The sequence below is a fragment of the Streptomyces sp. NBC_00631 genome (genome assembly GCF_045206895.1).
In the GTDB taxonomy this organism is placed as follows: Bacteria; Actinomycetota; Actinomycetes; order Streptomycetales; family Streptomycetaceae; genus Streptomyces.
The window spans coordinates 4,165,808-4,220,957 of sequence record NZ_CP107734.1 but is presented as its reverse complement, the minus strand read 5'-3'; the positions used below and the strand labels follow the sequence as shown (position 1 = coordinate 4,220,957).

Below are 55,150 nucleotides of genomic sequence, written 5' to 3'. Positions count from 1 at the left end.
GCCGGTGAGTCCGCGTCGACCTCCCACACCACGCAGCCCGACTCGGCCAGCGCCCGCAGCAGCGGGCCGTGCTCGGTGCGGACGGCCGGGTCGACGGTGAGGACGGCCCGGACCCCGTTCTGGATCAGGGCACGCTCGACCTCCTCGCCGGTGGTCAGCAAGGGCAGGCCCGCCGGGCCCCCGGGGTGTTCGGCGACGACGCCGACCGGGCGGACACCGCAGCCCGGGTGGCGCAGTACGGCGGCGGCGACCCGCTGCGCGGTGGCGGCCGGGCCGATGACCAGGGCGGCGCGCGGCCGGCGCAGCAGGGTGCGACGGCGCCGCCAGTGCACCAGGCCACGGCCGGCGGCGGCCGCCGCCGCGTGCAGGGCGAAGCCCAGCAGCAGGCCGCGGGCGGACAGCGCGCGGTCCGGGTCCCAGGCGGCGACGGCCGCGGCCAGGCCCAGCCAGACGACGGCGACCCGGCCGCAGACGGCGGGGAGTTCGTCCAGGATCCCGGTCATCCGCCGGACGGTCTGCGGGCGCAGCAGGATCGCGCCGGCCACCAGCAGACCGACCAGGACGGGCCGGCGGACGGTCTCGTCGAGCGCGGCCGCGCCGAGCAGCGCGGCGCACAGGTCGGCGGCGAGCAGCGGCACCGGGGAGGCGGGCCGCGCGGGCGGCCGCCGCAGCGGGAACCGGAAGCCGCCGGCGGTGCGCGGCGGCAGGACCGAGACAGGCGAGAGTCCGTGGTCCCGGGGCTGTGTGCCGGGGGAGGGGACGGTGCTTTCCGCGGTCACGAGTGGATGGACTCCCTGCACTCGAAGGACACCAGCGGCCGACCGCCGAGGAGTTCGCGGTACAGCTCCGCGACCGCCTCCGCCGTGCGCCGCACATCGTGCGTGGACAGGACGTGCCGGCGCCCCTGGCCACCGAGCGACGCGCGCAGCTCCGGGTCGAGGAGCAGTGCGGCGACGGTCCCGGCCAGCGCGCCCGGCCGCCCCGGCGGGACCAGGCAGTGCGCCGCGTGGCCGGGCGGCAGGCTCTCGCGGGCGCCGTCGACATCGGTGACCAGCACCGGCCGCCCGCAGGCCAGCGCCTCCAGCGGGGCCAGCGCCATGCCCTCCCAGCGCGACGGCAGCACCACCAGGTCGGCGGCCCGGTACCAGGGGCGGACATCCGCGACGGCGCCCGCGAACTCGACGGACGTGGGGGCGAGTCGGCGCAGCGCGGCCTCGTCGGGTCCGTCGCCGACCAGGGCCAGCCGGGCGTCCGGCACCCGGCGCAGCACCTCGGGCCAGGCCCGCAGCAGCACGTCCTGGCCCTTCTGCCGGCACAGCCGCCCGACGCAGACCACCAGGGGAGCCCCTGCGGGCCGCTCGCCCGGCGTGAAGTGTCCGGTGTCGATGCCGTTCGGTACGACGGTGTAGCGGGCGCGGATCCCGGCGCGCACGCCGGTCGCCCGCTCGGCCTCGCTGACGCACACCACCCGGTGCGCCCAGCGCGCGCCCCACCGCTCCCACCTCAGCGCCAGCGCGGCGGTGGCGCCGCCGACCGCCTCGAACGACCAGGCGTGCGGCTGGAACAGGGTCGGGACGCGCCCACGCACGGCGAGCCGTCCGGCAAGGCCCGCCTTCGCGCTGTGCGCGTGCACCAGTGCGGGCCGTACCTCGTCGAGCAGCCGGCCGAGGCGTCGTACCTCGTCCGGGAGGCCGGCGCCCGGGGAGCGGTCGGCGCGCCACCCGCGCACCTCGGCGCCCAGGTCCCGCGCGCGCTCGGCCAGTTCACCACCGGGGCAGGCCACCGTGACCCGTAGACCCGCCGTGAGCTGGGCCTTCGCCAGATCCAGGACGACCCGGGCCACTCCGCCCCCGACAGGTTGCGCCAGGTGGAGGACCCGTGGCCGAGGGTCGGTGGCTGATCGGTGCATACGCGGATTCCTCGCTCACGGGGGGCGCGCTCGGGACTGCGGGCGTGGACGCGGCGTACTACCGCGCGTCCACGGCGGCGAAGAGCGCGCCCGCCCACGCCGCGTCGCGCTGGGAAACGAGACGGAAGGTCAGCTGGTCACCGCCTTGGGCGAGACCGGTACCGAGATCGAACACATCCGAGTCGTAGCCGAGCGCGTTGGCGTACGCGGGCTCACGCCGGGCGCGTACCGGGCCGGGTTCGTTGATCGTGGAGTTGAGTACGTCGTCGGCCGGGTCGGCGGAGTCCTGGAGTGGGACGGGCGCGTGGCCGGCGGTGGTGTAGGTGAGCGAGTCGCCGGTGCCGCCCCGGTCGCCGTTGTAGGCCACGAGACCCACCTGACCCTCGGCGCCACGCGGGGCGTGTAGCCCGTTCAGCCGTACCTCGGCCGGCCGCTCCAGGGAGTCGAAGCCGTCGAAGAGGGAGAGCGTGCGCCGGGGCTGCGCCGGGTCCTCGTACGCCACGACCAGTGTCCAGCCGCCCCAGGCACCGGCCAGGGACCTGCCCATGGCCGCGTTCACCTGGCCGACCGTCCACAGCCCGGAGCCGCTCGACCGGACCAGGCCGGTGAGGTCCGCCGAGGCCTGGAAGGCGTCCTCGCCGCCGGCCACCCGGTGGCCCACCACGGTGTCGGCGAGCAACTCCTTGTAGGCGCCGCCGGGTTCGGCGATCAGCACCCGACCGTTGTCGCGCGCCGGCTTCTGCTCGCCGGCCAGCAGGTTGCCGCCCCAGTACAGCCGCGCGTACGTCACCCGGGAGCCCTCCGGCAACCGGAGCTCGGCGCGGGAGGAGTTGTACGTGTCGGGGTCGTCGTCGACGTCGATGTAGAACATGTCGAAGTCGCCGTTCACCGCGGAAAGTCGCCCCTCCCGTACGGCCTCGCACGGCGGTTCGGAGGGCGCGCCGGGCGTCGTGCGACAGCTGACGGACGCGTTGGCCGCGCGGGCGAAACCGCCGCGCAGCACCGCGTGGTAGCGCTCGGCGAAGGCGATGCGCGGAGCCTCGGGGGCGGGCGGGGCCGTCGCCCTGGCGGTGCCCGGCGCCCAGACCGAGGCGAGGACGAGCGCGCTCGCCGACGCACGGCACAGCGGCGGGCCCAGGAGATTGCGCATGACCGGCTTCGTTCTTTCAGGGAGAGGGGAGAGGGGGGAAGTACGGGAGGAGGTCGGGCGGAAGAGTGCGATGTGATGCCAATACGGGTAAGTCAGGAGATCCGCAACTCTAGTCGCTATCAGTATTAATCCGTCAAAACCGGGCAAGTGTGTCGGAGTCGTGAAGGCGGCTCCCCGGAGATCACTCCTTTGGCGGCACAACCCGGGGCGGCGCCACGCGTTGACACAGCGCTGGGCATCCGCCCGAATGTTTGTTTCGACCCCAAGGAGACCTCTCCATGTCGCGTATCGCGAAGGGCCTGGTCCTGTCCACCGCCGCCGTCGCGGCCGCCGCCGGCGGTGCCGGTGTGGCTGCCGCCGACAGCGGCGCGAACGGCGTCGCAGCCCACTCCCCGGGCGTGCTGTCGGGCAACGTGATCCAGGTTCCGATCCACGTCCCGGTCAACGTCTGCGGCAACACCATCGACGTGATCGGCCTGCTGAACCCCGCCTTCGGCAACACCTGCGTCAACGACTGACGCGGCGGTTGTTCCCTTCGGCCGGCCGTCCGCCCGCGCACTCCGCGGGCGGACGGCCGGTCCGTGTTTCCTTCCGGCCTTTCCCCGGACCGGGCCCCGGCCCGGTCGGTGTCTCCGGGATCTCATATGTCTTCCGGAAACGGGGTTTCCGGTGCGCCGGGACGTCGTTGGACATGACGTCGGAATTCCCCCGGGCGGCTTGCGTTGCCGAAAGTCGCCGAAGAAAGGAACATGATGAAGTCGCTGAAGGCCGTCGCCGTCGCCGCCGGTTCCGTGGCTCTCGTCGGCGTCGCCGCGCCCGCGTTCGCCTACAACACCGCCGACCTCACGCCCACCAGCCTCAACGGCGCGGTGAACACGCTCACCAAGGACGGCCTGGACCTGAACCAGGCGATGCCGCTGCGGCACCAGACGAACGCGCTCGACACCGAGAACAAGCGCTCCCCGCTCAACACGGTCAAGACCGCGGCCGGCGCCCTCAACCAGCACAACCCGCTGCTGGGCGGTCTGCCGCTGCAGAGCTGAGCCGCGAGGGGCCGGGCCCGGGAGCGTTCGAGGGACACCGAGGGGTGTCCCTCGTTCGTGTGGCCCGGCCGGCGGTCGTCCGCCGACCGGGTGAACGGGCGCCCGGCCGCCGCACGGCCCGTCGGTAGGGTCGCGCGGTGACCTCCACCCCAAGCGAAACCCGCCCCTTCCGCCTCGCCGACCTCGGCACGCTCGTGGTGCTGGCCTGGAGCGGCGAGGCCCCCGACGGCAGCGACATGCCCTACCTGCTGGCCTACTCCCTCGGTGACGCCGAGGGCGGTCCCGAGGCCACTGCGGCCGCGATCGAGGCGCTGCTGGCGAACAACGGGGTGCCGGTCGGCGGCGACGTCGTCGACGGCACCGCCCGGCCCAGTCTGCCCGTCACGCTGCTCGTCGAGGCCGGCCAGGCCGTCCTCAGCCTGGCCCCGCTCAACGCCCAGTGCCCCGCGCCCGCGGAGTGGCTCGCCGCGGTCGGCGAACGCGGCTACGCCTACCTGGTCTTCACCACCCGCCCGTGGCCCGAGGGCGAGCCCGGCCAGCCCGTCACCCCCGAGGCGCTGAAGGACTTCGCCGGGGCCGAGGAGACCCTGACGGCCGCCGCGCACGTCGTGCTGCCGGCCCGCAGCCTGCGCGGCTGATGGCCAGGACCGCGGGCGCCGGTCGGGGGTTCGCGCTGCTGACGGTGGTCGCGGGGGCGGCCGGGCTGCTGGCCTCCTGGGTCATCACCCTCGACAAGTTCAAGCTGCTGGAGAACCCGCGCTTCGTGCCCGGGTGCAGCCTCAACCCGGTGGTGTCCTGCGGCAGCGTGATGAAGAGCGCCCAGGCCTCGGCGTTCGGGTTCCCCAACCCGATGCTGGGCCTGGTGGCCTACGGCGTCGTGATCTGTGTCGGCGTCAGCCTGCTGGCCGGCGCCCGCTTTCCCGCCTGGTACTGGCTGACCTTCGACGCCGGCTGCGCCTTCGGTATCGGATTCGTGTCCTGGCTCCAGTTCGAGTCGCTGTACCGGATCGGCGCGCTGTGCCTGTGGTGCTGCCTGGCCTGGGTCGCCACCATCGTCCTGTTCTGGTACCTCACCTCCTTCGCCGTACGCCATCGGTTCCTGCCGGCGCCGCGCGGGCTGCGGGAGTTCCTCGGCGAGTTCACCTGGGTGCTGCCGGTGCTGCACACCGGGGTCGTCGGCATGCTGATCCTGACCCGATGGTGGGACTTCTGGACCAGCTGACCAGCTGACCAGCTGACCAGCTGACCAGCTGACCAGCTGACCAGCTGAATACCTGAATATCTGAAACAGCTGAACAAAGGAACAGCGGAATTCAGGAGAAGCGGATTACCGATCAGCTGATGAGTGGCCAGTGGATTGGTGAACAGCCGACTAATGCTGCACTCGGGCGAATTGTGAACTGATGCCGATTCCGGCTCGTTACCCGGTACGGACGTCGCTCCTCTCGCATCCCGAAAGGCCCGTACTGACATGAAGCCGACCACCCGAGGAACCCTTGCCGTCGTCGTCGCGGGCGTCGCCGTCGCCGTGGGCGCCGCCGCCACGCCCGCCGTCGCGGTCGGCGGGGTCCCCGTCCCCGTGCCCCTGGACGGCGTCGAGAAGTCCCTCGGCACGCAGATGCCCAAGCTCGGCATGGAGCTGCCGCTGCTGGTCCCCGGCGTCCCCGAGGGGCCGCGCTATGTCGAGGGCCGGCTCATCCCGGACGGGGCGCTGCCGCAGGTGCCGATGAACGGCCGGCTGCCCGGGGCCGGCTTCAGCGTGCCGCTCCCACGTGCCCTCGGCGCCGGCTTCGACCACGTCGGCGTCGACATCCCCGCCGCCGACCTGCGCACCCTCACCCCCGGCCTGGCGCTGGACGCGCCCCTCAGCGCACCCGACCCGCAGCAGTACGGCGTGCCGCACCTGAAGATGCCCGAGGTCGGGGTGCTCGCCCCGGTCCTGCAGACGGTCGTCGGCGGCGACCTGGGCGCCGGCCCCGGCAGGTAACCCCCCCTCGCGGTACGGCCCTTTCGGACCTTTCCCGCGCCGGACGGCAGCGCGGTGGTGACCGGACGGCCCCTCGGACGGTTACCGGTACCGACAGTGGTCGGTGGACCGTACGAGGAGTGAGCATGGTCGTCGGAGTCGGTGGCGTGGCGGTGGGCGCGGAGCCGGGAGCCGGGCAGCCGGACAGAGCCGCGGCGGGCAGACCGACGCGGCGCGAGCTGACACGGGGGCTGTTCGCCTCCGTGGTCGCCCTGGTGTTCGCCCCGGTCGTAGCGGCCTCCCGTCCGTCGCCCCGGGCGGACGGGCCGGCGGGCACCTCCTTCGACGAGACCTATCGGGGCCGCCGTATCCGGGGCGCCCTCGTACCGAAGGCCGAGCGGGCCGTCGACGACGGCGAGTGGCAGGTCACCGTGGACGGCCGGCCGCTGCATCTGATGCGGCGGGCCGACGGCAGCTGGCTCAGCATGGTCGACCACTACAGCTCGTACCCGACCCCGCTGGCGGCGACCCGGGCGGCCGTCGACGAGATGGGTCCGGGGCAGCGGCTGCGCGAACCCGCGCCGGGCCCGACGGGCGGGGGCCACATGCACATGGGGGGAGACCATGGCGTACGTGCGTAAGGACGTCAGCAGGCTGACGGCCGCCGAGCGGGGGCGGCTAGTGAAGGCGTTCCTGGAGGTCAAGCGGCGGGGCGAGTACGACGAGTTCGTGCGGACCCACATCGAGTACTACACCCCCGACGGCGAGGACGGACTGCGCGCCGCCCATATGGCGCCCTCCTTCCTGCCCTGGCACCGCCGCTTCCTGCTCGACCTGGAGCAGGCCCTGCGCCGGGTCGACGGGTCGGTGACGGTGCCGTACTGGGACTGGACGAGGGACCGTTCGGCGTCCGGCGGGCCGTGGACGAAGGACCTGCTCGGCGGGAACGGCCGGGCCCGCGACCAGCAGGTGATGAGCGGGCCGTTCGCCTATGCGGCCGGGCACTGGACCATCACGGAGGGCATCACCGACGGCGAGTTCCTCGCCCGGGACCTGGGCCGGGCCCGCGACCCGATCGACCTGCCCACCAGGGCCGACCTCGACCGGGCGCTGGCCGACCCCGCCTACGACGTCCCGCCGTGGGACTCGACGGTCACCCGGGGTTTCCGCAACCGGCTGGAGGGCTGGGGGACCGGCAGCGGAAAGGCGTCCTGGCACAACCACAACCGGGTGCACCGCTGGGTCGGCGGGACGATGCTCGGCGGCGCCTCCGTCAACGACCCCGTCTTCTGGTTCCACCACGCCTTCCTCGACCTCCAGTGGGAGCGGTGGCAGGCCCGGCACCGCGGGCAGCACTATCTGCCGGCGAGGCCGCCGGGCCCCGGCGACCCGCAGCGCGACCGGGTCGTCGCCCGGGGCGGGAAGCTGCCGCCGTGGGACGTCACCCCGGAATCGCTGGAGGACGTCAGCCGGATCTACCGGTACGCCTGAGGCGCCCCGGGACACGGGAAGAGCCCCGGGGCCCAGGGCCCCGGGGCTCTTCCGAAGGCGGTGGCTCAGGAGCCGTAGCCGCCGTTCTTGCCGTCACCGGCCTTGAGGTGGCCTTCGTTGACGCAGGTGTTGCCGAACGCCGGGTTCAGCAGACCGATCACGTCGATGGTGTTGCCACACACGTTCACCGGGATGTTGACCGGGACCTGGATGACGTTGCCGGACAGCACGCCGGGCGAGCCGACGGCCTCGGCGTTGGCACCCGCGTCGGCCAGGGCCAGGCCGGCCCCGCCGATCACCACAGCGCCGGTGCCGAGGGCGACGACGGCTGCCTTCGCGATGCGAGACATCACGTTCTCCTTCTTGTTGCCTTGTTGCTCGGGGGAGTGCGGCGGCAGGACCAGCCGCCGCACTCCCCGTTCAACGCCCCGACCTGCGGCTGGTCACGCCGATCACCGGACGATCACTCCAAGGGCCGGAGTCAGGGGGTGCTTTGGGGCAGCCGTCGCACCGGGGCACCCGCCAGGAAGGCCCGGATGTTCTCCACGGCCTGGCCGTAGTACGTCGTGTAGTTGGCGTAGGAGACATAGCCGAGGTGCGGGGTCGCCAGGAGCCGGGGCGCGGTCCGCAGGGGGTGGCCGGCCGGGAGCGGCTCCACGTCGAAGACGTCGACACCGGCCCCCGCGATCCGGCCCTCGTGCAGCGCGCCGAGCAGCGCGTCCTGGTCGACGATGGCCGCGCGGGAGGTGTTGACCAGGTAGGCGGTGGGCTTGAGCAGGGCGAGCTCGGCGGCGCCGAGCAGCCCTCGGGTACGGTCCCCGAGCGCCAGGTGGACCGAGACGAAGTCGCTGGTGGCGAGCAGCTCCTCCTTGCTCGGCGCGAGTTCGACGCCGGCCTGTCCGGCTCGTTCCTCGGTGAGGTTCTGGCTCCAGGCACTGACCCGCATCCCGAAGGCGAGCCCCACCTGCGCGACCTTGCTCCCGATCTTCCCGAGCCCGAGCAGCCCGAGCCGGCGCCCGTGCAGATCGGCACCGACGGTGGACTGCCAGGGCCCGCCGGCCCGCAACGCCGTACTCTCCTGGACCAGCCCCCGGGCCAGCCCCAGCAACAGCGCCCAGGTCAGCTCGACGGGCGGGGCCGAGGAACTCTCCGTACCGCACACGGTGATCCCGTGCGCCTCGGCGGCCGCGTAGTCGATGACACTGTTCCGCATCCCGGAGGCGACCAGAAGACGCAGCCGCGGCAGCCGGCGGAGAAGAGACCCGGGAAAGGCGACACGCTCGCGCAGGGTGACGACGATGTCGAACGAGTCGAGAGCCGCGACGAGTTCGTCCTCATCGACGAGATGCTCGCGCAACGAGACGACCTCGACCTCCCCGGCGAGCGAGCCCCAGTCCCCGAACTCGCGGCCCACCCCTTGAAAATCGTCGAGTACAGCACACCGAAGACGCATGGCTTCAAGGTACCGGCCCGCACCAGGCGCCCCGTCAGGGGCGCGGGGCCCCTGTACATGTGCGGCTCCGCCGCGTGGGCGCGACCAGCCCCCACTGACCCGCACCCGCCCGACGACCCACCCCGGCCCCCCTTTGGGCGCACACCGACCCGCCGCCCAACAAAAACGCCGCCCCTCAAAAGGGCGGCGGCAGATGGGTCCGGTGGGTGGGGCCACCGGACCCGGTACCGGGCGCAGCAGGTGCCGGGCGGGGATTCAGTTCGTCGCAAGGGTCGATCGATACCACTGCTCGGCACGGCCGAACCACGTGGCGAACCCACCGTCCGGACGCTGACCGAGTTCCGACCAGAGGGCGTCGGCCTCGAAGAAGTGATCCGTCGTGAGGATGTCGAGCGTGGCCGGCGCCACCCCCTTGGCAGCGAGGATCGCCTTGGCCCCCTCGACGGTGAGGTTGGCGCTCGGCCAGTCGATCCCCGCGCAGTCGGCGACCGCCCGCAGCGCGCTGCCGACGGTGACCGGCGTCGGATCCGCGGCGTGGTACACCCGCGAGGTCAGGGCCCCGTCCGGCGCCAGCGCCGTGGCGACCAGCAGCCGGGCCAGGTCCGGCGCGCTGATGACCGACGTCCGCGACAGCCAGCCGGCCACCACTCCCGGCAGGGCCCGCAGCAGCCGTGCCAGGTGGGGGCCGACCCACATGTCCCCTGTTCCGAAGACCAGATGGGGCCTGAGGACCACACCGCCGGCCGCGAGGACCGCGTCCTCCGCCGCCGCGCGGGTCCGGGAGGTGACGGAGCCGGGATTGCGGGTGAGCTCCTCGGGCCGGTGGCCGCGGAAGGTCCCGCGGCCGTACACCGAGGCCGTGCTGAGCTGGACGATCCGGCGCACTCCGGCCCGCCGCGCCTCGGCGACCAGCGCCGCCGTGCCGCGTGCGTTGACCGCCTCGTTGGCCGCGGCGTTGCCGCCGATCTGCGCCGCGCAGTGCAGGACCACGTCGACTCCGTCGCAGACCCCGCGCAGCGAGCCCGGGTCGCGGAGATCGGCGTGCACGGTCCGTGTCCCGGAGCAGGACCGGGGCAGGGCCCGGCGGTGGCTCATGAGCCTGAGGTCGGCCTCCCGGCGCTGCGCCTCGCGCGTCACATGGGCCCCGACGAACCCGGAAGCGCCGGTGATGAGAAGGATGGGCACGGGGACTCTCCCGGGGTGCGGTCGGGGTCAGCGGACACGGGGCCGCAGGACCAGTTCGGCGGTGAAGACCGTCTCCTGACGCTGGCTGCCGCGCACCCGTACCAGCAGGTCGCCGGTGCTGCCGTACGGCTCGGGGTCGGCGGTGATCCAGCACGGCGCGTCCAGTTCGGCGTACCGCGTGAACTCGGCGCGCATGCCGAGCAGCAGGGCGCAGGGTGCCCCGGTGCGGGCGTGCGCGGCCTGCCGGGCGGCCTCCAGCAGGAACATGCCGGGTATGTGGTCCACCGGGTGGTCGAAGTAGGTCGGGTGCGCGGTGTCGACCCGCAGTTCCCATCTGTCGTACGTGCCGGGCGCGGGCGCGCACAGGACGACGTGCCGGGCGCTGGCGTGGCCCACGGCGGCCGGGTCGAGGGCGGCCGGCGGGGCGTGGTCGGTCGTGGTGGGGCGCTCGCCGCGCATCCTCCGGTACACATCCGGGCTCATGCAGCGGAACGCGGCCGAGGCGGTGGCGCGGGCCCCGTTCTCGCGCACCACGGTGACGTCGTAGCGCATCTCCCGCAGCCGGCCGGCGCGGCGGACGACGTCCCGGCAGACCGTGTGCATCTCGACGTCGGTGGGGACCGCGTCGGCGACGAGCAGGTCGGGCTCGGCGGTCACGGACATGTCAGACATGAGGAACTGGTGGCCGAACGGCACGTCGAACTCGGCGTGCGCGAGCAGTGATCCGATCTGGCGGATGGACTCGATCAGCAGCATCGGGTCCTGGTAGCCCCCGTCGGGGGCGAACAGCGCGTGGCTGCGCGGCCACTGGGCCCGGACGACGAAGCCGTCGAAGCCGTCGCCGTGCGGGGACTCGTCGCGCTCCCAGCCGGTGAGCAGGACTTCGGAGACCGCCGCGCGATGGACGTACTCACGCGGCACAGTGGTGGTCAGTCCGGGAAGCAGAGGCTTCGTGGCGATGGCCCGGTCGGTGAGGTTCGGCATGTGCAGCGCTCCTGTGTCGGTGTGACGGGAAGCAGGGGGCAACAGGCCGTACGTCGGCTGTCACCCCCCGTGGCCGACGTTCTGAGCACAAGATACAGACAGGTCGGTCCGGTTCTGCAAGAGGCGAAGCAATTTCTTGGGCGAGTCGCGATCTCGAGGGATCCGGGCGCTGACGGCGGATGACCGGTATGCCGCAATTGCAAGCGTAAAACGTACAAGCTTGTATGGTTCGTTGGGGGTGGGTGGGCCTTGGTCAAGTCTTTTCCTGGGGTGACTGAGCGGAGCCCGGCCTCCCACTTGTCCGGTAATCCGACGAAATTGCAGCTCACAGTCGTGGTGTTGAGGGTCGACCGTGGCGCCGCGCCTCAGCGGCGGGCCAGTTGACAATCAGACAAGTCTGTTTGGTACGGTCTGGTGGTGAACCCGCAGTCCGAGATGACGTGGATGTGCCTCAGGGGGAGCAGATGAACCGCCAGTACGCGGACCTCGTGGCGCCGTCGCCGCGGCGCCACCGCTCGCACGGCCCGCTCGTCCCGGCCGGACACCCGGCCCGCCCGGCCCCCGCGTACGGCGCGCCGTACGCGGGAGCGCTGAGCGTCCTGGTCGTCGAGAACGACCCCCGGGCCGCCGACACCCTCCGGCAGGGACTGGTCCGGCACGGCTACGCCACCCACGGCGCCACCACCGGCGCCCAGGCGCTGCGCGGCCACCGCGAGGCCGACCTGGTCCTGCTCGGCCTCGACCTGCCCGACCTCGACGGTCTTGAGGTGTGCCGTGGCATCCGCGCGGTCAGCGACCTGCCGATCATCGCCGTCGCCGCGCGCGGCTCGGAACTCGACTGCGTGCTCTGCCTGCAGGCGGGCTCGGACGACTACCTGGTGAAGCCGTACGGATTCCGGGAGTTGCTGGCCCGGATGGAGGCGGTGCTGCGCCGGGTGCGGGTGCAGCCGGCGGACCAGCCGGCCGCCGGCCGGGTCGTCACCCACGGGCCGCTGCGCATCGATCCGGGCGCCCGCACGGCGACCCTCGACGGACGGCCGCTCGACCTGACGCGCAAGGAGTTCGACCTCCTGCACCTGCTGGCCTCGCAGCCCAGCACGGTGATCCCGCGCCGCCAGATCATGGCCCAGGTGTGGGAGGACGCGTGGTCGCCGCGCGGCCGCACCGTCGACACCCACGTGGGCACCCTGCGCGGCAAACTGGGCTCCAGTGCCTGGATCGTCACCGTCCGCGGGGTCGGTTTCCGGATCGGCGGTCCCTAGCCTCTCCCCCGTTCTCCTCCCCGTTCTCCGAGGTCATGCCGGTTCCGACGCCCATACCGGGAAACGCTTTCTGACAACTCCCGCCGCGGTACTGACTGTAGGCCGTCCATGGGGCTTACGATACAGACCAGTCTGTTGAATTCAGTGGGAGAGCGTAAGGATCTGGCATGGCTCAGCAGGAACGCGGCAAGCGATCACGGCGGTCGATCCTGGAGGCGGCGGCCCAGGTCTTCGACGAGCGCGGCTACGACGCCGCCAGCACCAACGAGATCCTGGCCCGGACCGGGCTCACCCGGGGATCCCTCTACCATCACTTCCCCTCCAAGGAAGCCATCGCGCTGGCCCTGGTGCAGGCCCACGCCGAGGCCCTGGAAGTGCCCGAACGGCCGGTCAGGCTTCAGTCGGTGATCGACCTGACCCTGGAGTTCGCCCGGCGCCTCCAGTACGACGCGGTGCTGCGCGCGAGCGTGCGGCTGACGACGGAGCAGACGTCGTTCGACTGCCCGCCGCAGACCACCTACGAACAGTCCATGGACACCATCCTGGCGCTGCTCCAGGAGGCCGAGAAACGGGACGAGATCCTGCCGGGGGTGGACGTGCACGAGGTCGCCTCGCTCATCGTCGGCTCCTTCACCGGCCTGCAGATCATGTCCCAGGCCTACACCGGCCGCGCCGACCTGCCCCAACGCACCAGCGTCTTCTGGAAGTTCCTGCTGCCCGGCCTCGCCACGCCGGGCCTGGTCGGGCGGCTGCGCACCACGCCGCCGGCGGAGTGACCCGCCCTCCCTCAGATCCTGCGCTCGCCGCCCCGGCCCGGCCGGTCCCGGTCGAACAGCGGGCGCAGCAGCCGCCACAGGCGCTGGGTGATCTCGCCGTCCCACCAGCTCGGGTCGGTGTGTCCCAGGGTCTCGATGCCCGCGGCCATCACCACGGCCAGGTCCGCGAGATCCTCGGCCGGCTCCTCGGACTCCTGCTGGGACTCCGTGACCCGTTCATGGACGGCGGCCAGCAGGTCGTCACGCAGCCGGGGCGGCCCGGCCGAACCGTCGGCGGCCAGCTGCATGCCCGCCCGGACGACCTTCTCGGTGCGCATGGCCTCGCCGAGTGCGAACAGAAAGCGTCTGGGCGCGTCCGCCACCGGGCCCGCGAAGGCCTCCTCGGTCAGCGCCTCCACCCGCGCTCTCGCCTCCTCGTAGACGGCGGCGGTCAGCGCGGTGGTGGAGGAGAAGTGGTGGTAGAGCGCCCCGCGGCTCACCCCGGCCCGGCGGCAGATGTTGACCAGGCCCGCGTCGGACAGCCGACCGTCGGCGATGAGCTCGGCGGTGGCATGGACGAGAGCCTGACGCGTTTGCTCGGATCGCGCCTGCATCAGGTCGCACCCGCCTTCCCTGCCGACAGTGTGCCCGGTACATGCACTGTCTGCGGGCACCGGTGCCAATGGTGGTAAGAATCATACAACCATGCCTGTTTCGAGGGAGGACCCCGGTGGGCGCTTGCCTCCTCATGATCTACACAGGACCCCAACTTCCCTGGAAGCAGGGGTGCTTGTCTGGAAACATGCGCGACGGACGAAGGTCCGGGTTGATCCTCAATCAGACAGGTCTGTTTGTAACAATGATCAAATCCGACCAGTTGACGCAGGCTTGACACTCCTCTGACAGAGCTGCGGAGGATTGTGGGAACCCTGAACCGCCGTCCGTTGAAGCGCCCGCCGGCCCCCGTGAGACTGGACGCAGTTCCACACGGACCGAGGATTCGGGGGATCCGAATGGAAGAGCCGGAGCGACTCACGGACGACCACGCCAGCCGCGACTGCCGCAGGCGCTGCGGCCGGATCTGCGTCCGCTGCCTGGACCGGATCGACGGCGGACTGCGCACCCTGCTCGACCTGTACCGGGAGAGCGACCAGGCGCTGGCGCCCGGGGCGCCGGTGCTGCGCGAGCGGGTGAGCGGCAGCCGCGCCACCGTCGGCATCGTGCTCGACGAGCGGGCGCTGGCCCTGCGGGCCCGGGCGGGGGAGGTCATGGCGCTGTGGGCGCGGCTCGTCGTGGACGAGCGCGCCGGCGCCCGGCCGGCGGGCCGCGGAGTGACCGCGCTGGTCGGGTTCCTGCGCGGGCAGCTGCCCTGGTTCGCCGGGCACCCGGCGGGCACGGACCTCGACGAGGAACTCGCCGAACTCCTCACCGACTTCCGCCACCTGCTCGGTCCGGGCCCGGTACGCCGGTTCGCCCTCGGCCCGTGCACCCGGCCGGAGTGCGCGGGGACGCTCCACGGCATCCTGCCGGCGGGCGGCGGTGACCGGGTGCCGGACCAGGTCACCTGCGACACCGGCCACGCACTGCCGCCACGCCAGTGGCTGCTGGTCGCGGGCCGGATCCGGGAGGCGGTGACGACGTGACGGAGCCGAACCGTCCGCTCGGACCGGCCGCCGGCGCCGCGAGCGGGACGGCGAAGCCGCGCACGGTGCCGACGGAACTGGCGGCCCTCGCGATGGGTGTGACCCAGGCGACCATCCGCAAATGGGCGAGCCGCGGCAAACTCACCCGGCACGGCGGCCCCCGGCGGGCCGAATACGACCTCGACGAACTCTTCGCGCTGGCCCGCAGGAACGAGACCGAATAAGGGGCGCGAAGTACGACCCCATAACCGGAGCGAATTCGAGTGGCCCTCCGCCGTCGCCCGGTATTTCCCGACCACCCCCGAGAAACCGGATCCGTGCGGGGATCCGGTGCGAAGCAGCCCCCGCGGCCCATCCCCCCCTGCCGCGGGGGCTTCTTCGGTTTACCCCCCTAACTATCAACTAGCTTCATCCAAAGGGAAGTTGACGCACCCGAACAGAGGTGTCACACTCTTTTCGGCGCCCCCATGCCCGGACGGCGGTGGCGCTTCTCACGGGTCCGTGCTTTCACGCCCGTGGCATCCTTCTCGAAATCCGAATCCGTGTCCCCACCGGGGGCGCGGATTTCTTGTTTTTCCCTCCGCCCCGACTTGAGGAAGTGTGGTCGATGCCTGTTTCCACCTGGACACCCGTCGGTCAATGGACGGGTACGGTCACGCACGACGGCGAGGTGGACGAGTACACCGTCGCCTTCGCCCCGGACGGCTCGCTCTCGGTCACCACCCGCAAGAGCACCGGCACCGGCGCCTGGACCGTCACCGGCGACGACTCGCTGGAGTTCTCCCTGCGCGAGGACTTCAACCTCGACGTCACCCAGATCAGCCCCAACGGCCACCGGGCCGCGTACATACAGATCGACATCACCGCGCGCCATGACGGCGACGCGCTCACCGGCGAGGGCAAGGCCGTCGTGCACGGCCCCGACGACGTCGTGATCTACGCGACGGACGCCCGGACCGAAGCGCGCCGGGTGTCATGACGGCCGAGGTGGCCCGGCTCACCGACGCGCTGAGCCTGCGGGACCTGGCCGGGCGCTATCTGGCCGGCCTCGACGAGGGCGGCTTCGACGAGACCTGGGCGAGGTCCCTGTTCACCGAGGACATCGAGATGACGTTCCCGGTCGGCAGCCACCAGGGCGTCGCCGGGGTGGCCGGCTTCACCACCGAGATCATGGCGCGCTGGGGCCGCACCCACCACCACGGCTCGGAGACCCAGGTCGAGGTCGACGGCGACCGCGCCGAGCTGAGCTGGAGCCTGATCGCCTCCCATGTGCACCACGGCTCGCCGCTGCCGCCGGATCCCACCCAGTACTTCCAGCTCGGCGGCCGGTTCACCGGCACGGCCCGGCGCACCCCCGACGGCTGGCGCTTCGACCGGCTGCGACTGCGGATCGTGTGGACCACCGGCGCCGTGCCCAGGGGAGTGACCCAGGTCGACCGACAGACCCTCGACACCCGAGGAAACACGCCCACTTCAGCCAAGGAGAACCCACCCATGCCGACCACGCTCACCGCGGACCAGCAGAAGGAACTGATCGAGAAGGTCTTCCACGAGGGCCTGGACCTGGGCGACCTGTCGGCCGCCGACCGCTACCTCACCGCCGACTTCCGCAACCACGGCAGCCACGACGACTCCATGCGCGGCCCGGAGGCGTTCAAGCACACCATCCGGATCCAGCAGTCCGCCTTCAGCGACATCAAGTACGAGATCCTCGACTTCATATCGATGGGCGACAAGGCCGCCATCCGCTGGGTCATGCACGGCCGGCACACCGGCCCGTTCATCGGCATCCAGCCGACCGGGCTGCAGGTGCAGCACCAGGCGATCATCTGGTTCCGCTTCGAGGGCGACCGGATCGCCGAGCGCTGGGGCATCGTCGACAACTTCGCCCTGGAGCGCTTCCTCAAGTCCGGCGGCAGGCCGGCCGGCCCGCTCACCCCGGCCGGCGGACCGGCCGGCGGTCCGGGTGCGGGCAAGCCCGCGGCCTGATCCGCCGCCCGGCCGCGTCCGGCCCCCGCTGACGGCGGCGGGGGCCGGACGCCGTGTTCCGGCCGTGCCCCGACGCAATCGAAGGACCTGACCGAGCAAGGGACTTGAGACATGCCGATCGACAGGAAAGTCGCCCGCTTCAACCGGCGGTTCGCCAACCATCTCGTCGGGCCGCTCTTCAGCCGGCTGCCCGGTTTCGGGAAGGTCCACCACCGCGGCCGCAGGTCGGGGCGCGAGTTCGCCACGCCCGTCAAGCTGTTCCGGCGCGGTGCGGACATCATCATCACGCTGCCGTACGGACCCGGCTCCGACTGGGTCAAGAACGTGCTGGCGGCGGGCGGTTGCGAGATCACCACGCGGGGCCGCCGGATCCAGGTCACCGGGCCGGTGGTCTTCACCGACGACGGCACGACGAAGATGCCCGCCCTGACCCGGCGGATCCTCTCCCGGGTCGAGGCCACCGAGTTCCTCGCGCTGACACCGGTCCAGGAGCCGGCGCGGATGCGGGCGGCCCGGCCGTGACCGCCGCCGGCCTGGTCACCCGGCCCGTGCGGGTGGCGCTGCTGGTCGGCTCCGCCCGCGACGGGCGGCTCGCCCCGGACGTCGCGGGCTGGTTCGCGCGGGTGGCCGCCCGCCGCGGCGACCTGGTCCTGGACGTCGTCGACGTGGCCGAGCACCCGCTCCCGCCGAGCCTCGACGCGGCCGACCCGCGGGCGGCCGCGCTGCGGCCCCGGCTGGGCGGGGCGGAGGCGTACGTGGTCGTCGTACCGGAGTACAACCGCAGTGTTCCCGGCCCGCTGAAGACCCTCATCGACAGCTTCCAGACCGAGTGGCAGGCCAAGCCGGTCGGCTTCGTCGGCTACGGCCTCGGCATGGCCGGCGGGGTGCGGGCGATCGAGCATCTGCGGCAGATCTTCGCCGAGTTCCACTGCGTGGGGATGAAGGACGTCGTGACGTTCCCGCGGGTGCTGGAGCACTACGACGCCGACGGCACGTTTCCGGCGGAGCCGGAGGGGGCCGAGACCGCGGCCAAGCTGATGCTCGACCAGCTCACCTGGTGGGCGACCGCACTCCGCGAGGCCAAGGCCGCCCGTCCCTACGGGACTTGAGAGTTCCGGCGCCGACGACGCGCCCGTTCAGGGGCGCGGGGCCGTATGTGATTTGCGGCTCCGCGGCGTGGGCGCGACGAGCCACGATGGCGCCGCAGCCGCCCGACAGCCGTGCCCGGCACGGCGATGCGCAGGAAGTGCCGCGATCCGTGGTGGACCGTCCGCGGGGCCGATGTGGCTGGTCGCGCGGTTCCCCGCGCCCCTACGGGCGCGTCACCTGAACCCCTCTGTATTAGGAGAACGCGATGGCAGCTGCCGCCCCCGATCCGCTCACGCCCCTTCTCGTCGCCGTGCCCGGTGTGATTCTCGCCTGCCGGGCCGGGGCGCAGCTTCTCAAGCGGTTCGGGCAACCCCCGGTCGTCGGCGAGATACTCGTCGGCATCCTGTTCGGCCCGTCCCTGCTGGGCTGGCTCTGGCCCGGCGCCCAGGCGTGGCTGTTCCCGCAGTCGGCGTTGCCGTACCTCGGCGTGCTCGGGAACCTCGGCCTGCTCGTGTTCATGTTCCTCGTCGGACTCGAACTCGACCTCAAGTCCCTGCGCGGGAACAGCAGAACGGCCGTCGCCGTCTCCCAGGCCGGCATCGCGCTGCCGCTGGTGCTGGGCACGCTGCTGGCCTTCGGCATGTACGGCGACTTCGCGCCGCCCGGCACCGGGAAGCTGCCGTTCGTGCTGTTCATCGCGGTGTCGATGAGCATCACCGCGTTCCCGGTGCTGGCCCGCATCCTGACCGACCGGGGCCTGTACCGGACCCGGGTCGGCGCGCTCGCCATGGCCAGCGCGGCCGTGGACGACGTCAGCGCCTGGTGCCTGCTGGCGGCCGTGGTCGCGGTGACGAAGAGCAACTCGCCCATGGAGGCCCTGATCACGGCCGGGTACGCGCTCGTCTTCACCGCCGTGATGTTCCTCGTCGTACGGCCGCTGCTGGCCAGATGGGCCGCACGCGCGGAACGCCGGTACGCCGACGGTGTCGTGCTGGTCGTGCTGTTCAGCGGGCTGAGCCTGGCCGCGTACGCCACCGACCGGATCGGTGTGCACGCGCTGTTCGGCGCGTTCCTGTTCGGTGTGGTCAGCCCGCGCGGCAGCCGGCGGATCGAGGCCACCGCGGTCCGGATGCGGGCCTTCGCCGTGCCGGTGCTGCTGCCGCTGTTCTTCGTCAGCACCGGGCTGAAGACCGATGTGGGGCTGCTGGGCGGCAGCGGCACGCAGTGGCTGTGGGCGGGGGCCGTGCTCGCGGTGGCCGTAGTCGGCAAGTGGGGCGGCGGCACGCTCGCGGCCCGGCTCTCCGGCCGCGACTGGCGGGACGCCATGTCGCTGGGCGCGCTGATGAACTGCCGGGGCCTGACCGAGCTGATCGTGCTCAACATCGGGCTCGGGCTCGGTGTCATCGGGCCCCAGCTGTTCACGGTCCTGGTGCTTATGGCGCTGCTCACCACGGCCATGACCACCCCCGCGCTGACCCGGATCCGCAGGGGGATCGACGAGGACCTCGGGCGGGAACCGGTTGGAATCGGCCAGGAAGAACCGGCCCTGGAGATCGCGAGAACCCGCTGACCTGCGCCTTCGGGCGCGGCAACCGCGTCAGCCACCGACCGGCGAATAGTTCTGGCCCTGATGGTTGGCTAATTGCTAGTTGGAAGCTTGATAGATAAGTGGGTTGACGATACTCTCGCAGTACGACGACGCAGTGAGGCAGTGAGGGAGAGACCGATGAGCCAGGACTTCAAGAACCTCGACATGACGATGATGTTCGCGATCCACGACGCGCTCCGCCGCGAGCTGGAGCGGATCGCCCGGATCACCGCGCGGGTCGACGAGGACCCCCGGCACGTACTGAGCACCGCGGTCGGCTGGGAGCTGTTCAAGAAGTTCCTGACCATCCACCACGTCTCCGAGGACGTGAAGATCTGGCCGGTCATGGAGGCGGCCCTGGCCGGCCAGAGCTCCGAACTGGCCCTGCTCGCCGACATGGAGGCCGAGCACGGCGTCATCGACCCGCTGCTCGCCGACATCGACGCCGCCCTCGCCGACCGCGACTCCGGCCTGGAGCGCCTGACCGGCCTGACCGACACCCTCTGCACGAAGCTCGGCGCCCACCTTGACCACGAGGAGCGGGACGCCCTGCGGCTGATGGACATCACGCTCACCCAGCAGCAGTGGCAGGACTTCTCCGCCGAACAGCGCACCCGCGTCGGCGACGACTCGGCCCGCTACCTGCCCTGGATGCTCGACGACATCGACGCCGTGAAGGTCGCGAACATCCTCGGCAAGATGCCCGAACCGCTGCGCAACGCCTACGAGAACGACTGGCGCAAGACCTACGACGACCTCGCCATCTGGACCCCCAGGGCTGCCACCACCAGCCGCTGACCGGATCCCGAGGGCTCCGCTCGACACCCCTCAACCCTGAGAGAGACACGGAGACATCCCATGTCGCTGCAAGACCGCACTCAGGCCGTCCCCAAGGCCGCGGCGCCGCCGCAGCAGGACGGCAAGCTCGGACTGGCCTTACTCGTGATCGCCGCGGCCCAGCTCATGCTCGTCCTCGACAACACGATCGTCGCCGTCGCCCTGCCCAGCATGCAGAGCGCCCTCGGGCTCAGCGAGTCCGGCCTCGGCTGGATCGTCACCGCCTACGCCCTGGCCTTCGGCGGTCTGCTGCTGGCCGGCGGCCGCGCCGGTGACCTCTTCGGCCGCCGCCGGGTCTTCCGCACCGGACTGATCCTGTTCACCGCCGCCTCGCTGCTCGGCGGCCTCGCCCAGAGCGGCGAACTGCTCATCGCCGCCCGCGTGATCCAGGGCGCGGGCGCCGCCATCGCCGCCCCCACCGCCCTGTCCCTGCTGGCGACCACCTTCCCGGCCGGCCCCGCCCGCAACAAGGCACTCGGTGTCTACGGGGCGATGGGCGGCCTCGGTTCGGTCGTGGGCCTGCTGCTCGGCGGCGCGCTCACCGAGTACCTGAGCTGGCGCTGGGTGATGTTCGTGAACATCCCGATCGCCCTGGCCGTCCTCTTCGGCACCGGCGTCCTCGTCGAGGGCGAGCGCGAGCGCGGCAAGGTCGACGTGCCCGGCGCGCTCACCGCCACCCTGGGCTTCGGCTCGCTCGTCTACGCCATCAACCGCGCCGGCGACAAGGGGTTCGGTGACAGCGTCACCCTGATCGGCCTGGGCGCCGCGCTCGTCCTGATCCTCGCCTTCGTCATCGTCCAGCGCGCCGCCGCGGCACCGATGATCCCGCGCGGGGTGCTCGCCGACCGGAGCCGCGTCGGCGCCAACCTGATCATGTTCCTGGTCGGCGCGGGCATGCTCGCCACCTTCTACTTCCTGACCCTCTACATGCAGGTCGTCAAGGGCTACGCCCCGATGGTCACCGGCGTCGCCTACCTGCCCTTCGCGCTCGGCATGGGCATCGCGGCCGGCGGCGTCGGACCGCAGCTGCTCGCCAAGCTGCCCGAGCGCAACGTGATCGCCCTCGGGCTACTCATCGCCACCGTCGGCATGGTCTGGTTCAGCTTCATCGAGCCCGGCCAGACCCCGTGGGCGGCGCTGCTGCCGGCCCAGCTGGTCGCCGGTCTCGGCCTCGGCATGGTCTTCGTGGCCGTGACCATCGTCAGCGTCCGCGGGGTCGCCCCGCAGGCCACCGGCGCGGCCTCCGGCCTGGTCAACACCGCCCAGCAGATCGGCGGCGCCATCGGCCTCGCCGCCCTCGCCGCGGCGGCCACCGCCATCTCCGACCACGAGCTGCCGGGCAGCGTCCCGCACGCCCTCACCACCGGCTACTCGTACGGGTTCCTGCTCGGCGGCGGCCTCTACCTGCTGGCCCTGATCGTGGCCCTGGCCACCCTCCCGGGCACCCGCCCCCAGCAGCAGGACGCCGAGCTCCCGCCCGTCGCCCTGTGACCGACCCCGGCGGCCCCGCCCTGACCGATCGGGCGGGGCCGCCGGTTTCCGGGGCCGGATCGGCCGGGAGGCCGTCGATATACTCGGGCAGGAGGTGCTGTCTTGCGGTACGAGAGCGACGACGATCGCGGCCCGGTGACCGGGACCGAGCAGACCGCGGAGGTCCCCGGAGTCCTCCCGGACTCGCTCACGGGCTTCATCGGCTACCTCCTGCGCCGCGTCTACGCCCAGTTCTCCGCCACCGACGACGGTGACGGCGGCGACTCCCGCGACTTCCTGGTCCTCGACGCGCTCACCGGCCGCGACTGGCAGTCCCAGCTCGACCTCGCGGAGCGGCTCGGCATCAACCGCACCATCATGGTCGGCGTCATCGACCGCCTGGAGGCCCGCGACGAGGTCCGGCGCACCCGCAACCCCGACAACCGCCGCCAGTACGTGCTCTCCCTGACCGACAAGGGACGCGAGGCCGTCGAGGCCAGCCGGCGGGCGGTCGCCGAGCGGGACGCCCGGCTCACCGCCGTACTCACGGACGAGGAGACCGCCCGGCTCGACGAGCTGCTGGCCCGGCTGCTGCCCGAGTCGGCGCAGCCCCTCGTGCAGGGCACCGAGTACCTGGTCGCGCAGGCCCACCACCGGCTGCGCAGGCACGGCGACGACAAGCTGGCCGGCACCGGCCTCAGGGTGCGGCACTACGGCCCGTTGTACGCCCTCGACGTCCTCGGGCCCATCGCCCAGCAGCGGCTCGCCGAACTGCTCGCCATCACCGGGCCCGCCGCCTCCCAACTCGTCGACGAACTGGTCAAGCTGGCCCTGGTCCGGCGGGGGCGCGACCCGCACGACCGGCGCCGGTACGCCCTGGAGGTGACCGACCTCGGCCGTGAGCAGCTCGCTGTCGTGGCCGGCGCCGTCGCGGGGCTCGCCGCCGACGTCTCCGCCATGCTCGGCCCCGGCGGCGAGGAGGAACTGCGCGGGCTGCTGCTGAAACTCCTGGCCCCGACGCATTCCGGTCCGGCATTCACGGAGCACGGCAAGTCCTCGGTATCCGCCAGGGGTTGACCCTCTGGCCAAAGGATGTCACGCTTAATTCAGCGGATTCACCGCGCCTTTTTCCAGGCTCTTCGCACCGTCCTTCCGGATTCCTTTCGGAAAGGCCGCGAGGGGCCTTTTTTCATGCTGATTTCCCGTTGCGCACCGCCCCTCGACGAAGGAGACAGTCATGGTCGCCAAGAAGACCGACGGCGCGCCGGAACCGGCGCGCACACCCGAGGACATGACCTTCGACGTCATCATCCTCGGCTCGGGCCTCGCCGGCTCCGTCACCGGTGCCGTCCTGGCCAAGCACGGCGCCAAGGTGCTGCTGGTCGACGCGGCCGCGCACCCGCGCTTCGCCATCGGCGAGTCCATGACCCCGCAGCTCGTGGAATGGATCCACATCCTCGCCGAACGCCATGACATACCCGAGCTGAAAAGCCTGGCAAGCGTCGAGGCCTCCACCCGTGACATCGGCCCGACCTTCGGCACGAAGGCCCACTTCGGATTCATGAAGCACGAGGTCGGAAAAGAGCCCGACCCGCGCGAGGCCACCCAGCTCGCGCTGCCGAAGATATTCCACCAGAACAGCCACATGTTCCGGCAGGACAGCGACTCCTTCATGTTCCACGTCGCCATCAAGTACGGCTGCACCCCCCGGCAGAACTGGCGGGCGAACGAGGTCGAGTTCGACGACGACGGCGTCAGCGTCCTCGGCCGCAGCGCCGCCCCCGGCGCCGAACCCGAGCTGTACCGGGCGAAGTACCTGGTGGACGCCTCCGGCTTCCGCTCCCCGCTCGCCGACAAGTTCGACCTGCGCGACAAGCCCACCGCCCGCTTCAAGCACCACTCCCGCTCGATGTTCACGCACTACGTGGGCATCAAGCGGTTCGACGACGTCAGCGGCCACCCCCAGGAGCTGCGCCCGCCGGCCGACTGGCACACCGGCACCATGCACCACCTCATCGAGCGCGGCTGGTTCTGGATCATCCCCTTCGACAACCACCCCAAGTCCCGCAACCCGCTGTGCAGCGTCGGCCTGACGATGGACGAGCGCACCTACCCCAAGCCGAAGGACCTCACCCCGGAGCAGGAGTTCCAGTCCTTCCTCGACAAGTACCCGGCGGTGAAGCGGCAGTTCGACGGCGCCACCCGGGTCCGCGAGTGGATCTCCACCGACCGGCTGCAGTACTCCTCCAGGCAGACCATCGGCGACCGCTGGTGCCTGATGTCGCACGCGGCCGGCTTCCTCGACCCGCTGTTCTCCCGCGGCCTGTCCAACACCATGGAGGTCGTCGACGCGCTCACCTCCCGGCTGATCCCCGCCCTCAAGGACGGCGACTTCTCGGCCGAGCGCTTCGAGTACGTCGAACGCGTCGAGCAGGGCCTGCTCCAGTACAACGACGACCTGGTCAACAGCTCCTTCATCGCGTTCTCCCACTTCCGGCTCTGGAACGCGGTCTTCCGGGTCTGGGGCTCCTTCATCACCCCCGGCACCATGCGGCTGACCCGGGCCCGCCTCAAGCACTTCAAGGACCACGACGACCGCCACTTCGACGAACTGGAGAAGGTGCCGCACCCGGGGCTGTGGTGGCCGCAGAGCGACTCCTTCAAGCGGATCCTGGAGACCACCGCCGAGACCTGCGAGAAGTACGAGGCCGGCGCGCTCACCGGCGACGAGGCCGCCGACATCGTCTTCGGGCTGCTCAAGGAGTCCCCGGTCGTCAACCCGGTCTTCGGCTGGAAGGACGAGGAGCAGCGGTTCATCTACCCGTCCACGCTGACCATGGCCCGCTTCCTGTACTGGGCCTCCGTCGAGGCGCCCGCCGAGATGAACAGCGTCGGCCGCGAGTTCCTGCTCGGCATCCTCAAGGCCGGCGCGAAGGTCCGCAAGCTCCTCTGACCTCTCCCGGAAAGGCCACTTCCAGAAAGGGATGCGCATGTCCGCAGCAGCGCGGTCGCTGACCCGCGCCGAAGAGAAGACCCGGATCGTCGAACCGCTGGACCTGCGCCGCGTGTGCGGCCTGTTCACGACCGGCGTCACGGTCATCACCACCGGCCCCGACGGCGACGCGGACGGCACCACCGTCAACTCGTTCACCTCGGTCTCGCTGGAACCCCCGCTGGTGCTGTTCTGCCTGCACCAGCAGTCCCGGCTGCACACGCTCCTGGAGCGCAGCGGCGGGTTCACCGTGAACTTCCTGTCCGGCCGCCAGCAGCCGCTGGCCCGGCACTTCGCCGGGCGCCGGGCCACCGCCGGTGCCGGCGCCTTCGAGGGCGTCCCGCACCACTTCACCGAAGACGGGCTGCCCGTGCTCAGCGAGGCCCTCGCCCATCTGACCTGCACCACCGTCGACGTGCACACCGCCGGCGACCACGACATCGTCATCGGCGAGGTGGTGGAACTCGGCGTCCCGGAGCACGGCCTGGAGCCGCTGATCTTCTTCGACGGCTCCCTGGGCCCGCTGGAGACCGGCACGGACCGCTTCCAGCACACCCGGCAGGCGTCCTGACATGCGCAGAGTGCTCATCGCCAACCGTGGCGAAATCGCTGTCCGCGTGGCCAGAGCCTGCCGGGACGCCGGGATCGCGAGCGTCGCCGTCTACGCCGACCCGGACCGCGACGCCCTGCACGTCCGGGTCGCCGACGCGGCCTTCGCCCTGGGCGGTGACACCCCCGCCACCAGCTACCTGGACATCGAGAAGGTCCTGCGGGCCGCCCGGGAGACGGGGGCGGACGCCGTCCACCCCGGCTACGGGTTCCTCTCCGAGAACGCGGAGTTCGCGCAGGCGGTCCTGGACGCGGGCCTGACCTGGATCGGCCCGCCGCCGTCCGCCATCCGCGACCTGGGCGACAAGGTGGCGGCCCGGCACATCGCCCAGCGCGCCGGCGCCCCCCTGGTGGCCGGCACCCCGGACCCGGTCTCGGGCGCCGGCGAGGTGGTGGCGTTCGCCGAGGAGCACGGCCTGCCGATCGCCATCAAGGCGGCCTTCGGCGGCGGCGGGCGCGGGCTGAAGGTCGCCCGGACCCTGGAGGAGGTGCCGGAGCTCTATGAGTCGGCGGTGCGGGAGGCGGTGGCCGCCTTCGGACGCGGCGAGTGCTTCGTGGAACGCTACCTGGACCGGCCGCGGCATGTGGAGACGCAGTGCCTCGCGGACCGGTACGGCAACGTGGTGGTCGTATCGACCCGTGACTGCTCGCTGCAGCGTCGGCACCAGAAGCTGGTGGAGGAGGCTCCGGCACCGTTCCTGACCCCGGAGCAGACCGCCGAGCTGTACCGGGCGTCCAAGGCCATCCTGCGCGAGGCCGGCTATGTCGGCGCCGGGACCTGTGAGTTCCTCGTCGGGCGGGACGGCACGATCTCCTTCCTTGAGGTCAACACCCGGCTCCAGGTGGAGCATCCGGTGACCGAGGAGGTCGCCGGCATCGACCTGGTCCGCGAGATGTTCCGGATCGCCGACGGCGCGGAACTCGGTTACGGCGACCCCGAGTTGCGGGGCCATTCGTTCGAGTTCCGGATCAACGGTGAGGACCCCGGGCGGGGGTTCCTGCCCGCGCCGGGCACGGTGACGGTCTTCGAGCCGCCGTCGGGACCGGGGGTACGGCTGGACGCCGGCGTGGAGTCGGGCAGCGTCATCGGGCCCGCCTGGGACTCGCTCCTCGCCAAGCTGATCGTCACCGGCCGGACCCGCGCGGAGGCGCTGGAGCGGGCCGCGCGGGCGCTCGACGAGTTCCGCGTCGAGGGGATGGCCACGGCTCTCCCGTTCCACCGGGCGGTCGTCCGGGACCCGGCGTTCACCGGCGATCCCTTCTCGATCCACACCCGGTGGATCGAGACCGAGTTCGTCAACGGGATCGAGGCCTTCACGGCGGCCCCGGCCGCCGGTCCGGAGACGGAGGAGGCCGGCCGCGAGACGGTGGTGGTCGAGGTCGGCGGACACCGGCTGGAGGTCTCGCTGCCGGCGGTGCTGGGAAGAGTCCCGGACCGGACCCTCGTGGGGGCGGCCGCCGCGCCCCGGACCCGCCGCCGCAACGCCGGCGGTTCCGCACCCGCCGCCTCCGGGGACACGCTCACCTCTCCCATGCAGGGCACCGTCGTCAAGGTCGCCGTCACCGAGGGGCAGCCCGTCCAGAAGGGCGACCTGGTCGTCGTACTCGAAGCCATGAAGATGGAGCAGCCGCTCACCGCGCACCGGTCCGGCACCGTGACCGCCGTCGCCGCCGAGGTGGGGCAGGCCCTCGCCGCGGGCGCCGCGATCTGCGAGATCAAGGACTGATCGCGTTGGCAGCACTCAGCTACACCGACGCCATGAACGGCGCCCTGGAGCGACTGCGTTCCGTGGGGTACGAGCACGGGCGCAGCTTCGTCAACCACGCCCCGATGGCCGCCGAGGCCCTGGCCCACATGGGATACGCCGACGAGGTGCCCGGCTGGGTGGAGGGGCATCTGCGCAGCCACACCTTCCACGACGTCCCCGAGCGGCGGTTCACCCTCGACCCGGCCGACGAGGCCGACTGGCGGCAGGCGCTCGGCGAGTTCGGCCGGGTCGCCGACTGGACCGCCCTGTTCGAGCGCGAGCTCGCCGAGGGCGAGTGGACCGACGTCCTGGCCCGCTGGTGGCCCCGGCTGCTGCCCGGCATGTCCGGGGTGCTCACGCACGGGGTGATCCGCACCGCGCACGCGGTGCGGGCGGTGGTGACCGCAGGACCCGACAACCACCGGCAACTGGCCGAGCTGGCGCAGGGGCTGGGGTACTGGGCGGCCAGGTACTCGGAGGGCGGGGTCGTCGTCGAGGAGAGCGGCGGCGAGGGCGGCGGCGACGTCGTGCAGGCGCTGGACGAACTCGTCGCCGAGTTCTCCGGGATCTACGCCACGCTCTCGCTGCGGCATCCGGTCCCGCTGATCCACTCGGTCACCGGGCCCGCCGCCGTACGGCTGGTGGTGGAGCATCTGCCGGCGGACCAGCGGTGGCCGTCGTACCGGGTCGCGCGGGCCGTCAGCCGCACCATGCTCGACTGGTTCCACGCCGTGCCCCGGCCCGCGGTCCCGCTGCCGGCCGCCCCCGACCCGGCCGCCCTGTTCGCCGAGGCCGTGCAGATCGGCGACGAGCACGCCATCAAGCTCGCCGAAGTGGCCGTACGGCACCAGGCGCTGGCGCCCGACCCACGGCACGCGGCGGCCGCGCACGTGGCCAACCGGGCGATCGGGCGCCTGTACCGCTGACAGTTCGTCTTCGCCGACGGTCTCCCCGACGGGACCGTACGGAACCGTTTCCGAGGAGTGTCATGGACGCACAAGTCATCGTCGTGGGCGCCGGGCCGGCCGGCATGATGCTCGCGGGCGAGCTACGGCTCGCGGGCGCCGACGTCATCGTCCTGGAGAAGCTGCCCGCGCGCACCGGAGAGTCGCGCGGCCTCGGCTTCACCGCCCGCACCATGGAGGTCTTCGACCAGCGCGGACTGCTGCCCCGCTTCGGGGACATCGAGGTCAGCAACGTGGGCCACTTCGGCGGCCTGCCGGTCGACTTCGGTGTCCTCGACGGCGCGCACCAGGCTGCCAAAACGATCCCGCAGTCGGTCACCGAGACCGTCCTGGAGGAGTGGGCCGGCCGGCTCGGCGCGGACATCCGGCGCCGGCACGAGGTGCTGTCCGTCAAGGAGAAGGAGGACAGCGTCGAGGTCGAGGTGCGCGGGCCCGAGGGGGTGCACCGGCTGCGCGCCGAGTACCTCGTGGGGTGCGACGGCGGCCGCTCGACCATCCGCAAGGCCGCCGGGTTCGACTTCCCGGGGACACCGTCGACGCTGGAGATGTACCTCGCCGACGTGCGCGGCATCGAGCTGGAGCCCCGGATGATCGGGGAGACCCTGCCCGGCGGGATGGTCATGGTCGGGCCGCTGCCCGGCGGCATCACCCGGCTGATCATCTGTGAGCGCGGCACCCCGCCGCAGCGCCGCGACAAGCCGCCGACCTGGGCGGAGGCCGCGGCCGCCTGGCAGCGGCTGACCGGCGACGACATCTCGCACGCCGAGGCGGTGTGGGTCTCGTCCTTCGGCGACGGCACCCGCCTGGTCACCGAGTACCGGCGGGGCCGGATCCTGCTCGCCGGCGACTCCGCGCACATCCATCTGCCGGCCGGCGGGCAGGGCATGAACACCAGCGTCCAGGACGCCGCGAACCTCGGCTGGAAGCTGGGTGCGGTGGTGCGGGGGCGGGCGCCGGAGACGCTGCTCGACACCTACCACGACGAACGGCACCCGGTCGGGGAGCGGCTGATGATGAACACCCGGGCGCAGGGGCTGCTGTTCCTGTCCGGCCCCGAGGTGCAGCCGCTGCGCGACGTGCTGACCGAGCTGATCCGGTATCCGGAGGTCAGCAGACATCTGGCGGCGATGGTGTCCGGACTGGAGATCCACTACGACGTCGACGGGGGCGGCCATCCGCTGCTGGGCCGACGGTTGCCGAACGTGCCGCTCGCCGGGCACAAGCGGGTGGCCTCCAGCACGGAGGCGCTGCGCGCCGGGCGGGGCGTGCTGCTCGACCTCGCCGACAACGCGAGGCTGCGGGAGCGGGCCTGGGCGTGGCGGGACCGGGTGGATGTCGTCACGGCGGTGCCGGCCGACGGTGTGCTGGAGGGTACGTCCGCGGTGCTGGTGAGGCCGGACGGATATGTGGCGTGGGCGGCGCCGGGCAGTCACGCGGATCTGCCGATGGCACTTGAGCGGTGGTTCGGGCCCGCTCGCTGAGGGCGCCGCCGAGAGTGCCGGGTCGTGTCGTCGTGCGGCCGCCTCGCCGGCGTGGCTGGTCGCGCCCACGCGGCGGCAGCCGCAAATCAATTGCAGCCCCGCGCCCCTGAAGGGGCGCTTTCGCTGGACCCTCTTGAGGAGTGAACCCATGCACAGCACTCTGATCGTCGCCCGGATGGAACCGGGTAGCAGTGCCGAAGTCGCCCGGCTGTTCGGGGAGTTCGACCGGACCGAGATGCCGCATCTGATGGGCACCCGGCGCCGTGAGCTCTTCGCCTACCGCGGGCTGTACTTCCACCTTCAGCACTTCGACACGGACAACGGCGGTGAGCTGATCGAGGAGGCCAAGAGCGACCCGCGGTTCATGCGGATCAGCGAGGACCTCAAGCCGTTCATCCAGGCGTACGACCCCGCCACCTGGCGGTCTCCCGCCGACGCGGTCGCCACGCGCTTCTACGACTGGGAGGGCCGGGCGTGAACGCCAGGCGAGTGGTCATCACCGGGGTCGGTGTCATCGCCCCCGGCGGTGTCGGCACCAAGAACTTCTGGAACCTGCTCAGCGAGGGCCGCACCGCGACCCGCGGCATCACCTTCTTCGACCCGTCCTCCTTCCGGTCCCGGGTCGCCGCCGAGGTCGACTTCGACCCGGAGGAGCACGGGCTGAGCCCGCAGGAGATACGGCGGATGGACCGGGCGGCGCAGCTGGCCGTCGTCAGCGCACGGGAGGCCCTCGCCGACAGCGGGCTCGACCTGTCCGGCGCCGACCCCTACCGGGTCGGGGTCAGCATCGGCAGCGCGGTCGGCGCGACCATGGGCCTCGACCAGGAGTACCGGGTGGTCAGCGACGGCGGCCGGCTCGACCTCGTCGACCACACCTACGCCGTCCCGCACCTCTACAACTACCTGGTGCCCAGCTCGTTCGCGGCGGAGGTGGCCTGGGCGGTGGGCGCGGAGGGCGCGGCCACGGTCGTGTCCACCGGGTGCACGTCCGGGCTGGACTCCGTGGGCCACGCCGTCGAGCTGATCCGTGAGGGCTCGGCCTGCGCGATGATCGCCGGCGCCACCGACGCGCCGATCTCCCCGATCACCCTGGCCTGCTTCGACGCCATCAAGGCCACCACCCCGCGCAACGACGACCCCGAGCACGCCTCCCGCCCCTTCGACGGCACCCGCAACGGATTCGTGCTGGGGGAGGGGTCGGCCGTCTTCGTCCTTGAGGAGCTGGAGGCGGCGCGGGCGCGCGGGGCGCACATCTACGCCGAGATCGCCGGGTACGCCTCCCGCTGCAACGCCTTCCACATGACCGGGCTGCGGCCCGACGGCGCGGAGATGGCCGAGGCCATCACGGTCGCCCTCGACGAGGCGCACCTCAACCCCGAGGCCGTCGACTACATCAACGCGCACGGCTCCGGCACCAAGCAGAACGACCGGCACGAGACCGCCGCGTTCAAGAAGAGCCTCGGCGACCACGCCTACCGGACCCCGGTCTCCTCGATCAAGTCGATGGTCGGGCACTCGCTCGGCGCGATCGGCTCCATCGAGATCGCCGCGTCCGTCCTCGCCATGGAGCACAACGTCGTGCCCCCGACGGCCAACCTGCACACCCCCGACCCCGAGTGCGACCTGGACTACGTGCCGCTCACCGCCCGTGAGCACCGCACCGACGCGGTGCTCACCGTGGGCAGCGGGTTCGGCGGCTTCCAGAGCGCGATGGTGCTCGCCCGACCGGAGAGGAGCGCGGCCGCATGACTACGCGGACCGTGGTGACCGGGCTCGGCGTCGCCGCGCCCAACGGCCTTGGCACGACCGACTACTGGGCCGCCGCCCGGGCCGGGAAGAGCGGGATCGGCCGCATCACGCGGTTCGACCCGTCCGGCTATCCGGCGAAGCTGGCCGGTGAGGTGCCCGGGTTCAGCGCCGGGGAGCATCTGCCCAGCCGGCTGCTCGCGCAGACCGACCACATGACCCGCCTCGCGCTCGTCGCGACGGACTGGGCGCTGGCCGACGCGGACGTCAACCCTGCCGACCTGCCGGCCTACGACATGGGTGTCGTCACCGCCAGCTCCTCCGGCGGCTTCGAGTTCGGGCAGGGCGAGCTGCAGAAGCTGTGGAGCCAGGGCAGCCAGTTCGTCTCGGCATACCAGTCGTTCGCCTGGTTCTACGCCGTCAACAGCGGCCAGATCTCCATCCGCAACGGGATGAAGGGGCCGAGCGGGGTCGTCGTCTCCGACCAGGCGGGCGGCCTTGAGGCCCTGGCGCACGCGCGCCGGCAGATCCGCAAGGGGACACAGCTCATCGTCTCCGGGGCGATCGACGCGTCCATCTGCCCGTGGGGGTGGGTGGCACAGCTCGCCAGCGACCGGCTGTCCACGTCGGAGGAACCGGACCGGTCCTACCTGCCGTTCGACTCCGCGGCGGCCGGGCACGTGGCCGGCGAGGGCGGGGCGATCCTGATCCTGGAGGCCGAGGAGACGGCGGTACGGCGGGGCGCCCGGGTGTACGGGGAGATCGCCGGGTACGGCGCGACGTTCGACCCGGCGCCGGGGACCGGCCGACCGCCGGGGCTGCGCAAGGCGATCGAGCTGGCCCTCGCGGACGCCGGCGCCGACGCGGCCGACGTGGACGTCGTGTTCGCCGACGCGGCGGCCGTGCCGGAGCTGGACCGGGTGGAGGCGGACGCGCTGAGCGACGTGTTCGGGCCGCACGGCGTGCCGGTGACCGCGCCGAAGACGATGACGGGGCGGCTGTACTCGGGTGCGGCGCCGCTGGACGTGGCGACGGCGCTGCTGGCCGTGCGGGACGGGGTGGTGCCGGCGACGGTGAACGTCTCGCCGGAGGCGGGATACGACCTCGACCTGGTGGTGGGCGAGCCGCGCCTGACCGAGGTACGGACGGCGTTGGTGCTGGCGCGGGGGTATGCCGGGTTCAACTCCGCGATGGTTGTTCGGGCGTAGGGGGCGGCCTTGTGTCGCGGTCCGGCCGCGGGCCGGTGGGGGCTGATCGCGCAGTTCCCCGCGCCCCTGACGGGGTGCTGCACAGCCGCGTCCTACATAGCTGCGGGCAGTCGTGCCGCTGGGGCGGCACGGGTGGGCGCGGCGGCACCCTGCCAGCGCCGGTAAGCGCTCCCACCCCCGGCCCCAGCCCACCCGACCTCACCCCCCCAAAGACCCGCCCGTCCTCCCGGCCCCCTTCATCTCTCCCACGCCCGGGGCCGGGCAGGGCGGGCGTTCCCATTCGTAGTCGTGAAAGGAAGATCACCGTGGCCACTCAGTCCTTCACCCTGGACGACCTCAAGCGGATCCTGCTGGAGGCCGCCGGTGCCGATGAGAGCGTCGATCTGGACGGAGACATCCTCGACACCGACTTCGAGGAGCTCAGCTACGAGTCCCTCGCCATCCTGGAGACCTGCGGGCGCATCGAGCGGGAGTACGACATCACGCTGGACGACACCGTGGTGACCGAGGCCAGGACGCCCCGTGAGCTGCTCGCCCTGGTCAACACCCAGCTCGGTGACGTCGCCGCCGCGGCCTGACCTCTCTCCCGTTCCCCCACCCCGGCCGCCGGCGACCGCCCTGACCGGGCGCCGGCGGCCTCCCCATGCCCCTGAAAGGGAGCTGCAGACATGTCCGAACAGCAGCAGAGGGTCGCCCTGGTCTCCGGGGCCACCAGCGGAATCGGTCTCGCCACGGCGCGGCTGCTGGCCCAGCAGGGCCACCGCGTCTTCATCGGCTCCCGCGACGCCGGGAACGTCGAGCGGACCGTCAAGGAACTGCGCGAGGAGGGGCTCGACGTCGACGGTACGACCCTCGACGTGCGGTCCGCGCTGTCCATCGAGAACTTCGTGCGGGCCGCCGTGGAGCGGTACGGCACCGTCGACGTGCTCGTCAACAACGCCGGCCGGTCCGGCGGCGGGGTCACCGCCGACATCGACGACGAGCTCTGGTACGACGTCGTCGAGACCAACCTCAACAGCGTCTTCCGCCTCACCCGCGCCGCGCTCACCACCGGCGGCATGCGGGACAAGAGCCGGGGTCGGATCATCAGCATCGCGTCCACGGCCGGGAAGCAGGGCGTCGTGCTCGGGGCGCCGTACTCCGCCTCCAAGCACGGGGTGGTCGGGTTCACGAAGGCTCTCGGCAACGAACTGGCCCCGACCGGCATCACCGTCAACGCCGTCTGCCCGGGGTACGTGGAGACGCCCATGGCGCAGCGGGTGCGCGCCGGTTACGCCGCCGCCTACGACACCAGCGAGGACGCCATCCTCGACAAGTTCACCGCGAAGATCCCGCTCGGCCGCTATTCGACCCCGGACGAGGTCGCCGGCCTGGTCGGCTACCTCGCCTCCGACACCGCCGCCTCCATCACCGCACAGGCACTCAACGTCTGCGGCGGCCTCGGCAACTTCTGAAAACCCCGGCACCCTCTAGGAGTTCACCCATGTCCGAGCCGAAGGAAGTCGAGCACGAGATCACGATCTCGGCGCCGGCCGCCGAGGTCTACCGGCTGATCGCCGACGTGGCCAACTGGCCGCGGATCTTCCCGCCGACCATCTACGTCGACCACCTGGAGCGCTCCGGGAACGAGGAGCTGATCGGCATCTGGGCCACCGCCAACGGCCAGGCCAAGAACTGGACCTCGCGCCGCGTGCTGGACCCCGAGGGCCTGCGGATCACCTTCCGGCAGACCGTCTCCACCCCGCCCGTCGCGAGCATGGGCGGCACCTGGATCATCGAGCCGGCCGGCGAGGGGACCTCGCGCGTGCGGCTGCTGCACGACTACACCGCGGTCGACGACGACCCGGCCGGGCTCGCCTGGATCGACGAGGCCGTCGACCGCAACTCCCGCTCCGAGCTGGCCGCCCTCAAGGTCAACGTCGAACTCGCCACCAGCTCGGCGCAGTTGACGTTCTCCTTCGAGGACACCGTCCGGGTCGACGGTGCCGCCAAGGACCTCTACGACTTCGTCAACGAGGCCGACCGCTGGTCCGAGCGGCTCCCGCACGTGGCGACCGTCCGGCTCTCCGAGGACACCCCGGGCCTGCAGACCCTGGAGATGGACACCCGCGCCAGGGACGGCTCCACGCACACCACCAAGTCGTACCGGGTCTGCCTGGACGGCCGGAAGATCGCCTACAAGCAGACCACCCTGCCGGCCCTGATGAACCTGCACACCGGCTACTGGACCTTCCGCGAGACCGACGAGGGCACCTTCGCCTCCTCGCAGCACACCGTCGTGCTGCGCCCCGAGAACATCGAGAAGATCCTGGGCCCGCAGGCCGGCGTCGCCGAGGCCCGCGAGTACGTGCAGGGCGCGCTGAGCACCAACAGCCGCGCCACCCTGAACCACGCCAAGGCGTACGCCGAGGCGAGGCGCTGACCCGTGGCCGGTGCCGACGCGGTCGACACGCACGTCCTGGTGGTCGGCGCCGGACCCGTCGGGCTGATGCTCGCCGGGGAACTGCGCCTCGGCGGCGCCGACGTGACCGTCCTGGAACGGCTGGCCGCCCCGACGACGGAGTCCCGGGCGTCCACCCTGCACGCCCGGACGATGGAACTGCTGCGGCAACGCGGCCTGCTGGACGGGCCCGGCGGCTTCGCCGACCCCGGGCCGCCGCCGAACGAGCCCCGCGGCCACTTCGGCGGCCTCCCGCTCGACCTCACCCTGCCCAGCAGCCACCCCGGCCAGTGGAAGGTCCCGCAGACCCGCACCGAGGAACTCCTCGGCGCCTGGGCCGAGCGGCTCGGCGCGCCGGTGCTACGGGGCCACGAGGTCCTGGAACTGGCGCAGGAGCAGGACCACGTCCGGGTCTTCGCAGAACACCACGGCACCCGCCGTGAGTTCACGGCCCGCTACGTCGTCGGCTGCGACGGCGAGCGGTCGGCCGTCCGGCGCCTCGCGGGCATCGGCTTCCCCGGCAACGACGCCGAACGGGAGCTGATCCGCGCCGACGTCGACGGCATCGACATCCCGAACCGGCGCTTCGAACGGCGGCCGAACGGGCTCGCCATCGCCGCCCGGCGCGGGGACGGCGTCACCCGGGTGATGGTCCACCGCTTCGGCACCCCGCCGCGCGCGGGCGAGGCCGGCTTCGCCGACATCGTCAGCGCCTGGCGGGACGTCACCGGCGAGGACATCGCCCATGGCACCCCCCTGTGGGTGAACGCCTTCGGCGACGCCTCCCGGCAGGCCGAGCGCTACCGCGCGGGCCGGGTGCTGCTCGCCGGTGACGCGGCCCACCAGCAGATGCCGATCGGCGGCCAGGCCCTCAACCTCGGTCTCCAGGATGCCGTGAACCTCGGCTGGAAGCTCGCGGCCACCGCCCTCGGCCGGGCCCCGGCCGGGCTGCTGGACACCTACCACGAGGAACGGCACGCCGTCGGCCGCCGCGTCCTGTCCGACATCCGCGCCCAGGCCCGGCTGCTGCTCGGCGGACCCGAGGTGGAGTCGCTGCGCTCGGTCGTCGGCGAACTCACGTCGTACGAGACCGTCCGGGCGCACCTCGCCGGGATGATCAGCGGCCTCGACGTGCGGTACGGGGCCGCCGAGGGCGACGAGGCCGCGCTCGCCGGCGCGCGGCTGCCCGAGACGCGGCTCGACTCGGGGGTGACCACGGCCGAACTGCTCGGCTCGGCCCGCGGGTTGCTGCTCGTGACCGACCCCGCGCTCGCCGGGGCGGCGCAGGACAGGTCGGCGTCCGTCGACACCGTCGTCACCCGCCCCACCGGGCCCCTCGCGGGCCACGCCGCCGTGCTCGTACGGCCGGACGGCTACATCGCCTGGGCCGGCGACGCGGCGGACGGCCTGCGCTCGGCCCTCGGCCGCTGGTTCGCACCCGACCCGCGCCCCTCCCACACACCACAACCAACCGTCAGGAGAAGGAAGATGGGCAACCTGACCGGAAAGACCGCGCTCGTCACCGGCGCCAGCCGGGGCATGGGCCGGGCCACCGCCGAACGGCTGGCCGCCGACGGCGCGCTGGTCGCCGTGCACTACGGCACCGGTGCGGAGGCCGCCGCCGAGGTGGTCGCCGGGATCGAGAAGGACGGCGGGCGGGCGTTCGCCGTCGGGGCCGAACTGGGCACGCCCGGCGACGTCCACGAGCTGTTCCTCGCGCTGGAGGCGGGACTCAAGGAGCGCACCGGCGAGACCGAGCTGAACATCCTGGTCAACAACGCGGGGGTGATGGGCGGGGTCAAGGCCGAGGACACCACCCCGGAGCAGTTCGACCGGATCTTCGCCGTCAACGCCCGGGCGCCGTTCTTCGTCATCCAGCGGGCGCTCGCCAACATGCCCGACGGCGGCCGGATCGTGAACATCTCCTCCGGCCTGACCCGGTTCGCCAACCCCGACGAGATCGCCTACGCCATGAGCAAGGGAGCCGTGGAGCAACTGGCGCTCCACTTCGCCAAGTTGCTGGGACCGCGCGGGATCACCGTCAACAGCGTCGCGCCGGGCATCACCCGCAACGGCAACCCGCTGTTCGACATCCCCGAGGCCGTCGAGGCCATGTCCGCGCTGTCCGCCTTCAACCGCGTCGGCGAACCGCAGGACGTCGCCGACGTGATCGCCTTCCTCGTCTCCGACGACGCCCGCTGGGTCACCGGCTCCTTCGTCGACGCGAGTGGCGGCACGCTCCTCGGGTGACGCGGTGACCAGGACCCTTCCGGCACCGGTCGCGGCCGGCCCGGACGAGCGGTTCGGTCCCCGGCTGTGGGGGCTGCTGCTCGTCCTCGCCGGCAACATGCTCATCGACGCGCTGGAGGTCTCCGTGGCGGTGGTGGCGCTGCCCGCCATCGGCACGGACCTGGGGCAGCCGCCGACGGTCACCCAGTGGGCGATGACCGGCTTCGCGGCCGGCTTCGGCGGCCTGCTCCTCTTCGGCGCCCGCGTGGTCACCCTCCTCGGGCGCCGCCGCGTCTACCTGGCAGCGCTCCTCGCCTTCGCGGCCGCCTCCGTCCTCAGCGCCCTCGCCCACGACCCCTGGCTCCTCCTGGCCACCCGCCTGACCAAGGGCTTCTGCGCGGCCCTCACCGCTCCCACCGGTCTCGCCATCATCACCTCCACCTTCCCGGAGGGCCGCCCCCGCTCCCGAGCCGTCTCCGTCTACACCCTCTTCGGCGCCGGCGGCTTCACGGCGGGTCTGCTCCTCTCGGGCTGGCTGACAGAAACCTCCTGGCGCTGGGCCTTCGCCTTTCCGGCCCCGGTCGTGCTGCTGCTGTTCGCGTGCGGGCTGCGGCTGATACCGGGGGAGGAGACCGGCCCGAGCGCTCCAAGAGGGGGCGCGGCGAGCGCCCCGCAGGGGTTGAGCGTTCTGAATGGGGATGCGGCGAGCGCCCCGAAGGGGCGCGGGGCTGTATCGGATATGCGGCTACCGCCGCGTGGGCGCGACCAGCCCCCACGGCGCCGCGGCCGAACGACGACCCGGCACTTCGGCATCCCCAGCGCTCTCACCCTTCTGGGAGCCCTCCTGGCCCTCGTCCAAGGCGTCACCCAATTCCCGACCCACGGCTGGAGCGACCCGAGAGCCGTCGGGCCGCTCTGCACTGCTGCCCTGCTCCTGCTGGCCTTCCGGCAGATCGAGCGCCGGTCCCCGGCTCCCCTCCTTGACATCGGCCCGCTGCGCAGCAACCCCGCCCTGATCCGCTCCGCCGCCGGCGCCGCCTGTCTCAACGGCTCGTACCTGGGCCTCCTGTTCGTCCTGACGTACCAGACCCAGACCCTCGCCGGCTGGTCCCCGCTCCACACGGCGCTCGCCCTGCTCCCGGCCGCCGCACCCCCGGCGCTCACCGCACTGGCCTCCGGCCGCCTGGTCGCCAGGTTCGGCGCTCCTCGCCTCATCGTGGCCGGCGCCGCCTGCGCCTTCGCGGGCACTCTGCTCCAACTGCGGCCACATGCATGGCCGTTGGACTACCCGGGCCGGATGCTCCCGACGCTTCTCCTCATCGGCGCCGCCTTCGTGCTCTCCTTCGCCGCACTCAACATGCAGGCGATGTCCCGCCTCACCCCCGCCGACCGGCTCACCGGCAGCGGCCTCTACCAGACGGCAGTACAGCTCGCCGCGCTCGTCGCGGTCGCGCTCGTCGCCGCCCTGCTCGCCGCCCACGCGCCGGCGCCCGGCGCCGGTCCGGCCGCCGCGGCCGCCGCCTGCCGGCCGGCCCTGACCCTGGTCGCCGCCCTCGGCTTCCTGGGCCTGCTCGTCGGCCTCACCGGCCTGATCCGCACCCCACCCCCACCCTCCTCACTCCACCACGGGGAATGACCATGGACCAGACAACCCAGACCTGGGTCTTCGACGACCTGGACGACGAACTCGACGACCTCGACTACGAGTTCGAGCGAGACCAGATCATCGAGGTGGTGCCGCCCAGCCTCGCGCACCTCGCCGCCGTCGGCCTCACCGAACGCACCCGGCTCATCGACGCCTACGTCCGCGGCGAACTCGCCCGGGTGCTGCGGGTGGCCCCGGAGAGCATCGACACCGTGGGCCGCCCGATGAACAGCCTGGGCATCGGGTCCATCACCGGCCTCGAACTCCAGCGCCGGATGGAGGCCGCGCTCCGCGTCGACGTCAACCTCAACCGGCTGCTGCGCGCCAACAGCGCCGCCGAACTGGTCGACTGCCTCGCCGGACAGCTCGGCCCGGAGGACAGCCCGCACAAGCACGCCGGCCGGGACGAGCACCACCTGGTCGCGCACGACGTGCCGAGCCCGAGGTGATCGGGGAGATGCCGGTCCTGGAGTTCGGGGCGGCCACCCTCGCCGCCGAGCCGAGACTGCCCGCCGCCGGGCAGCTGGACGTCTGGCTGGTCCGCCGGGCCGCCCTGGAGACCGCGGCCGAACTGCTCGACCTGTCCGAGCTGAGCGAGCCGGAGCGCCGGCGGACCGCGTCCTTCGTCCGGCCCGCGGACGGGGTGACGTACGCCTCCGCGCATGTCGCCCTGCGCCGGCTGCTCGGCGCCTATCTGGGGCTGGCCCCGCAGGACGTGCCGTTCGTGCGGGAGCCCTGCCCGGGCTGCGCCGAGCCGCACGGCCGGCCGGCGGTCGCCCACCCCGACCCACTGCTGCACTTCTCGCTCGCGCACAGCCACGGCATGGCCCTGGTCGCCGTCTCCCGTACGGTCGTCGGCGCCGACGTGGAGCGGCTGCCGCGCGCCGAGACCGTCGAGGTCTGCACCCCGGCGCTGCACCCGGGGGAGCAGGCGGAGCTGGCGGCGCTCGCGGACGCCGGGGAGCGGCGCGCGGCCTTCGGGCGGCTGTGGACCCGCAAGGAGGCCTACCTCAAGGCGCTCGGCACCGGGCTCTCCCGCGACCCCGGCCACGACTACCTGGGCGCCGACCCGCACCGCAGGCCGGCCGGCTGGACGCTCCTCGACCTGCCGTCCGGGCCCCGGCACAACGCGGCCGTCGCGGTGCGCGGCGGGGCGCCCGACCGGGTCACCGTGCGCTGGGTGCCGCCGGCCGCGCTGTACGCGGGCGAGACGGTCGACCTGGACGCCGGCGGGACGGTGGGCGTGCCCGTAGCCGTGTCCGTGGGTGTGACCACCCGAGTATCCGACTGGGGAGCGTGACCCGCCATGTCACTCGAACAGCAGACCGGCCGCCCGAGCCTGCACGACCGTGAGCACCGCGGTCAGTGGACCGCCGCCGAGCGCATCGAGGAGCTCGGCCTGATGAAGGAGGCCGCCCGGCACGGCGACCCCCTCGCCACCGAGCGCCAGCACGCCAAGGGCAAGCTCACCGCGTACGAACGTATCGAACTCCTGCTCGACGAGGGGTCCTTCAACGAGGTCGAGATGCTTCGCCGGCACCGCGCCACCGGCTTCGGCCTGGAGAAGAAGCGGCCGTACACCGACGGGGTGATCACCGGCTGGGGCACGGTCCACGGCCGTACCGTCTTCGTCTACGCGCATGACTTCCGCATCTTCGGCGGCGCCCTCGGCGAGGCCCATGCCCAGAAGATCCACAAGATCATGGACATGGCCATCGCGGCGGGCGCGCCCCTGGTGTCGCTCAACGACGGCGCCGGCGCCCGGATCCAGGAGGGCGTCTCGGCGCTCGCCGGCTACGGCGGCATCTTCCAGCGCAACACCCGCGCCTCCGGGGTGATCCCGCAGATCAGCGTGATGCTCGGACCGTGCGCGGGCGGTGCCGCCTACTCGCCCGCCCTGACCGACTTCGTCTTCATGGTGCGGGACATCTCCCAGATGTTCATCACCGGCCCGGACGTGGTGAAGGCGGTGACCGGCGAGGAGATCACCCAGAACGACCTCGGCGGCGCCGACGTCCACGCCGGCGCCTCCGGCGTGGCCCACTTCGCCTACGACGACGTGCGCAGCTGCCTGGAGGACGTACGGCACCTGCTCTCACTGCTGCCGTCCAACAACCGCGACCTGCCGCCCCGTTCGGCGACCACCGACCCGGCCGACCGCCGTACCGACCGCGTGGTGGAACTGGTCCCGGACGACCCCGGGCGGGTCTACGACATCCGGACCGTCATCGAGGAGATCGTCGACGACGGCGACTACTTCGAGATCCAGCCCGGCTGGGCCACCAACGTGGTGTGCGCGCTGTCCCGGCTGGACGGCGAGGTCGTCGGCCTGGTCGCCAGCCAGCCGGCCTCGTTCGCGGGGGTGCTGGACATAGACGCCAGTGAAAAGGCGGCGCGGTTCGTGCAGTTCTGCGACGCCTTCAACATCCCGCTGGTCACCCTGATCGACGTGCCGGGCTTCCTGCCGGGCGTGGACCAGGAGCACAACGGCATCATCCGGCGCGGCGCCAAGCTGCTCTACGCGTACTGCAACGCCACCGTGCCGCGGATCTCCCTGGTGCTGCGCAAGGCCTACGGCGGCGCGTACATCGTCATGGACTCCCGGTCCATCGGCACCGACCTCGCCCTCGCCTGGCCGTCCAACGAGATCGCCGTGATGGGCGCCGAGGGCGCCGCGAACGTCATCTTCCGCCGGGAGATCGCCGCCGCGGACGACCCCGAGTCCACCCGCGCGCAGAAGATCAAGGAGTACCAGGCGGAGCTGATGCACCCCTACTACGCGGCCGAGCGCGGCCTGATCGACGACGTCATCGACCCGCGCGAGACCCGCTCCACCCTGATCCGCGCCCTCGCGATGCTCCGCAGCAAGCAGGCCGACCTGCCGTGCCGCAAGCACGGCAACCCGCCGCAGTGAGCGCGCCGGAGAGCCCGGGCGGTGCGGACGGCGCGCTGGTCATCAGGGTCGTGAAGGGGCAGGCGAGCGCCGCCGAGCTCGCCGCCCTCACCACCGTCCTGCTCGCCCGCGCGGCCGCCCTGGCCGCGGTGGACCCCTGCCCCCTGGACCCCCGCCCGGTGGCCGGCTGGCGCCGCCCGGAACGCCTCGCCACCCACCGCGACCCCCGAGGCTGGCGCATCACCGGCGGCCGCGCGGCGTGACCGCGCCCGGGTGCGCGACCGCCGACACCAGGACCGGCTGACCGGAGTCCGTGCGGCATCACCGACGACCGTGCGGCCACACCGATGACCAAGTGGCAACACCGGTGGCCGTGCGGCGACCGTTCCCGTCGGCCGGCGTCACCGTTGGCTGTGCGGCGACCGTTCCCGTCGGCCGGCGTCACCGTTGGCTGTGCGGCGATCGGTTGGCCGTCGGCCGGCGTCGCCGTTGGCCGTGCGGCGACCGGTTGTCGTCGGCCGGCGTCACGGTTGGCTGTGCGGCGATCGGTCGCCGTCGGCCGGCGTCGCCGTTGGCTGTGCGGTGTGACCGTCGGCGATGAGCTGTCCGACCGGCGGCCGTGCGGTCCGGTCGGCCCCCTTGACCGAATCCCCGACCGAATCGGAGTCACGGACCCCATGACCTCCCCGTCCCTCGACCGTGCCGACACGATCTCCGCCCTGCGCTCCGAACTAGACTCCCTGCGCGCCGAGTTCGCGGCCCTCGCCGACCGTGCGGCGGTCGCCGAACTGATCGACCGCTACATCACCCTGCTCGACACCCAGGACGACCACGGCTTCGACCCCGCCTGGCCGGCCACGGTCTTCACCCCGGACTGCCGCCTGGAGTTCCCGGTCGGCACCGTCGAGGGCCGCGACCGGGCCGCCGCCTTCCACCACGACCGCAAGTCCCGCTTCGCCCGCACCCACCACCTGGCCGCCAACTACGGCATCCAGGTGTCGGGGGACACCGCCAGGATCCGCGTCCACCTCATCGCGTCCCATGTGCACCACGAGGACGGCCCGGACCCGGACGGCCGCTTCGACATCGGCGGCTACAGCGAGGGCGAGGCGGTCCGCACCCCGGACGGCTGGCGGCTGCACCGCTGGCGGTTCCGGCTGCTGTGGTCCGACGGCGCCGGCCCCCGCCCCGGCCCCGACCCCCGCGAACTGCGCAGCTCCCAGCCCCGACCACGCCAGACGAAAGGACGATGAGACCGTGTCAGGCACACGTACCACCGCGCTGAACCTGGGCGCCCTGCGCGAGACCGCCGGCGACGACCGCCGGCGCGCGTTCGAGGCGTTCATCTGCCGGAACCTCGCCCAGCACCTGGACATCCCCCCGGCCCACCGCATCGCCCGCAACCGCCCCCTCTACACCCAGGGCATCGACTCCCTCACCGCGCTGACCCTCCAGCGCACCCTGGAAACGGCCCTGAACATCCCGGTGCCGGCCCATCACCTGCTGCGCGAGCAGTCGGTGGGCGAACTGGCCGCGACCCTGAGCGAACTGGTCGACCGGACCTGAGCCCCGGACGGCGCCACCGGTGGCCGTGCTCGTCCCACCGGTGGCCCCCGGCGTCCGGGGCTTCTGACAACGTTGTCCGACCTCTTCCGCCGCGCATGCCAGAATGAGGGCGCCCACCGCCCGTCCGGTCTCCATCGAGGTTGTCCGTGTCCCAGCCCGTCGGCCGCGTGCCGCAGCGTCGCAACGCACGGTCCAACCGGGCGCGGATCCTGGCCACCGCCCGCCAGGAACTGGGCCGTAACCCCGACACCACCCTGGAGGAACTCGCCCGCGCCTCCGGTGTCGTACGGCGCACGCTCTTCGGGCACTTCCCGGGGCGGGCCGCGCTCCTGGAGGCGCTGGCCGAGGAGGCCGCCGAGACGCTCCGGGCCGCCGTGGCGCGCGGAGCGGGGCCTGCGGAGCCGGCCGAACGGGCCCTCGCGCGCTTCTCCCTGTCGATATGGCCGGTGGGCGACCGCTACCGGCTGCTGCTGGCCCTCGCCCACCGGGACCTGGGCGCCGAACGCGTCGCCGAGGTCCTCGCACCCGCCCGGGTCCGGGCCGCTGCCATCGTGGAGCGCGGGCAGCGGGACGGCGTCTTCCACCCGCACCTGCCGCCCGCCGTGCTCGGCGCCGCCCTGGAGGGCATGACCATCGCCCTGCTGGAGGAGGTCAACACCGGCGAGTTCGAGGACGACGGCACCCGCACGGCCGTCGCCACGCTCATCGCGGCCGGTGTTCCGGAGGAACGGGCACGTACCGTCGTCGGCGAGATCGCCGCCGAGGCCGTGCCGGAGGGTCCCGCCGAGGCCTGAACCACGTGCTCCCGCGCCGCAGGCGCCTCGTGGGCTCCGTCCGGAGTCCCTGGCATGCCGCGGGCGCGGTCCCGGCGTGACCGGGCGGGAGACGGCGGGCGCCTGACGGCGGCCACTGGACGCCGCTGGGCGGGGCGTGTGAGTTCTTCGAGCGGATTGCGGCGGTATTGGTATTCGAGAGGGATGCCGAACGGGTGATGGGCCTCTCGTCCGGAAAATGAGTCACCAGGCCGCGGAGGCCGCGGAACGAATGCGCACCGGGCGCCGCGGGGCGTGTGGGGTCCGTTCGGACCGCAGGAATGCCGATCGGGAATTCCGGGTCCGTGCGACCGGCGATCCGGGTGCTCTGCCGGAGCGAATCCGGGCCTCGAACCGGCTGCCGGGACTCCGTGCCGACCTGCGGCAACTTGCCCGCACTCGCCCGGGGTTGACGCCGGGAAGGCCGTCGGCCCTATGGCTGGCGGGTCGGGGACCGGCCATTTTTCTGGTCGGCCGTCCGCTCGTATTTCGAGCCATGGACGAGGGGCCGCTGCCTTCTTTTCCCCCGGCTCGAACAGGATTCCGCCGACTCGGCCGCCGTGCTGACCTGGGGCTGCGCCGCGAATGGGCGGGACTCTCGGGTGGCGCCCCCGGCAGGACTCGAACCTGCGGCCAAGCGCTTAGAAGGCACGTGCTCTATCCACTGAGCTACGGGGGCTGACCTGCATAAACGCAGCTTCCTTGCGCTGTCCCCCGGGGCCCGGGGGACACATGGGGGAATCGTAGATTCCCGGTGGCCGGGGGACGCGTGCGTTCTCCGGCCAGGCTGTACGTACGATCTCACACTATCTTCGCGCCTCCGTAGCCTCTCGCGGAAACAATCCCGCACCCCTCGGCGTTGATGATCTCTGAGCCGAGGAGGGGAAGGTGTCGGGCCTGAAGCTGTTCCGCACGGATATAACGAAGGGCGGGGTGACCGAGGTTACGCCGCGGCTTGCTGAGGTCGAGGCAGATGTGCAGGGTCTCGTCGAAGCGCACATGGAGACGCTGCTGGGGGTGCGGTTCCTGGCGAGCGAGTACGGCACGGGGCCGGTTCACGGGGGTCGGATCGATTCGCTCGGGCTGGACGAGAACGGTTCGCCGGTCATTGTCGAGTACAAGCGCGGTGTCGACGCCGGCGTCATCAACCAGGGCCTGTTCTACCTGGCGTGGCTGATGGACCATCGCGCTGAGTTCGAGCACCTGGTCCGCGACCGGCTCGGGGTGACGGCCGCGGACCAGGTCCTGTGGAGCGGACCGCGGCTGATCTGTATCGCCGGCGACTTCACGCGCTATGACGTGCATGCCGTGCGTGAGCACCGGCGGTCGATCGACCTGGTCCGCTACCGCCTCTTCGGCAGCGACCTGCTCGGGCTTGAGACCGTGGCGTCTGTGAGCGGCGGCATGCAGGTGGGCCGCTGGGCGCGTCACCCGGCGGTTGCCCGGGCGGCGGCCGACCTCCAGGGCGAGTCGATGGTGGAGTTGGCGGGCGCGGTCGACGAGGTCCTGCTCGGGCTCGGGGACGGTGTGAACCGTGTCGAGCGCAAGCAGTACCGGGCCTATCAGCGGCTGCGGAACTTTGCCTGCCTCTGCCCGCCGCAGCGCAGCAAGCTGCTGGTCTACCTGAAGGCTGATCCGAAGAACGTCGACCTCATTCCAGGCTTCACCCGTGACGTGTCCGGTCTCGGTCACCACGGTACGGGTGATCTGGAGGTGCAGCTGCGTACGCCAAAGGACGTGGAGCGGGCGCAGGATCTGTTCCGGGCCAGCTACGCGGCGGCGTGATCGCCTGCCGGCCTCTGGCTGCTCTGTGGTCGTGGGGCGGTGCCTTTCGACGTGCGGGCAGGGCGTGGCGGTGGACTACCAATGATGCGCGGGATCGCCGGTTTGGCTAACCGGCGATCCCGCGCTATGTTGCGCGCCGACTCCATGGCCGCGCGATGCGCTGAGTGGCATGGCTACACCAGCATCACTCGTAGGTCTGGTGAGCCTTTGCGCCGTGTGGTGACTCTGGCGGTGGCGCGGATACAACGTGCCCCCTCCCGGCTCAGATCGGCGGAGGGCTCAGCGTCGGAGGAGTCTCGTGGCGTGTTGGGATGGCCAATGTGGGGTGTCCCAGTCTTCGCCGACTGCCGCGATGGGGCGCTACTTCGTCGCGATGACGTACACGCTGCCCCACCGGCGCTTCGGGTTGGCCATGGCGGGGTCGAACGTCCAGGGTTCGACGGTGGCGAAGCCGGCCTCAGTGAAGAGTTGGACGAGCTTGTCGTGGTCGTAGGCCCACAGGTGCGGGGTGTACTTGGGGTTGTCGTCCTGGTCTCGGAATACGAGGTTGACGAGATCGAGCCGCGTGTTGATGTCATTGCGGCAGTCGCGTTTGCCGTACCAGCGGTCGATCATTTCGTCCGAGGCGGACAGCGGGCCGGGGTACTGGCGCAGGGCGAAGGCGGCGTCGGGGACGCCGGTGATGATCCGGCCGCCCGGCACGAGGACCCGGTACGCCTCTCGGGCGTAGTGCTTGGCCGAGAGTGGGTAGTCGATGTGCTCCAGGAAGTGCTCGGAGAAGATCTCGTTGGCGCTGTCGTCCTGGAGAGGGATGCCTTCTCGGACGTCCCAGAGGAGGTCGGCTGGCGGGACGGCGTCGATGTTGAAGAAGCCGTCAATGCGGTGGGCTCCGCCGCCGATCTGCACCTTGGCAGGCTTGTCGTCGATGCGGCCACTGGGCCAGGCGCGTCGGCTGGCGTGGTGGTAGCGGTGGAGTTCGATCTCCTTGGCGGCGGCCCGGAGCGTGCGGGCGAGGCCGTGGGTGGTGGCGGGGTCAGCGAGGACGGCGTTGATCTGCTCGCCGAGGAGGCCGATGGAGGGCATGCCGGAGGGACTCATCACGGATCTCCTGCGTGTGAGGTTGCGCGGTGTGGGGTGGGCCGCTGATGGCGGCAATACATCAGGCGACGCTGGGCGCGGGGGCGGTCCACTGGTTGTTGCGCATAAGGGTGTACTTGATGTCCACCAGCCGCGGGGCGATGGTCAACTCGAGCTCCTCGGCTGGCTGAAGGTGGCCGGCATCGTCCTGCTCGGCGCGCCATACGCGGTAGTCGAGGTTGGGGTAGGCCGGGTTGATGCCGATCTCGCCCTTGGGCATCGTGCCGTTGAACGGGGCGACGATGTCCATGTGGTTCCAGTAATTCCAGGCTTGTAGCGCCTTGTGCTGGTCGAAGTAGAAGTAGAAGTCGGGGTAGCGGCCGAAGGTGCGCAGTTCCCGGTGGATCAGGTGGCCGAGCAGGGGTCCGAGCTGGGAGGAGAGAGAGTCGAACTCCCAGCGCGTGTGGTGCCAGGCTTCGGGGACCTCGCCGGGTGCGAAGAGGCGGGCTGCGGCCAGGTAGCTGATCCGTTCGACCAGGTACGCGCTGGCGTGGGTGGTATCGATGGTCGGGTCGACTCGGTGGATGAGCGCGGACAGCTGCTTCGGGCGGGGGCGGAACCTCGCGAGGTCGAACTTGCCGGCCATGGTGGGGAAGGAGGCGAACAACATCTCCTTGTAAAGCCAGTTGTTCAGCTCGCCGAGCTCAGCCAGGCGTCGGGTGTGGTGCGAGGTCGAGTGGAGCATCAGGTACTCGGCGACGGCTTCGAAGTACAGGTAGCCGAGGATCGGCAGGCGGGGGATCGTCTCGTCGAGCAGCTTGAGGAACGGATCGGCGTCGACCTTGGTGCCCTGGTAGGCGACGGCGGCAGCGGTGGCGAGGAACGCGGCGGAGTTCTTGACCCGGCTGACGACGGTCTCGCGCAGTTGGTGCCGTTCGTTCTTGCTCAGCAGGTATTCGAGGTGGCTGTAGATCTGCAGGTGGATGAGGCCCAGCCGCAAGTAGTCCACGCCGGCGAGCCCGCGGTACGCCTGAGGCGGGGTGTCGATCTCGAAGATCAGCGGGGTGGGGACGCGGTCGGTGACGCCGAGCTTGGCCAGGAAAGCCGGTGCTTCCTTGGCCAGGACGTAGGCGCCCAGGTTATGCATGCGAAAGCCCTGGTCGGACGCGGTAAGCGGCGCGCAGTAGATGCTTCCGACGAGGCAGCCGCCCGACGGGTAGAGCACACCCTGTCGGCTGATCTCCTCCAGGGCGTGGGTGACGTGCAGCAGGTGCAGCTTGTCGTTGCCGCTCAGGGCCTCGAAGAGGGCGTTCTGCCGTAGCAGGTGGCCGTTCGGAGTGTCCTCGGTGAGCCGTCTGTCCCAGGCCGCGGCCCGGGTGGCAAGCGGGTCGGTGTGGTCGGCGGGGCTGGGGATGAGGTTGGAGTCGAAGAAGGCGTGGGCGTCGGCCCACAGGTGGTAGGCGTCGAGGAAGTCCATGGTCAGAGCAGGCCCTTCTCGGCGAACGCGTATCGCACGGCCGCGGTGCCGCTGGCCCCGGCGAGGTGGGCCCGCTCAGAGACGAGGACCAGGTCGAAGGCGAGGTCGCGTAACCGGTCGAAGGTGGCCTCGCGGACGTACCGGGCGTCCGGCCACCACTTCAGCTTCGGCAGACGGTAGCGGTCCAGGGCATCGGCGGCCTTGACCACGTCGGTGATGCGCTCGGCCCGGGCGTGGTCGGCCTTGTCGTCCGCGGTGAACGCTTCGTACGGGATGTCGTGCAGGCGGATGGCGGTGGCCGCCTGCACGATCCGCCGGGGTGTCGCGGTGAGGCCGAAGTGGCCCCAGACGGTGTCGGCGTTCGCAGCGAGCCAGATGGCCGCGCGGGCGCCATGTCCGCGGTCGTCCTGGTCGTGGCGCCGCTGGCAGTCGTGGATGGCGGCGGCGAGGATCGCGGTGGCGGCGTCGGCGTCGTCGAGGCCGTTCGCGTCGGCGAGGATGGCGGCGAGCGCCGCCGTCCTCATGGCGTGCCGGACTCCGTGGAGTGAGGTGTACAGGCGCGGGTCTGCCCACCATCGGGTGGGCAGACCGCCGTGCGCGAGCAGCTCCTTCGACTGCGGGCGCAAGGCTGGCTGTGGCGCCGGTGGGAGGTCGGGCCTGTGGTCGCTGATCCACGCGACGGTGGCGTGATCCATGTGCTGGTGGAGCGGGAGCTGCCCTTGGGCGGCCAGGTCGATCAGACTTGCGGGCAACGGGGTCGTGCTCATTCGTGCCCACCCCCTTGGTGGTCTCCGCGGTGATGTTGACTACCGGATCGGCGCGGCCTGCTGCTCGCGCTCTTTGCGCTCCTTCTCGGCGGCCTCGAAGGCTGCGGTGAAGTCCGTCAGCTCCTGCTCCGTCATCAAGGTCACGCCGAGCGCCGTGGCGACGTCTGTGATCTTGGCCTCCGCCTCGGCGCGGGCGGCGTCCGGGGCGCCGTCCTCCAACAGGACCTCGAACTCGGCGTGGTAACCCCACGCCTCACTCCACTTGACGGCGATCTCGACGCCGTCGAAGCGGAAGTTGTGACGGAAGTTGAACGCCTCGTGCATCGCCGTCTCGAACCCCAGGGCGTTGAACACCTTCACTGCGGCGGGAACGTCGGTGGGGGCGATGGCGAACTCGGTCTCAGCGAAGGCCGCGCCCTGCCCGATCTTGCTCCCCTTGAGGGTGATCTTGGCGGTGCCGGCAGCGGTGTTGTCGGTGACCTTCAGGAGCTGGTCGGGGAGCACGTAGAAGTAGATGTGCTTGTCGTCGGGGCCCAAGTCCTCCCCGTCCGCCTTCAGACGGGCGACGAGCTGGTCGTGGAACTCCTTGGTGAAGCGGGCTCGCATCTCGATCTCGACGGCCACGGGGCTGCTGCCTCCTCGTTTCAGGCATGGCGAAGCCAGCCGGACCCTGCCGTCTGGGGGCCTGTCCGGTCGGGCGATCGCTATGGGGTTGGTGGTCGAACGCGGGGTGATGCGGCAGATGCGGACCCGGCCGCATCACCCCTGTGGATCGGTGGGTGTCAGCCGAGGGCGCCGAAGCGCTCCTGGACGACACCTGAGTGCAGGTAGGTCGGCAGCTGGACGCCTCCCACCGACGTGCGGCCGGTGGCGACCTGCTCCTCAGTCTCGCTGGGGAAGCCCTCCAGCAGACGGAGGCACTGCTCGGCCCACTCACGCGACGCGGGCCAGTCGCCCAGGTCGCGGTGGCGCACTGCCAGGGCGTACGCGGTTTCGGTAGCCGACCACAGGTCGCTCGCCAGCTCACGCTGGAAGATCGACTCCAGCTCGTCGGTGGAGGCCAGGCGGGTCTGGTTGGTCATGGTGCCCTCTCGGTTCAGACGGGTCGTGCCCCAGTGGTGATCAACGCGACGGCGTCCCCGCAGTGACGCCGTGACCCGCCGCTAGTACGTGTAGATCTCGGCCAGCGTCTTGTAGTCCTGCAGCTCGCCTTTGTCGAACCACAGCTCCACCTCCTGCTTGGCCTCCTCCGCGTTGCCGGAGGCGTGCACGAGGTTCGCGACCGCCTTGCCAGAGGCGATGCTGGCCGCGGCGCTGTAGTGCGAGAAGTCGCCCCGCACCGTGCCGGCCGGGGCCTGGTTCGGGTACGTGCTGCCGACGATCTTGCGGACGGTGGCAATGGCGTCGAAGCCCTCTAGCACCAAGGCGATGACCGGGCCCTGCTGCATGAACCTCGACGTGACGTTGTAGACCTCCGAGCCCAGCCGTTCCTCAAGGTCGAAGTAGTGCCGGCGGGTGAACTCCTCGTCCATCCACTTCATCTTGGTGCCGACGATCTTCAGTGCGGCGTCCTCGAACCGCGTGATGATCCTTCCTGCCAGGCCACGCGCCAGCGCATCGGGCTTGAGCAGGACGAGCGTGCGCTCGACAGTGTGTGCCTGAACCTCGGGCATTGACTCCCTTTCGCCTTGCTAGCAAACGAACATGACGGACGATCAGCCGTCACCTTCTGAGGTTACCGGCGCTGGCAGGGCGGTTCGGGCCTGCGTGCGATGCCAAGGACGGGTGAACGCCGGCAATGGTGTCGACGCCTAGTTGACCGAGAGGTCCGATTCAGCCAACCTCGCTGCCCCTGCTATTTGATGGGGGTACGCACCTAGAATCTCCCTGTGGTCGGCTGGCGCTCTCGCGCCTCTCACGTGCCTTCCAGGGACTGAGCCCTCAGCGAGTGGTATCTGGCCCCTGGTGACTCCGATTCTCCCGGGGCTCCTCTCGCGCGACCATGAAGTGCCAGTGCAGTGGGAGTGCATTTTCGGCGTGCGGGTTTCTGCACCGGAGCGGCGACGAGAGGCCAGTCTTGTGGACGTGATAGAGCACTGGAGCGGCCGCTACGCCTGCCTGCTGCAGTCCGCCCTTCGGCTCGGAAACGAGCAGTTCGCGGCGCATCTGGGGATAGCCGTGAGGACTGTGGCCGCCTGGCACTCCGATGCGTCTGTCGTGCCGCGTAGGGAGATGCAGCGACTTCTCGACACGGCCTATGAGCGGGCTCCTGCGGCTGCGCGACAGCGCTTCGCACTCTCGCTGGCGAGGGAACGGGCCCCCGCGGACTCGACGCCGCCGGGCGCGCAGGCGCTGCGGGTGGCCATCGCCGTGGTGGTCCGCGACAGCGATGTCCTGCTTGTGTGCCGGCGGGACGACGACGTTGCCGGTATCACATGGCAGTTCCCGGCCGGGGTCATCAAGCCGGGAGGCAAGGCGGAGACCACCACCGTGCGGGAGACCTTGGACGAGACCGGTGTCCACTGCGCAGTCCGCCAGCACCTCGGCAATCGGATTCACCCCGTGACCGGCGTGCTGTGCGAGTACTTCCTCTGCGAGTACCTGACGGGCGAGGCCACCAACAGCGACGCTGTCGAGAACATCGACGTCATGTGGGTCCCGAGAAAGTCGGTGCCCCGGTTCATCCCCATCGATACGATCTTCCCACCCATTCTGGCTGTCCTGGAGGAGCAGACGTGACGCAGCAGAACGCGGAGGAACGACCGGGCATCGCCGCGGCCATCGTCGTCCACGAGGGGCGCGTGCTCATGGTCCGCCGCCGGGTCAGCGAGGGGCAGCTCTCCTGGCAGTTCCCGGCTGGTGAGGTCGAGCCCGGCGAGGCGCGTGAGGACGCCGCCGTGCGGGAGACCCGGGAGGAGACTGGCCTGGACGTGGCCGCCGTGAAGCTGCTCGGCGAGCGGGTCCATCCGAAGACGGGCCGGCTGATGTCGTACACGGCCTGCGAGGCGATGGGCGGCACCGCCCACGTAGCCGACACCGAGGAGTTGGACGAGCTCGCTTGGGTCGCTCATGACGAGATCCCGCAGTACGTGCCGTACGGGTTGTTCGAGCCGGTGCAGGAGTACCTCGACGCAGCCCTGACTACCTGAGCACGTAGAGTCCGGTGCTGTCGCATGCTGGCCTGTCCGTGGAATCAGGGGACGCCGATGACACAGCAGCTTTGGAGCAGCCAGAGGCATCAGACCGCGATCGGCCGAGTCGGCCTCTCGCTGCCGGCTCGTCGCGCCGTTGGCGACCTCCAGCTGGAACCCGACGCGGGAGTACTGGACTACGGGTGCGGACGTGGCGGCGATGTACGGGCACTGCAGCACCTCGGCCTCGATGCCGCGGGGTGGGACCCAGTCCACTTCCCGGACGGGCGGCGTGAGCCGGCCGAGGTGGTCCTTCTCACCTACGTCCTGAACGTCATTGAGAATCCCGCCGAACGACGCGAGACCCTCCTACGAGCCTGGGACCTCGCTAAATCGGTGCTGGTCGTGTCCGCGCGGTTGAAGTGGGAGCGCAACCAGATCAAAGGTGCGGAGTACGGCGACGGCATTCTCACGCAGCGCCGCACCTTCCAGCGCCTCTACGCCGCTGGCGAGCTGCGCGACTACGTCGAGGAGGCCACCGGCGTCCGCTGCGTGTCGGCGTCGCCCGGCATCGTTTACGCGTTCAAGGACGATGCGGCCCGCCTGAGTTACCTCGCCCGACAGGTCGCTCCTGACGGGGGGTGGCTGGCGTCCGAGGACACCGCCTCGGCTATCAGCTCGGTCGTCGCTCATTTCGAACAGCGCGGCAGGATGCCTCAGCTGGAGGAAATGCCGCAGCCGATCATCAGCCTCCTTGGCCACCTGCGCCCCGCTGAACTCAAGCGCCTTGCCGAGCAGGAAGCCGATCCCGCGAAGGTAGAACGAAGCGCCGAGCGCGGAGCCCTCGACACACTGCAGTTCCTCGCGCTGGAGCTGTTTCACGGCCGAGGCCCGGTCAGTAGCCTGCCCCTGCCGGTTCAACTGGACATCCGCGCCTTCTTCCCGTCGTACACCGAGGCGTGCCACCGCGCGGATCGGCTGCTGTTCAAACTGCGCGACGACGCCTACGTCCGCCGGGCGATGAACGGATCGATCGCCGGCAAGTTCACCGCGACCGCTCTGTACGTTCACCGCCGCGCACTCCATCGGATCCCGGCCGTGCTGCGCCTGTACGAGCAGTGCGCGAGCATTGCCGCCGGCCGTCCTGGCGAGTGGTCTGTCGTCAAGCTCCGCCATCAGGGCCGCGGGGTCAGCTGGCTCGACTATCCCGAGTTCGACGCGGATCCCCACCCGCGAATCGCGGCCTCGTACGCCGTCGACCTGAAGACCCTCAAGTCCTCCTTCACCTCGTACGCGGACTCCACCAACCGTCCCCTGCTGCACCGAAAGCACGAGTTCCTTGCCGAGGATGATCCCGACGCACCCAAGTACCGGAGGCTCACGGACGCCGAGGTCCGCGCCGGTCTTTACGAGAGCCCGCACCTGATCGGCACAGAAGAGGGATGGGAGCGCGAACTCGTTCGCTGCGAGCGGGAGTTGCGCGGCCACAGGCTCGTACGGCGCACCACCAGCACCTGAGCCTCGCTCCGGCTCTCGGCACCGCAGTGATTGTCAGTGCCGTGTGCCACGCTCCACCCATGACCACCACCCGGATGGAGGGCTCCTGCCTGCCCTCATACCGAACGCTGTCCACCCTCGCGCTGTCCGAGCCCGAGGACCATGTCCGTGAACTCACCGACTGGGTGGAGCATGCCTCCGCCGTCACAGGAGCCCCCGGGGCGCAGAACGGCTGGGACACGGCCTACAAGTGGCTGCGTCTCGCCCAGGGCCTGCGCACGGTGACGTTCGACATGTCCTACGACGACGGCGGCATGTGCTCAGCGGGTCTCGACTTCGACGCCGTCTGGACCGAGATGATGGAGGAGTGGCAGCAGCACCAGGTCCGTCTCGGCTACCTGCGCGCAGCACTCGAAGGATTCGTCCGGCTGCTGCACCCGGACACCATGGAGCCTGGGCTCGCCGTCGAGGCCGCTGAGCAGCGGCTGCAACAACACCCCGACACATGGCCTGTGCACTCGCATGCGGTCGCCGACCATCTGTGGACGCATGCCCCGGACGGCGTGCAGGGCGCTGGCACGCCGGTGGCGGCAGCGGTGACTCAGGCGATTGCCCTGCACGAGATGGCGGTCCGGGGCCATGCGCCCATCCCCGAGCCGGGCAGTGACGCGGACGGGAAGGTCTTTCCCACGGGGCACACCGAGGTCTGCACGGTCAAGGAAGCCTCCACGGTGCTGCTGTTGGGGATGCAGCTGCTGATGGCGGCAGCGGTGAAGGAAGACCGTGTCGCCGTCTTCGACGACAAGTACCTTCTCGACGGCATGTGGATTCCCGACTCCGCAGGCGGCAGCCGATGGGTGGACGAAGAAATGCCCTACGGCGAATACTTGGCCGTCCTCCACCTCCAGCCCGGCGAGCCGCCCGAGCTCTGATTCCGGCACCTGCAGTGCCCTGTGGCGGCCACGTCGGCATCCCAGGGGCAAAAGATGGGTGGGGCCCGAAGCCATAGCTTCGGGCCCCACCCATCGCGGCCTGCCCGGTAGGTATCAGGTCATGCACCAGCCGGAGTCACACGCTCCCTCATCCTCATCGACGTCACCTTCCCCCGGGCTCTCATCGGGGATGGCCTGTGTGAGCGGGACGCCGTACCTCGTGAGGTAAACGTCATCCCGGCCGAGCGCGGCCCGTCGGCGGTTGATTGTCTCCTCGAGCCGGACCGACCGAGCGAACAGCTCGGGCTCGTGCCTGCGCTGGTGACGCCAGGCGTC

At 71.4% G+C, this 55,150-nt stretch carries 59 protein-coding genes and 1 tRNA gene (2 of these 60 cut by a window edge); 44 read left to right on the top strand and 16 right to left on the bottom strand.

Annotation, left to right across the window (positions count from 1 at the left end; translation table 11 throughout):
* The 3 genes in view from OHB00_RS19375 to OHB00_RS19365 are tightly spaced (at most 58 nt apart) and all read right to left on the bottom strand, a layout consistent with a single transcriptional unit that may run on beyond the window.
* Nucleotides 1-779 carry the 5' portion of an exopolysaccharide biosynthesis polyprenyl glycosylphosphotransferase gene (locus OHB00_RS19375; RefSeq protein WP_406436147.1) on the bottom strand. The gene continues 643 nt to the left of window position 1, outside the view, so the window shows 779 of its 1,422 coding nt (coding positions 1-779); the start codon lies at nt 777-779; its stop codon lies off the left edge, out of view.
* Nucleotides 776-1,909 carry a glycosyltransferase gene (locus OHB00_RS19370; RefSeq protein ID WP_406436146.1) on the bottom strand — a complete coding sequence of 378 codons (1,134 nt, stop codon included), beginning with the start codon at nt 1,907-1,909 and terminating at the stop codon, nt 776-778. The genes OHB00_RS19375 and OHB00_RS19370 overlap by 4 nt, the downstream gene beginning before the upstream one ends.
* A gap of 58 nt (nt 1,910-1,967) precedes the next feature.
* Nucleotides 1,968-3,059: a DUF3344 domain-containing protein gene (locus tag OHB00_RS19365; protein ID WP_406436145.1), complete on the bottom strand. Its 1,092-nt coding sequence runs from the start codon at nt 3,057-3,059 to the stop codon at nt 1,968-1,970.
* A 278-nt stretch (nt 3,060-3,337) separates the two neighbouring features.
* On the opposite strand from OHB00_RS19365, the gene OHB00_RS19360 reads away from it, so the two are divergent.
* The 7 genes from OHB00_RS19360 (at nt 3,338) to OHB00_RS19330 (ending at nt 7,559) form a co-directional block, all read left to right on the top strand.
* Nucleotides 3,338-3,577 carry a chaplin gene (locus OHB00_RS19360; RefSeq protein ID WP_406436144.1) on the top strand — a complete coding sequence of 80 codons (240 nt, stop codon included), beginning with the start codon at nt 3,338-3,340 and terminating at the stop codon, nt 3,575-3,577.
* A 234-nt stretch (nt 3,578-3,811) separates the two neighbouring features.
* Nucleotides 3,812-4,102: a hypothetical protein gene (locus tag OHB00_RS19355; RefSeq protein WP_406445870.1), complete on the top strand. Its 291-nt coding sequence runs from the start codon at nt 3,812-3,814 to the stop codon at nt 4,100-4,102.
* A 137-nt stretch (nt 4,103-4,239) separates the two neighbouring features.
* Complete coding sequence (locus OHB00_RS19350; RefSeq protein WP_406436143.1) at nt 4,240-4,740, top strand: DUF5949 family protein; 501 nt, start codon at nt 4,240-4,242, stop codon at nt 4,738-4,740.
* Nucleotides 4,740-5,324 carry a vitamin K epoxide reductase family protein gene (locus tag OHB00_RS19345; RefSeq protein WP_406436142.1) on the top strand — a complete coding sequence of 195 codons (585 nt, stop codon included), beginning with the start codon at nt 4,740-4,742 and terminating at the stop codon, nt 5,322-5,324. The genes OHB00_RS19350 and OHB00_RS19345 overlap by 1 nt, the downstream gene beginning before the upstream one ends.
* A 249-nt stretch (nt 5,325-5,573) precedes the next feature.
* Nucleotides 5,574-6,089 (top strand): hypothetical protein, encoded by a 516-nt coding sequence (locus tag OHB00_RS19340; RefSeq protein WP_406436141.1) that lies wholly within the window; start codon nt 5,574-5,576, stop codon nt 6,087-6,089.
* Nucleotides 6,090-6,214: 125 nt separating this feature from the next.
* Complete coding sequence (locus tag OHB00_RS19335; protein WP_406436140.1) at nt 6,215-6,709, top strand: tyrosinase cofactor; 495 nt, start codon at nt 6,215-6,217, stop codon at nt 6,707-6,709.
* Complete coding sequence (locus OHB00_RS19330; protein ID WP_406436139.1) at nt 6,693-7,559, top strand: tyrosinase family protein; 867 nt, start codon at nt 6,693-6,695, stop codon at nt 7,557-7,559. The genes OHB00_RS19335 and OHB00_RS19330 overlap by 17 nt, the downstream gene beginning before the upstream one ends.
* Nucleotides 7,560-7,624: 65 nt before the next feature.
* Here the strand turns inward: OHB00_RS19330 and OHB00_RS19325 are convergent, their stop codons facing one another.
* The 4 genes from OHB00_RS19325 to OHB00_RS19310 form a co-directional block, all read right to left on the bottom strand.
* Nucleotides 7,625-7,909 carry a chaplin gene (locus OHB00_RS19325; protein WP_406436138.1) on the bottom strand — a complete coding sequence of 95 codons (285 nt, stop codon included), beginning with the start codon at nt 7,907-7,909 and terminating at the stop codon, nt 7,625-7,627.
* A 131-nt stretch (nt 7,910-8,040) separates the two neighbouring features.
* Entirely contained in the window at nt 8,041-9,012 is a 972-nt protein-coding gene (locus OHB00_RS19320) for a D-2-hydroxyacid dehydrogenase family protein (protein WP_406436137.1), read from the bottom strand.
* Nucleotides 9,013-9,267: 255 nt separating this feature from the next.
* Nucleotides 9,268-10,197, bottom strand: coding sequence for an NAD-dependent epimerase/dehydratase family protein (locus tag OHB00_RS19315; RefSeq protein ID WP_406436136.1), 930 nt, complete (start codon nt 10,195-10,197; stop codon nt 9,268-9,270).
* Between the two features lie 27 nt (nt 10,198-10,224).
* Complete coding sequence (locus OHB00_RS19310; RefSeq protein ID WP_406436135.1) at nt 10,225-11,181, bottom strand: ScbA/BarX family gamma-butyrolactone biosynthesis protein; 957 nt, start codon at nt 11,179-11,181, stop codon at nt 10,225-10,227.
* A 464-nt stretch (nt 11,182-11,645) separates the two neighbouring features.
* On the opposite strand from OHB00_RS19310, the gene OHB00_RS19305 reads away from it, so the two are divergent.
* On the top strand, nt 11,646-12,443 hold the full coding sequence (locus OHB00_RS19305; protein WP_406436134.1) for a response regulator transcription factor: 798 nt from the start codon (nt 11,646-11,648) through the stop codon (nt 12,441-12,443).
* 167 nt (nt 12,444-12,610) lie between these two features.
* Nucleotides 12,611-13,219: a ScbR family autoregulator-binding transcription factor gene (locus OHB00_RS19300; protein WP_406436133.1), complete on the top strand. Its 609-nt coding sequence runs from the start codon at nt 12,611-12,613 to the stop codon at nt 13,217-13,219.
* 11 nt (nt 13,220-13,230) lie between these two features.
* Here the strand turns inward: OHB00_RS19300 and OHB00_RS19295 are convergent, their stop codons facing one another.
* Nucleotides 13,231-13,812, bottom strand: coding sequence for a TetR family transcriptional regulator (locus OHB00_RS19295; protein ID WP_406436132.1), 582 nt, complete (start codon nt 13,810-13,812; stop codon nt 13,231-13,233).
* A gap of 399 nt (nt 13,813-14,211) precedes the next feature.
* Here OHB00_RS19295 and OHB00_RS19290 point away from each other — a divergent pair, with 399 nt between their 5' ends.
* The 30 genes from OHB00_RS19290 (at nt 14,212) to OHB00_RS19145 (ending at nt 44,130) form a co-directional block, all read left to right on the top strand.
* A complete protein-coding gene (locus OHB00_RS19290; protein ID WP_406436131.1) occupies nt 14,212-14,841 on the top strand; it encodes an OvmZ protein in 630 nt (209 codons plus the stop codon).
* Nucleotides 14,838-15,065 (top strand): MerR family transcriptional regulator, encoded by a 228-nt coding sequence (locus tag OHB00_RS19285; RefSeq protein WP_406436130.1) that lies wholly within the window; start codon nt 14,838-14,840, stop codon nt 15,063-15,065. The genes OHB00_RS19290 and OHB00_RS19285 overlap by 4 nt, the downstream gene beginning before the upstream one ends.
* A 383-nt stretch (nt 15,066-15,448) precedes the next feature.
* Complete coding sequence (locus OHB00_RS19280) at nt 15,449-15,820, top strand: dehydrogenase (RefSeq protein ID WP_256215980.1); 372 nt, start codon at nt 15,449-15,451, stop codon at nt 15,818-15,820.
* On the top strand, nt 15,817-16,830 hold the full coding sequence (locus OHB00_RS19275; RefSeq protein ID WP_406436129.1) for an ester cyclase: 1,014 nt from the start codon (nt 15,817-15,819) through the stop codon (nt 16,828-16,830). The genes OHB00_RS19280 and OHB00_RS19275 overlap by 4 nt, the downstream gene beginning before the upstream one ends.
* A gap of 111 nt (nt 16,831-16,941) precedes the next feature.
* Nucleotides 16,942-17,352, top strand: a complete 411-nt coding sequence (locus OHB00_RS19270; RefSeq protein ID WP_406436128.1) for a nitroreductase family deazaflavin-dependent oxidoreductase — start codon at nt 16,942-16,944, stop codon at nt 17,350-17,352.
* Nucleotides 17,349-17,939, top strand: coding sequence for an NADPH-dependent FMN reductase (locus tag OHB00_RS19265; RefSeq protein ID WP_406436127.1), 591 nt, complete (start codon nt 17,349-17,351; stop codon nt 17,937-17,939). Before OHB00_RS19270 ends, OHB00_RS19265 begins: the two co-directional genes overlap by 4 nt.
* Nucleotides 17,940-18,184: 245 nt before the next feature.
* Nucleotides 18,185-19,489 (top strand): cation:proton antiporter, encoded by a 1,305-nt coding sequence (locus OHB00_RS19260; RefSeq protein ID WP_406436126.1) that lies wholly within the window; start codon nt 18,185-18,187, stop codon nt 19,487-19,489.
* 156 nt (nt 19,490-19,645) lie between these two features.
* Complete coding sequence (locus OHB00_RS19255; protein WP_406436125.1) at nt 19,646-20,305, top strand: hemerythrin domain-containing protein; 660 nt, start codon at nt 19,646-19,648, stop codon at nt 20,303-20,305.
* Nucleotides 20,306-20,365: 60 nt separating this feature from the next.
* Nucleotides 20,366-21,835, top strand: coding sequence for an MFS transporter (locus tag OHB00_RS19250; protein ID WP_406436124.1), 1,470 nt, complete (start codon nt 20,366-20,368; stop codon nt 21,833-21,835).
* A 135-nt stretch (nt 21,836-21,970) separates the two neighbouring features.
* Nucleotides 21,971-22,891 (top strand): MarR family winged helix-turn-helix transcriptional regulator, encoded by a 921-nt coding sequence (locus OHB00_RS19245; protein ID WP_406445868.1) that lies wholly within the window; start codon nt 21,971-21,973, stop codon nt 22,889-22,891.
* Between the two features lie 160 nt (nt 22,892-23,051).
* On the top strand, nt 23,052-24,767 hold the full coding sequence (locus OHB00_RS19240) for an NAD(P)/FAD-dependent oxidoreductase (RefSeq protein WP_406436123.1): 1,716 nt from the start codon (nt 23,052-23,054) through the stop codon (nt 24,765-24,767).
* Between the two features lie 37 nt (nt 24,768-24,804).
* Entirely contained in the window at nt 24,805-25,377 is a 573-nt protein-coding gene (locus tag OHB00_RS19235; protein WP_406436122.1) for a flavin reductase family protein, read from the top strand.
* 1 nt (nt 25,378) lies between these two features.
* The gene (locus OHB00_RS19230) at nt 25,379-27,142 is read left to right on the top strand and encodes an acetyl/propionyl/methylcrotonyl-CoA carboxylase subunit alpha (RefSeq protein WP_406436121.1); all 1,764 of its coding nucleotides are present in this window, start codon (nt 25,379-25,381) and stop codon (nt 27,140-27,142) included.
* Between the two features lie 5 nt (nt 27,143-27,147).
* Nucleotides 27,148-28,089 (top strand): hypothetical protein, encoded by a 942-nt coding sequence (locus OHB00_RS19225; protein ID WP_406436120.1) that lies wholly within the window; start codon nt 27,148-27,150, stop codon nt 28,087-28,089.
* A 62-nt stretch (nt 28,090-28,151) separates the two neighbouring features.
* Nucleotides 28,152-29,609, top strand: a complete 1,458-nt coding sequence (locus OHB00_RS19220) for an FAD-dependent monooxygenase (protein WP_406436119.1) — start codon at nt 28,152-28,154, stop codon at nt 29,607-29,609.
* Nucleotides 29,610-29,757: 148 nt separating this feature from the next.
* Entirely contained in the window at nt 29,758-30,087 is a 330-nt protein-coding gene (locus OHB00_RS19215; protein WP_406436118.1) for a TcmI family type II polyketide cyclase, read from the top strand.
* On the top strand, nt 30,084-31,358 hold the full coding sequence (locus tag OHB00_RS19210; RefSeq protein WP_406436117.1) for a beta-ketoacyl-[acyl-carrier-protein] synthase family protein: 1,275 nt from the start codon (nt 30,084-30,086) through the stop codon (nt 31,356-31,358). Before OHB00_RS19215 ends, OHB00_RS19210 begins: the two co-directional genes overlap by 4 nt.
* Complete coding sequence (locus tag OHB00_RS19205; RefSeq protein ID WP_406436116.1) at nt 31,355-32,563, top strand: ketosynthase chain-length factor; 1,209 nt, start codon at nt 31,355-31,357, stop codon at nt 32,561-32,563. Before OHB00_RS19210 ends, OHB00_RS19205 begins: the two co-directional genes overlap by 4 nt.
* Nucleotides 32,564-32,868: 305 nt before the next feature.
* Complete coding sequence (locus tag OHB00_RS19200) at nt 32,869-33,141, top strand: acyl carrier protein (RefSeq protein ID WP_406436115.1); 273 nt, start codon at nt 32,869-32,871, stop codon at nt 33,139-33,141.
* Nucleotides 33,142-33,231: 90 nt separating this feature from the next.
* A complete protein-coding gene (fabG, locus tag OHB00_RS19195) occupies nt 33,232-34,017 on the top strand; it encodes a 3-oxoacyl-ACP reductase FabG (protein ID WP_406436114.1) in 786 nt (261 codons plus the stop codon).
* Between the two features lie 29 nt (nt 34,018-34,046).
* On the top strand, nt 34,047-34,985 hold the full coding sequence (locus OHB00_RS19190; RefSeq protein WP_406436113.1) for an aromatase/cyclase: 939 nt from the start codon (nt 34,047-34,049) through the stop codon (nt 34,983-34,985).
* 3 nt (nt 34,986-34,988) lie between these two features.
* Nucleotides 34,989-37,253, top strand: coding sequence for an SDR family oxidoreductase (locus tag OHB00_RS19185; RefSeq protein WP_406436112.1), 2,265 nt, complete (start codon nt 34,989-34,991; stop codon nt 37,251-37,253).
* 4 nt (nt 37,254-37,257) lie between these two features.
* Nucleotides 37,258-38,868, top strand: coding sequence for an MFS transporter (locus tag OHB00_RS19180; protein WP_406436111.1), 1,611 nt, complete (start codon nt 37,258-37,260; stop codon nt 38,866-38,868).
* A gap of 2 nt (nt 38,869-38,870) precedes the next feature.
* Nucleotides 38,871-39,326 (top strand): acyl carrier protein, encoded by a 456-nt coding sequence (locus OHB00_RS19175; RefSeq protein ID WP_406436110.1) that lies wholly within the window; start codon nt 38,871-38,873, stop codon nt 39,324-39,326.
* A gap of 8 nt (nt 39,327-39,334) precedes the next feature.
* Nucleotides 39,335-40,177 carry a 4'-phosphopantetheinyl transferase family protein gene (locus OHB00_RS19170; RefSeq protein ID WP_406436109.1) on the top strand — a complete coding sequence of 281 codons (843 nt, stop codon included), beginning with the start codon at nt 39,335-39,337 and terminating at the stop codon, nt 40,175-40,177.
* Between the two features lie 102 nt (nt 40,178-40,279).
* A complete protein-coding gene (locus OHB00_RS19165) occupies nt 40,280-41,791 on the top strand; it encodes an acyl-CoA carboxylase subunit beta (RefSeq protein WP_406445866.1) in 1,512 nt (503 codons plus the stop codon).
* On the top strand, nt 41,788-42,033 hold the full coding sequence (locus OHB00_RS19160; protein WP_406436108.1) for an acyl-CoA carboxylase subunit epsilon: 246 nt from the start codon (nt 41,788-41,790) through the stop codon (nt 42,031-42,033). Before OHB00_RS19165 ends, OHB00_RS19160 begins: the two co-directional genes overlap by 4 nt.
* A gap of 414 nt (nt 42,034-42,447) precedes the next feature.
* The gene (locus tag OHB00_RS19155; protein ID WP_406436107.1) at nt 42,448-43,023 is read left to right on the top strand and encodes a nuclear transport factor 2 family protein; all 576 of its coding nucleotides are present in this window, start codon (nt 42,448-42,450) and stop codon (nt 43,021-43,023) included.
* Nucleotides 43,024-43,027: 4 nt separating this feature from the next.
* Nucleotides 43,028-43,336: an acyl carrier protein gene (locus OHB00_RS19150; protein WP_406436106.1), complete on the top strand. Its 309-nt coding sequence runs from the start codon at nt 43,028-43,030 to the stop codon at nt 43,334-43,336.
* A gap of 146 nt (nt 43,337-43,482) precedes the next feature.
* Nucleotides 43,483-44,130, top strand: a complete 648-nt coding sequence (locus OHB00_RS19145; protein WP_406436105.1) for a TetR/AcrR family transcriptional regulator — start codon at nt 43,483-43,485, stop codon at nt 44,128-44,130.
* A gap of 621 nt (nt 44,131-44,751) precedes the next feature.
* Here OHB00_RS19145 and OHB00_RS19140 read toward each other — a convergent pair.
* Nucleotides 44,752-44,827, bottom strand: a tRNA-Arg gene (locus OHB00_RS19140).
* A 209-nt stretch (nt 44,828-45,036) separates the two neighbouring features.
* On the opposite strand from OHB00_RS19140, the gene OHB00_RS19135 reads away from it, so the two are divergent.
* The gene (locus OHB00_RS19135; protein ID WP_406436104.1) at nt 45,037-45,933 is read left to right on the top strand and encodes a DUF5655 domain-containing protein; all 897 of its coding nucleotides are present in this window, start codon (nt 45,037-45,039) and stop codon (nt 45,931-45,933) included.
* A 360-nt stretch (nt 45,934-46,293) separates the two neighbouring features.
* Here the strand turns inward: OHB00_RS19135 and OHB00_RS19130 are convergent, their stop codons facing one another.
* The 6 genes from OHB00_RS19130 to OHB00_RS19105 all read right to left on the bottom strand — a co-directional run bounded on the left by OHB00_RS19130 (nt 46,294) and on the right by OHB00_RS19105 (nt 50,927).
* Complete coding sequence (locus tag OHB00_RS19130) at nt 46,294-47,031, bottom strand: class I SAM-dependent methyltransferase (RefSeq protein WP_406436103.1); 738 nt, start codon at nt 47,029-47,031, stop codon at nt 46,294-46,296.
* A gap of 61 nt (nt 47,032-47,092) precedes the next feature.
* On the bottom strand, nt 47,093-48,487 hold the full coding sequence (locus OHB00_RS19125) for a hypothetical protein (RefSeq protein ID WP_406436102.1): 1,395 nt from the start codon (nt 48,485-48,487) through the stop codon (nt 47,093-47,095).
* Between the two features lie 2 nt (nt 48,488-48,489).
* A complete protein-coding gene (locus OHB00_RS19120; RefSeq protein ID WP_406436101.1) occupies nt 48,490-49,254 on the bottom strand; it encodes a hypothetical protein in 765 nt (254 codons plus the stop codon).
* A gap of 39 nt (nt 49,255-49,293) precedes the next feature.
* Nucleotides 49,294-49,878 (bottom strand): hypothetical protein, encoded by a 585-nt coding sequence (locus OHB00_RS19115; protein WP_406436100.1) that lies wholly within the window; start codon nt 49,876-49,878, stop codon nt 49,294-49,296.
* Nucleotides 49,879-50,036: 158 nt separating this feature from the next.
* A complete protein-coding gene (locus OHB00_RS19110) occupies nt 50,037-50,336 on the bottom strand; it encodes a hypothetical protein (protein ID WP_406436099.1) in 300 nt (99 codons plus the stop codon).
* An 81-nt stretch (nt 50,337-50,417) separates the two neighbouring features.
* Nucleotides 50,418-50,927, bottom strand: a complete 510-nt coding sequence (locus tag OHB00_RS19105; protein WP_406436098.1) for a nucleoside-diphosphate kinase — start codon at nt 50,925-50,927, stop codon at nt 50,418-50,420.
* Between the two features lie 406 nt (nt 50,928-51,333).
* Between OHB00_RS19105 and OHB00_RS19100 the strand changes: the two genes are divergently transcribed.
* Genes OHB00_RS19100 through OHB00_RS19085 form a run of 4 tightly spaced genes read left to right on the top strand, consistent with a single transcriptional unit; the run spans nt 51,334 to nt 54,814 of the window.
* Nucleotides 51,334-51,993 (top strand): NUDIX hydrolase, encoded by a 660-nt coding sequence (locus OHB00_RS19100; RefSeq protein WP_406445864.1) that lies wholly within the window; start codon nt 51,334-51,336, stop codon nt 51,991-51,993.
* The gene (locus tag OHB00_RS19095; RefSeq protein ID WP_406436097.1) at nt 51,990-52,403 is read left to right on the top strand and encodes an NUDIX hydrolase; all 414 of its coding nucleotides are present in this window, start codon (nt 51,990-51,992) and stop codon (nt 52,401-52,403) included. Before OHB00_RS19100 ends, OHB00_RS19095 begins: the two co-directional genes overlap by 4 nt.
* 57 nt (nt 52,404-52,460) lie before the next feature.
* A complete protein-coding gene (locus tag OHB00_RS19090) occupies nt 52,461-53,903 on the top strand; it encodes a DNA phosphorothioation-associated putative methyltransferase (RefSeq protein ID WP_406436096.1) in 1,443 nt (480 codons plus the stop codon).
* A gap of 59 nt (nt 53,904-53,962) precedes the next feature.
* Entirely contained in the window at nt 53,963-54,814 is an 852-nt protein-coding gene (locus OHB00_RS19085) for a hypothetical protein (RefSeq protein ID WP_406436095.1), read from the top strand.
* Nucleotides 54,815-54,928: 114 nt separating this feature from the next.
* Here OHB00_RS19085 and OHB00_RS19080 read toward each other — a convergent pair whose 3' ends face one another.
* A protein-coding gene (locus OHB00_RS19080) for a phosphoadenosine phosphosulfate reductase (protein ID WP_406436094.1) crosses the window boundary here: on the bottom strand, nt 54,929-55,150 show its 3' portion. Its footprint extends 579 nt past the window's final position; 222 of the gene's 801 nt are visible here — the last part of the coding sequence; the start codon falls outside the window, past its right edge; it ends in the stop codon at nt 54,929-54,931.

Excerpts from the sequence above, each read along its gene's own strand:
- OHB00_RS19085 (WP_406436095.1), top strand. The coding sequence starts at position 53,963 with ATGACCACCACCCGGATGGAGGGCTCCTGCCTGCCCTCATACCGAACG.
- OHB00_RS19290 (WP_406436131.1), top strand. The coding sequence starts at position 14,212 with ATGGAAGAGCCGGAGCGACTCACGGACGACCACGCCAGCCGCGACTGC.
- OHB00_RS19360 (WP_406436144.1), top strand. The coding sequence starts at position 3,338 with ATGTCGCGTATCGCGAAGGGCCTGGTCCTGTCCACCGCCGCCGTCGCG.
- OHB00_RS19120 (WP_406436101.1), bottom strand. The coding sequence starts at position 49,254 with ATGAGCACGACCCCGTTGCCCGCAAGTCTGATCGACCTGGCCGCCCAA.
- OHB00_RS19230 (WP_406436121.1), top strand. The coding sequence starts at position 25,379 with ATGCGCAGAGTGCTCATCGCCAACCGTGGCGAAATCGCTGTCCGCGTG.
- OHB00_RS19280 (WP_256215980.1), top strand. The coding sequence starts at position 15,449 with ATGCCTGTTTCCACCTGGACACCCGTCGGTCAATGGACGGGTACGGTC.
- OHB00_RS19310 (WP_406436135.1), bottom strand. The coding sequence starts at position 11,181 with ATGCCGAACCTCACCGACCGGGCCATCGCCACGAAGCCTCTGCTTCCC.
- OHB00_RS19130 (WP_406436103.1), bottom strand. The coding sequence starts at position 47,031 with ATGAGTCCCTCCGGCATGCCCTCCATCGGCCTCCTCGGCGAGCAGATC.
- OHB00_RS19220 (WP_406436119.1), top strand. The coding sequence starts at position 28,152 with ATGGACGCACAAGTCATCGTCGTGGGCGCCGGGCCGGCCGGCATGATG.
- OHB00_RS19345 (WP_406436142.1), top strand. The coding sequence starts at position 4,740 with ATGGCCAGGACCGCGGGCGCCGGTCGGGGGTTCGCGCTGCTGACGGTG.
- OHB00_RS19235 (WP_406436122.1), top strand. The coding sequence starts at position 24,805 with ATGTCCGCAGCAGCGCGGTCGCTGACCCGCGCCGAAGAGAAGACCCGG.
- OHB00_RS19170 (WP_406436109.1), top strand. The coding sequence starts at position 39,335 with ATGCCGGTCCTGGAGTTCGGGGCGGCCACCCTCGCCGCCGAGCCGAGA.
- OHB00_RS19215 (WP_406436118.1), top strand. The coding sequence starts at position 29,758 with ATGCACAGCACTCTGATCGTCGCCCGGATGGAACCGGGTAGCAGTGCC.
- OHB00_RS19320 (WP_406436137.1), bottom strand. The coding sequence starts at position 9,012 with ATGCGTCTTCGGTGTGCTGTACTCGACGATTTTCAAGGGGTGGGCCGC.
- OHB00_RS19110 (WP_406436099.1), bottom strand. The coding sequence starts at position 50,336 with ATGACCAACCAGACCCGCCTGGCCTCCACCGACGAGCTGGAGTCGATC.
- OHB00_RS19365 (WP_406436145.1), bottom strand. The coding sequence starts at position 3,059 with ATGCGCAATCTCCTGGGCCCGCCGCTGTGCCGTGCGTCGGCGAGCGCG.
- OHB00_RS19260 (WP_406436126.1), top strand. The coding sequence starts at position 18,185 with ATGGCAGCTGCCGCCCCCGATCCGCTCACGCCCCTTCTCGTCGCCGTG.
- OHB00_RS19255 (WP_406436125.1), top strand. The coding sequence starts at position 19,646 with ATGAGCCAGGACTTCAAGAACCTCGACATGACGATGATGTTCGCGATC.
- OHB00_RS19205 (WP_406436116.1), top strand. The coding sequence starts at position 31,355 with ATGACTACGCGGACCGTGGTGACCGGGCTCGGCGTCGCCGCGCCCAAC.
- OHB00_RS19340 (WP_406436141.1), top strand. The coding sequence starts at position 5,574 with ATGAAGCCGACCACCCGAGGAACCCTTGCCGTCGTCGTCGCGGGCGTC.
- OHB00_RS19190 (WP_406436113.1), top strand. The coding sequence starts at position 34,047 with ATGTCCGAGCCGAAGGAAGTCGAGCACGAGATCACGATCTCGGCGCCG.
- OHB00_RS19300 (WP_406436133.1), top strand. The coding sequence starts at position 12,611 with ATGGCTCAGCAGGAACGCGGCAAGCGATCACGGCGGTCGATCCTGGAG.
- OHB00_RS19335 (WP_406436140.1), top strand. The coding sequence starts at position 6,215 with ATGGTCGTCGGAGTCGGTGGCGTGGCGGTGGGCGCGGAGCCGGGAGCC.
- OHB00_RS19330 (WP_406436139.1), top strand. The coding sequence starts at position 6,693 with ATGGCGTACGTGCGTAAGGACGTCAGCAGGCTGACGGCCGCCGAGCGG.
- fabG (WP_406436114.1), top strand. The coding sequence starts at position 33,232 with ATGTCCGAACAGCAGCAGAGGGTCGCCCTGGTCTCCGGGGCCACCAGC.
- OHB00_RS19090 (WP_406436096.1), top strand. The coding sequence starts at position 52,461 with ATGACACAGCAGCTTTGGAGCAGCCAGAGGCATCAGACCGCGATCGGC.
- OHB00_RS19105 (WP_406436098.1), bottom strand. The coding sequence starts at position 50,927 with ATGCCCGAGGTTCAGGCACACACTGTCGAGCGCACGCTCGTCCTGCTC.
- OHB00_RS19155 (WP_406436107.1), top strand. The coding sequence starts at position 42,448 with ATGACCTCCCCGTCCCTCGACCGTGCCGACACGATCTCCGCCCTGCGC.
- OHB00_RS19275 (WP_406436129.1), top strand. The coding sequence starts at position 15,817 with ATGACGGCCGAGGTGGCCCGGCTCACCGACGCGCTGAGCCTGCGGGAC.
- OHB00_RS19305 (WP_406436134.1), top strand. The coding sequence starts at position 11,646 with ATGAACCGCCAGTACGCGGACCTCGTGGCGCCGTCGCCGCGGCGCCAC.
- OHB00_RS19295 (WP_406436132.1), bottom strand. The coding sequence starts at position 13,812 with ATGCAGGCGCGATCCGAGCAAACGCGTCAGGCTCTCGTCCATGCCACC.
- OHB00_RS19355 (WP_406445870.1), top strand. The coding sequence starts at position 3,812 with ATGAAGTCGCTGAAGGCCGTCGCCGTCGCCGCCGGTTCCGTGGCTCTC.
- OHB00_RS19240 (WP_406436123.1), top strand. The coding sequence starts at position 23,052 with ATGGTCGCCAAGAAGACCGACGGCGCGCCGGAACCGGCGCGCACACCC.
- OHB00_RS19370 (WP_406436146.1), bottom strand. The coding sequence starts at position 1,909 with ATGCACCGATCAGCCACCGACCCTCGGCCACGGGTCCTCCACCTGGCG.
- OHB00_RS19125 (WP_406436102.1), bottom strand. The coding sequence starts at position 48,487 with ATGGACTTCCTCGACGCCTACCACCTGTGGGCCGACGCCCACGCCTTC.
- OHB00_RS19250 (WP_406436124.1), top strand. The coding sequence starts at position 20,366 with ATGTCGCTGCAAGACCGCACTCAGGCCGTCCCCAAGGCCGCGGCGCCG.
- OHB00_RS19270 (WP_406436128.1), top strand. The coding sequence starts at position 16,942 with ATGCCGATCGACAGGAAAGTCGCCCGCTTCAACCGGCGGTTCGCCAAC.
- OHB00_RS19325 (WP_406436138.1), bottom strand. The coding sequence starts at position 7,909 with ATGTCTCGCATCGCGAAGGCAGCCGTCGTCGCCCTCGGCACCGGCGCT.
- OHB00_RS19175 (WP_406436110.1), top strand. The coding sequence starts at position 38,871 with ATGGACCAGACAACCCAGACCTGGGTCTTCGACGACCTGGACGACGAA.
- OHB00_RS19165 (WP_406445866.1), top strand. The coding sequence starts at position 40,280 with ATGAAGGAGGCCGCCCGGCACGGCGACCCCCTCGCCACCGAGCGCCAG.